Here is a 57,671-nt window from a genome sequence, read left to right as displayed (position 1 = left end):
CCCACCGTGCCACCAATTTCGCACAGGATGAAATCGTGGTCCTCCTGATCGGCAAGCGCGAACTCCTTGATCGCATCGGTGACGTGCGGGATCACCTGCACCGTTGCGCCAAGGTAATCCCCGCGCCGCTCGCGCGCGATGATGTCGCGGTAGACGCGGCCTGAGGTAATGTTGTCACTTTGCCGTGCCGATACGCCGGTGAAGCGTTCGTAATGCCCCAGGTCTAGGTCGGTCTCTGCCCCGTCATCGGTGACATAGACTTCGCCATGCTGATACGGGCTCATCGTGCCCGGATCGACATTGAGATAGGGATCGAACTTCCGGATGCGGACCTTGTAGCCACGCGCCTGCAAGAGGGCGGCAAGGCTTGCCGCCATCAGTCCCTTGCCAAGCGATGAGACCACGCCGCCGGTGATGAATATGTACCGCGCCATGGGAATGAAGCCGTAGGGTTCAAATCGGATTCGTGGCAAGCCGCGAATTGCCGATATTCACGATTGTTATATCAGCCCGCCGGCCAAGCCGGCGAAAATGGGTTGAAATGCGCTGCGCTTGGCCTTCGGGCGGATTATTCCGCCACGCCGGAGAGCGGATCAGCATTGGCCGGCGCAGGCGCTGCTCCCTCGCCCGCCGGAGCCGCATCGCCCGCCGGTTCCAGCCCTTCGATCGGTGCTGCCGCAGGGGCAATAGTGCGCTGCAGACTGTCGTCAATTTCTCGGCCGGAGGTTGCGTTGATCGCGACTGCAGCCAGCGCAATGGAAAGGCCGACAAACAGCACCGCCAGCCACTTTGTCGTACGGGTGAGGAAATCTGCCGCGCCGCGCGCCGACATCAGGCCGCCGGGGCTGCCGCCGCCGCCAATGCCAAGCCCTCCCCCTTCCGAGCGCTGCATCAGCACCACCACGACCAGCGCAAAGGCGACAATGGCCTGCACCACGGTGAGGAAAAGGAAAAGGCTCATGAAAAGGGTTCCGGCAAATTGATGCGTCTATCTAGGGGCGGCAGGCCGCCAGGGCAAGATGGGGCTTTGCAAGCTGGCCTGTGCCGCTTCAGCCTTCCTGCATTTCGGCGGCCACCGCGATGATGCCAAGGAAGCTCTCCGCCGTCAGGCTCGCACCGCCAACCAGCGCGCCGCCCACATCATCAGCGCCCAGCAATTCCGCGGCGTTCTCGGCCTTGACCGATCCACCATACAGGATGCGCACCTTGGCACCGGCTTCCTCGCCGTAGAAATCCTTGAGCACTTTGCGGATGGCGCGGTGCATGGCGCTCACATCGTCCGTGGTCGGTGTGCGGCCTGTACCAATCGCCCAGACAGGTTCATAGGCAACGGTCACTTTCTCCGCCGCTCCATCGGCGGTGGGAAGCGAGCCCTTGAGCTGGCGGGCGACCACGCTTTCGGCCTTTCCGGCGTCACGCTGCTCTTCGGTTTCGCCCACGCAGACGATCACGGACAGGCCAACGGCCAGCGCTGATTCGGCCTTCGCCTTCACATCGGCATCCGTTTCGCCGTGATCGGCGCGCCGTTCGGAATGGCCCACGATGACAAACCCGGCGCCCGCATCTTTCAGCATGGCGGCCGAGATGTCCCCCGTATGCGCGCCGCCTTCGGCCGCATGGCAATCCTGCGCGCCAACGCCGATCAGGCCGGCTTCCTTGCGCGTGGCGTGGATCAGCGTGAAAGGCGGCGCCAGCGCCACTTCCACCTTGATCAGGCGTTCGGCCGCGCGATCGATTGCGCGGGCTTCCGACAGCATGGAGCGGGTGCCATGCATTTTCCAGTTTCCGACGATATAGGGGCGCACGGCCATCTTGTTACCTTGCAATATCCAACACAGGACTATTCGGTGAGCCGCCAGCGGGGACGGCAATGGCCTGCGCGCTAGAGCGCGCTGCCGCGCTTGTCAAAGCCGGTTTTCTGCGCAGGCGGTATGTGCGCATGGCTGTTGCGGGCGCGCCGCAGGGGCGATAAAGCGCGAGGCGAACGGCCCGCCCGGTGTTGTGCCGGAAGCGTTTACATTGCCCCATTGCCATACTGCCAGACGAGACCCGCCCGATCATGCTCCAGTTTTTCCGCCGCTTCTTCCAATCCAAGGTCGGCATTGCCGTTACTCTTGGCTTTCTGGCGCTGATCGCATTTGCCTTTGCCAGTTCGGATGTGGCGAACACCGGCACGTTCGGGGGTGTGGCCGGAGGAGACCGGGTGGCCGTGGTAGGGGATACCCGGATCGATTCAAGTGATCTGGCCCAACGCACCAGCAATGTGCTGGCCCGCATCCGGCAACAAAACCCCACGTTGTCGATGGAAGCCTTCCTCGCCGAAAACGGTCTGCGCGACACGCTGGACGATCTCATCAACCGCACCGCGATTGCCGAATATGCCCAGCAGATGGGTTTCCGCGCCGGATCGCGGCTGGTCGACAGCGAAATCGTGGGCATGGCGAATATGCGCGCGCTGGACGGCAGTTTCGATACCGAGGCTTTCCGCACCGCGTTGCGCCAGCAAGGCATCAGCGAAGACATGTTCCGCCGCGACCTCGCCATGGGCCTGCTCGCCCGGCAGATGGTCGGCCCTGCCGAATTGGTGCCGCAGATGCCGCTGAAAATGGCGCAGCGTTATGCACAGCTTCGTCTGGAGACGCGCAGTGGCCTGATCGCGGCTCTGTCAGCCGAGGCCTTTGCACCTGCAACCGACCCGACCGACGCGCAATTGCAGACTTTCTATCAGGCCAACAGCACCGATTACATCCGCCCCGAACGTCGCGTAATCCGTTACGCGGTGTTTGGCGAAGAAGCCTTTGGCGCTGCGGCCACCCCGACGGAGGCACAGATTGCCGAGCGTTTCGAACGCGATAGCGCGCTCTACGCGGCCAGCGAGACGCGCAGCTTCACCCAGCTAATCGCTCCCACGCAGGCGGCTGCGCAGGCGATTGTGGACGAAGTGCGCGCCGGAACCAGTCTCGAAGCATCGGCGCGCAGCAAGGGGCTGAGCACGACCAGCGTGCCCTCGATTTCCCGCGCCGATCTTGCCACGCAAACCAGCAATGCCGTGGCGGACGCGGCCTTTGCGGCCGGCAATCGGGCCATTACCGCACCGGCGCAGGGCGATCTGGGCTGGTATGTGCTGCGCGTCGACAGCATCGAGCGGCGCGCCGCGCGCACGCTTGCGCAGGTTCGCGGCGAGATTGCCGAGCAGCTTGCCGCCGAACTGCGCCAGATCGCGCTCGGCGACGGAACCGCACGGATCGAGCAGGAGTTGTCCGAGGGCCGGAGCCTTGCCGAAGTGGCACAGGAACTGGGCGTGGAAATCACCACAACGCGCCCGATGACGGCCGCAGGGCAAATCTATGGCACGATGGAATCGGCCCCGGCCGCCCTTGCCCCGGTGCTTTCAACAGCTTTTGAAATGGATCGCGGCAATCCGCAACTTGCCGAGGCCGTGCCGGGCGAAAGCTTCATCATTTTTGATGTGGCCGACATAACGCCGTCTGCGGTAGCCCCGCTTGCCGAAATTCGCCCGCGCGTAATCGCCGACTGGAAACGCAGCGAAGGCATGCGTCTGGCGGGTGGCGCCGTGCAACGCATCTTGACCCGGGTGGGAAGTGGCACACCGCTCGCCGCCGCGCTTCAGGCCGAACGCGTCAGCATCCCCGCGCCGCAGTCGCTGCGTTTCAGCCGGCAGGAGCTGGAACGCTCTGGCCAAGTGGGCCGCCCGGTGGCGCTGTTCTTCTCCATGGCGGAGGGCACCACCAAGGCTCTGGAAGCACCCGAAGCGGGCGCGTGGTTCATCGTGCAGCTGAACGACATCAGCGCGCCAGACGTGGAAACCGAAAACCCCATCGTACGCGAAACGGCGCTGCAATTGCTGCCGTTCCAGCCCCGTGAACTGGCCGACCAGTTCATCGCCGCCATTCGCGCTCTGGTGAAGGTGGAAATCAACGAGCCGGCAGTGGAAGCGGTCGCGGCGCAATTGACCGGTCGCGGAAACAAATGAGCGGTCCACTGAACGTCCCGCAAACCCCGTCTGCAGCGCGCCCGGAAAACGCCGCCAATGCCCGTGCCGCGCTGGCCGCTGGCCGCCACGCGCTCGTCTGGCGCAAACTGGTGGCCGACACCGAAACGCCCGTGGGTGCAGCGCTGAAGCTGATCGAGCCGGGGCGCGGCGATTTCCTTCTGGAATCGGTGGAAGGCGGCGAGGTGCGCGGGCGTTATTCTCTCCTCGGCCTTGATCCCGATCTGATGTTTCGCGCAACAGGTGCGCAGTGCGAAGTGAACCGGGAATGGCAGCACGACCGGGATGCCTTCACCCCCCTGCCGGGCGACAGCCTGTCCGAACTGCGCGCATTGGTGCATTCGTGCCGTATCGACGTACCGGCAGAATTGCCTTCGGCCTTGGCCTGCATTGTCGGTTATTTCGGGTATGAGACGATCGGCCTGGTCGAGAAACTGCCGCGCGCACCGCAAAGCGATCTCGCCCTGCCCGATATGCTGTTTGCCCGGCCAACGTTGGTCCTGGTTTTCGACCGACTGACTGACAGCCTGTTCTGCATCGCACCGCTTTGGGCAGATGGCAGCGACCCTGATCGCGCGATCGAGCTGGCGGGCGAGCGGATTGACGAGGCGCTGCGCAGGCTGGGCCGCGCTGCACCGCACACGCCCCGCGTGCAGGATGTGCCGGAAATGGCGCTGAACCCGGTGCTCGCCCCGGCCGATTACGAAGCCATGGTGCTGAGGGCCAAGGATTACATTACCGCGGGCGACATTTTCCAGGTGGTGCTGGCGCAGCGGTTTACCTGCCCCTTTCCGCTTCCGCCCTTTGCGCTTTACCGCGCCTTGCGGCGAGTGAACCCCTCGCCCTTCCTCTATTTCCTCGATCTGCCGGGCTTTGCCGTCGTCGGCTCCAGCCCCGAAATTCTGGTGCGCGTGCGCCCCGATGCCAATGGCGAGGCTGAGGTGACCATCCGCCCCATCGCCGGCACACGCCCGCGCGGCAAGACGCCCGAAGAAGACGCGGCGAACGAGGCAAGTCTGCTGGCCGATCCCAAGGAATGTGCGGAGCATCTGATGCTGCTCGATCTCGGCCGCAATGATGTGGGCCGCGTGGCATCAGCGGGCAGCGTCAAGGTGACCGCCAGCTACACCATCGAACGTTACAGTCATGTCATGCACATCGTCAGCAATGTCGTGGGCAAGCTGGCGCCGGGCAAGGACGCGCTGGATGCGCTGTTCGCAGGTTTTCCGGCAGGTACGGTTTCGGGGGCGCCTAAGGTGCGCGCCTGCCAGATCATTGCCGAACTGGAGCCCGAAACGCGGGGGCCTTATGCGGGCGGCGTCGGCTATTTCGCGCCCGATGGTTCGGTGGACAGCTGCATCGTTTTGCGCACGGCCGTTGTGAAGGACGGCGTCATGCATGTGCAGGCGGGCGGCGGCATCGTCGCCGACAGCGATCCTGCCTATGAAGCTGCCGAATGCCGCCATAAGGCCAGCGCGCTGGTCGCCGCCGCGCGCGAGGCCGCGCGCGTGGCAGCCGAGCCGGAGTTCGGGCAATGAGCGCGACTACCGCCATTAATACCCTTGCGGCTCACCCCGCTTCGGGCCGATAGGGCGCAGCCATGATCCTCGTCATCGACAATTACGACAGCTTCACCTTCAACCTGGTCCATTACGTGATGGAACTGGGGGCGCACGTGCAGGTGGTGCGCAACGATGCGCTCACCGTGGAAGAGGCGTTGGCGCTGAAGCCTGCGGGCGTGCTGCTCTCCCCCGGCCCATGCACCCCGAACGAAGCCGGGATCAGCCTGCCGCTGGTCGGTGCCTGTGCCGATGCGGGCCTGCCATTGCTGGGCGTTTGCCTTGGCCACCAGTCGATCGGCCAGTATTTCGGCGGCAAGGTGGTGCGCGGCGGGCTAATGCATGGCAAGACCTCTCTCGTCACCCATGACGGGACCGGCGTGTTCGCCGGCCTGCCCAGCCCCTACACCGCCACGCGCTATCACTCGCTGATCGTGGAAGACATTCCTGATTGCCTGCTCGTCAACGCGACCAGCGAAACGCCGGGGATCGATGGCACCGCGGTGATGGGTTTCCGCCACCGCGACCTGCCGATTCACGGCGTGCAGTTCCACCCGGAAAGCATCGCGACCGAACACGGCCATGCCCTGCTCGCCAATTTCGTGCGGATGTGCGGGATCGCACCGAAAGCCATCGCGGCATGAGCCTGTCCTTTGCCGAGGCAGAGTTGCTGTTCGGGCAGATGCTCGACGGCAAGATGGCCGATGCCGAAATCCGCGAATTGCTGATCGACATGGCAGACCGGGGCGAAACTGCGGAAGAGATTGCCGGAGCCGCGAGCGCGATGCGTGCCCGGATGAAGCGCATCACCGCCCCGGCCAACGCGATAGACGTCTGCGGCACGGGCGGCGATGGACAGCACAGCCTCAACATCTCGACTGCGGTGGCGCTTGTGGTGGCGGCCTGCGGCGTGCCGGTGGCGAAGCACGGCAACCGCGCGGCCAGTTCCAAGGCGGGCGCAGCGGATACGCTGGAGGCGTTGGGACTCAATCTGTCGCGTGCGGGCGAAATGGCGGAACAGACGCTGCCCGATATAGGCATTGCCTTCCTGTTTGCGCAGGTACATCATCCCGCGCTGAAATGGGTGATGCCGATCCGGCGGGAGATTGGGCGCCGCACGATTTTCAACCTGCTGGGGCCCATAGCCAATCCGGCAGGCGTATCGCGCCAGCTTATCGGCATCGCGAACCCTGCCTATGTCCCCATATACCGCGATGCCATGCAATTGCTTGGCATGGACAAGGTGATGATTGTCGCCGGGATGGAAGGGCTGGATGAACTTTCCATTGCCGGGCCAAGTCGGGTTGCGACCCTTGGCATTGATGGGATTTCTGACACCGTTTTGCCGGATGACGCCGGTCTTGCCCGCCACAAGCTCGATGCCATTCGCGGCGGCGATGCAGCATTCAACGCGGCCGCCTTGCGTCGTCTTCTGGAAGGCGAGGAAGGCGCATACCGTGATGCCGTGCTGCTGAATGCGGCAGGCGCGCTGATCGTAGCGGGCGAGGCAGCGGGCTGGCGCGAAGGTGTTGAGGAAGCCGCCGAAGCCATCGACAAAGGGCTTGCCAAGGCGCTGCTCGATTGCTGGATCGCCGCGTGCAAGTAACCGGAACCATGACCAACAAGCTCATCGAAATCTGCGACACCAAGCGCGGTGAAGTAGCGCAGCGCAAGGCGCTCGCCTCACTGGCGGATCTCGACGCCGCCGCCGCTCTCCAATCCGCCCCGCGCGGGTTCGAAGCGGCGCTGCGCGCCAAGGCGGCAGAGGGATTCGCGCTGATTGCCGAGATCAAGAAGGCGAGTCCGTCAAAGGGTCTGATCCGGGCCGATTTCGCACCCGCCGACCATGCCCGCGCCTATCAGGCGGGGGGTGCGGCATGCCTTTCGGTGCTCACCGATGCGCCCTATTTCCAGGGAAGCGAGGATTATCTGGTTGCCGCCCGCGCGGCGTGCGACCTGCCGGTTCTGCGCAAGGATTTCATGGTTGATCCCTGGCAGGTTGCCGAGGCCCGCGCGATCGGGGCCGACGCCATCCTCATCATTGTTGCCGCGCTGGAAGATGGCGTCATGGCCGAGATCGAGGCCGCCGCGACCGAGCGCGGCATGGATGTGCTGGTGGAAGTGCATGACGAGGCCGAGATGGAACGCGCCGCGCGCCTCCGCTCGCGCCTGATCGGGGTCAACAACCGCGATCTGCGTTCCTTTGTAACCGATCTGGGAACCACCGAACGACTCGCCCCGCTTGCGCCTGCAGGCACGCTGCTGGTGGGGGAAAGCGGGATCAACAGCCACGCGGATTGCCTGCGCCTTGCCGCCGCCGGAGTGCGCACCTTTCTGGTGGGGGAAAGCCTGATGCGGCAAGGCGATGTTGCCGCGGCCACGCGGGCGCTGCTGGGCGGGTGAAGCTGTAACCTGCAGGCATCTGTGCAAGGCCGGTTCAATCTGGCATGGCCCCGCTATGACAAAGCTTACCCATCTCGACGATAGCGGTGCCGCGCGCATGGTGGATGTCGGCGGCAAATCTCCGACCGACCGCAGTGCCACCGCTGCTGGCTTCATCCGTATGTCGCCCGCGACGCTTGCCGCTGTGCGCGAGGGTTCCGGCCCCAAGGGCGATGTTCTGGCAGCGGCCCGTATCGCCGGGATCATGGCCGCCAAAAGAACGGGGGATCTCATTCCACTCTGCCATCCGCTTGCGCTGGATGCGGTAGCGGTCGATTTCACTTTCGAGGCCGAGGGGATCGCCGTCTTCGCCCGCGCCTCCCTGACCGGCAAGACCGGCGTTGAGATGGAGGCGCTCACTGCTGCATCGATGGCGCTGCTGACAATCTATGATATGGCCAAGGCGCTGGAAAAGGGCATGGTGATCGAGAATCTGCGTCTGATCGAAAAGACCGGAGGCAAAAGCGGGGACTGGCGCGCGGCATGAGCAAGGCGTGCGGCTTGCTTGACTGGCGATTGGCGCAGGACCGGCTGCTTGCCGCGGTCGCTCCCACGAGCACAGAGCGCGTGCCGACCGCAAGTGCAAGCGGGCGTGTTCTGGCCCAACCCCTAATTGCCCGCCGCAACCAGCCTGCAACCGATTTGTCCGCCATGGATGGCTATGCCGTCGGCGCCGGTGACCTGACAGGCCCCTGGCAGCTCGTGGGCGAAAGCGCGGCGGGGCACCCGTTTACCGGCAATCTGACGGCAGGTCAGGCCGTGCGCATCTCCACTGGCGCGCTCGTTCCTGCCGGGGCGAAAGCCATTCTGCTGCAAGAGAATGCGCGCATTGATGGCAATCAGCTCAGCACAATCACCGGCACCAAGGCCGAGGCAAAGCATATCCGCCGCGCCGCGTTCGATTTCGCTGCGGGCGATACGCTGCTGAATGCAGGGACCTCGCTTTCCCCGGCTGCTCTCGCGCTCGCCCTGATGGGCGGGCATGGCATTGTTGATGTGTTCCGCCGCCCCTCGCTTGCCGTCATCGACAGCGGGGACGAACTGGCGAGCGATCCCGCCGCCACGTTGCCGCACCAGATTCCTTCCAGCAACGGACCGATGCTCGCCGCGATGGCCGCTCCCTATGTCTCCGCGGTGGAGCGGATCGGCCCGGTAGCCGACCGCAAGGCCAATCTGCTTGCCGCCCTGGAATGTGCCTCCGCCGCTGATGTCATAGTGACCAGCGGCGGAGCATCGGTTGGAGACCACGATCTCGTTCGGCCAGCTTTAGAGGAATGGGGCGCAACGATCGATTTCTGGCGCATCGCGCTGAAACCCGGAAAGCCGTTGATGGTGGCCCGGCGCGGGAAAACGGTGATCCTGGGCCTTCCGGGCAATCCGGTATCGAGCTTCGTCACCGGATGGCTCTTTCTTCTCCCCTTGCTGCGCCGGATGGGCGGCCATGCCGCACCTGTGCCGCAGGCTGTCATGCGGCTTGTTGAAGGCGATCTTCCGGCAACACACGAAAGGGCTGAATTTCTGCGAGGCATTGCCACAGATGATGCAGTTGCGCCGCTCGATGAACAGGACAGCAGCGCCTTGCGGGTGCTCAGCCAGGCAAATGCGCTCATCTACCGCCCACCCGGCTCACCAGCCCACCCCGCAGGTTCCCCCGCGCCGGTCTATCTGCTCCAAAATGGCGGTATCGCTTGACTTGGGCGGGACTGTTTCATAATTGTTCCTTGTTCGTTCCCGTATTGGAACGGAAGATCAGGGAACAGGCCCATGCTTACAGCCAAGCAGCGTGAACTGCTCGTCTTCATCCAAAGGAAGCTGGAGGAGACCGGCATTTCTCCCTCGTTTGAGGAAATGAAGGAAGCGCTCGATCTCAAGTCAAAGTCGGGCGTGCACCGGCTGATTTCTGCGCTGGAAGAACGCGGCTTCATCCGCCGACTGGCCAATCGCGCCCGCGCGCTTGAAGTGCTCAAGCAGCCCGACGATGTATCGGCCACGCGCGCACCGCGGATGCGGGCTGCGGCCAATGATGCGGTGGTGGGTAATGTGGGCGCGCCGCGCACCGTCCCGTCCGCAGCCAACGATGTGATCAATTTGCCGCTCCACGGTCGGATTGCAGCTGGCGTTCCGATCGAGGCATTGGAGGGGCAGCAATCACTTCCTGTGCCCGCTGCCCTGCTGGGTTCAGGCGAACATTACGCGCTGGAAGTGTCCGGCGATTCCATGATCGAGGCAGGGATTCTCGATGGCGACTATGCGCTGGTGAAAAAGACCAACACCGCACGCGATGGCGAAATCGTCGTCGCGCTTATCCGCAACGAAGAGGCAACGCTCAAATATCTGCGACATGAAGGCGGCAAGATCCGGCTTGATCCGGCCAATGGAGCCTATGATCCGCAGATCTATGACGATCACGAAGTGCAGGTTCAGGGCAGGCTTGCAGGCCTGCTGCGACGCTACCACTGAAGATTTGCGTGGGGGAATAGGCTCCAGACGCAGCTTAACCCCCACGCCACCAACCATGTTCGCCTTGCTCTTGCGCCACGCTGCGCATTGTTGGGCCAGACAGATTGATCGCAAGACCGCCCGTTTCGGAAAGACTGCGCCGGTCTGCCTTGATCCAGCGCGGGCGGCAACTTGACGGGAGCCAGCGATCTGAAACGACAATATCTGCCCTCTCGCACGCTGCCGCCAATGATCTTTCAGCCACCTGGTTACGGCTGCGGCTCATCAAGATATGCCAATCGCGGCCTGCGCGCTTGAGTGTTACAACGCAGAAGTCGCCCGTGCAATCAGCGCCCGGCCATTCCGACAAAGGTATTGGTATGCCCTTTACCCCTGCCAGCTCCATGAAATTGTCGGTGACATAGGAACTGCGGCTTGGCCGCAGCAAGAGGAGCCCGTCATTCTCTCCGGTGATGCCCACATGGCGCCCATCGCCCGAAATCAGAATATCAGGCACCGGGGTGAACGCCATCATCACGCTTGCCATCCCCACGGGCAGCAGTCCCGCCAGTCTGGCCTTGCCTTTCCACAGCGCCAGCCACAAACCACCGACGACAAACAGCGCAAATGTCCCGCGGCCCATTTGCGGCATCAGCTTGACTGCGCCCGGCTGATCGGCGGTGAACCGAGCAATTGTGAGGAGGAGGTCGAGCGTCTTGCCCGCCAGCCACCAGACCGGCGCCCCCAGACCGGCAAGATCGAGGAACAGGGCCAGCGCGATCAGCGGCATCGAAACGAAGGTGACAAGCGGGATCGCAACCACATTCGCCAGCGCGCCATAAGTGCCGGCCCGGTGAAAATGGAACATCACAATCGGCATCAGGGCGATTTCAATCACGATCCCGGTGACCAGCAGCATGAATGTGCGCCGCGCATATTTGCGGGCAAGACTTTCTTCGTGCGGGGCCAGGAACCGGCGCACCGGCTCCGCCCCATGCAGCGCCACGATTGCGATCACTGCGGCGAAACTCATCTGGAAGCTCGGACCCACCAGCGCTTCAGGCCACAGCAGCAATACCGCCCCCGCTGCTGCGGCCACCATCCGCAGCGAAAGGGCCTCGCGCCCCATGGCCAGCGCACCCAGCACCAGCAACGCGGCAATGCAGCTGCGAACCGTTGGCACTTCGGCTCCGGTTAATAGCGTGTAAAATATGCCTGCCCCCGCGCCCACACCCGCGGCCAGAAGCGGCAAGCGCACCCGCAGCACCAGCCACGGCCACAAGGCGAGCAGCCGCAAAGCGAGCAGATAGGCTCCGCCGATCAATGCCGTCACATGCAGTCCGCTGATGGAAAGCAGATGCGTGAGGCCCGAATCGCGCATGGCCTCCTCGTCCGCGAGGCTGATGGCACCGCGATCTCCGCTCGCGAGCGCGGCTGCGATGGATCCTGCGGGGCCAGCAAGCTGCGCCCGCACATGGGCCGAAAGGCGTCGCTTGGTGGCCGCCAGCAGCGATTCCTGCCGGCTCGTCGCCAACAGAACTGGCGGTGCCGTGACCGAACCCGTCGCTGCCAGCCCTTCAAACCACGCAGCGCGGGCAAAGTTGTAGCTGCCGGGCAGCATGGGCGGCGCAGGCGGCATCAGTCGCGCCTGTACGCGCACAACCGCGCCGGGGAGAAAGGCTGGATCGTCCATCGCCAGCGGCAGATTGACGCGCACCTTCATCGGTTCGGACGTCTCAGGATCGCGGATGGCCAGCACAAGGCGTGTGCGCCCCTCTGCCGGCTGCTCGATCCGCTGGAGAATGCGGGCATCGAAGCGGCCGAACATCGCCCGCTCGATACCGGGCAAGCCAACCAAAGTCGATCGCGCCCAGATTGTGCCCACACCGCCGGCAAAGACCAGCCCCGCCGTCACGCAGGCCATCACGAGGTGCCCCCTGTTCTCCCGCCCGCGCCACGCGGCAAGCGCGCCAAGACACAGGAAAATGCCCCCAGCCATCGCAGCCAGCCATGCGGCAGGGCCAGGCAGAACCAGCCACGCAGCTATTCCCCCGGCAAGGATCACGGCAAGCCACGGCCCGCGGTCAAAACCCGCGCCTTCGAGAAATCTTTCCGCGTCGTCCGCCATGCTGGACAAATTGACGCGCCTGAGCCAAGGCGATTGCCGCATTGCAGCATCGCCGGTCTCCTCCCCCATAGGGACCAGTGGCGTCGGGCGTGTTGCCATCATCGGATAGGACAGGAAACAACAGCTTATGGCAAGTGGCGGCGCAGCGGGATCAGTCACGGAGAACATGGGCGCCCGCCCGGTCGTGACTCGCTTTGCCCCCTCACCCACTGGCTATTTGCACATTGGCGGGGCGCGCACGGCGCTGTTCAACTGGCTGTTCGCCCGCCACCATGGCGGGAAATACCTGCTGCGGATCGAGGATACCGACCGCGCGCGTTCCACCGAAGCGGCTATTGCGGCGATTTTTGACGGACTGGACTGGCTGGGCCTTGGCGGGGACGAGGAACCGGTGTTCCAGTTCGCCCGTTCCGCCCGGCATGCCGAGGTCGCGCACCAATTGCTCGATGCCGGTCATGCCTATCGCTGCTATCTCACGCCAGAGCAACTTGCTGAGCGGCGGGAGAAGGCGCAAGCCGAACGCCGCCCTTTCCGTATCGACAGCGAATGGCGTGATGCCGCACCCGAAAGCTGGCCCGCCGATGTCCCCTATGTCGTGCGCATCAAGGCGCCAAAATCGGGCGAAACGACGATCGCTGATGCCGTGCAGGGGGATGTTACCGTGCAGAATGCCGAGCTGGATGATTTCATCCTGCTGCGTTCTGATGGCACACCCACTTATATGCTCGCCGTGGTGGTGGACGACCACGACATGGGCGTGACCCATGTGATCCGGGGTGACGACCACCTCAACAACGCGTTCCGGCAGTTGACGATCATCCGCGCGATGGATTGGCCGGAACCGGTCTATGCCCATATCCCGCTGATCCACGGCAATGACGGGGCTAAACTGTCCAAGCGGCATGGTGCCTTGGGCGTCGATGCCTATCGCGACGAGCTGGGCATCCTGCCCGAAGCACTGTTCAATTACCTGCTGAGGCTTGGCTGGGGCCATGGCGACAAGGAAGAGTTCACCCGCGAAGAAGCCGTTGCGTTGTTCGATCTGGCGGGCGTCGGCAAGAGCCCTTCGCGTTTTGACATCAAAAAACTGCTCAACATGAACGGCCACTATATCCGCGCGGCGGATGATGCGCGGCTAGCCGAACTTGCCGCCGCCCGCATTGGCGCGCAGGCGGATCTGGCATTGCTGGTGCAGGCCATGCCTGTGCTTAAGCTGCGCGCCAAGGACATGAACGAGCTGGCCGACGGCGCGAAGTTCCTGTTCGTGCCTCATCCCATACCCATCGACGCGAGCGCTGAAGCGCTGCTGGATGGCGATGCACGGGCACGGCTGGCCATTATAGCAAACCGGTTTCAGGCGGAATCGGACTGGACAATTGAAGCGCTGGAGGCCAATCTGAAGGCCTATGCCGAGGAGCTGGGGGTCGGACTTGGCAAGCTCGCGCAGCCTCTGCGCGCGGCGCTGACGGGGCAGACGACCTCGCCGGGGATTTTCGACGTTTTGGTTCTGCTTGGCCGGGAAGAAAGCCTGGCGCGGATCACCGCGCAGGCGCAAGCGTAATGGGCAGCAACTCTGACACAAACATATTTGGTGCAGCTTAGGAGACATGAATTGACGGACAAGAAAGCGCAGCTGACCGTCGGCGGCCAGACCCATGATTTTCCGGTCATGGCAGGCACAACCGGCCCGGATGTGGTGGATATCCGCAAGCTCTATGCCCAGACAGGGCTGTTCACCTATGATCCGGGATTCACCTCAACGGCGAGCTGCGAAAGTGCGCTGACCTTCATTGATGGCGAGGAAGGCGTGCTGCTGCACCGGGGCTATCCCATCGGGCAGCTGGCCGAACATTCCAGCTTCATGGAAGTCGCCTATCTTCTGCTGAACGGCGAACTGCCCAGCAAGGACGAACTGGATACATTCGAGAACACGATCACCCGCCACACCATGCTGCACGAGCAGCTGCTGCAATTCTACCGCGGTTTCCGCCGCGACGCGCACCCGATGGCCGTGATGTGCGGTGTGGTGGGTGCATTGTCCGCCTTCTATCACGACAGCACCGACATTTCCGATCCGGTGCAGCGCCGGATCGCCAGCCATCGCCTGATCGCCAAAATGCCGACGATTGCGGCCATGGCCTACAAATATTCGGTGGGCCAGCCCTTCCAGTATCCGGACAACAGCCTGTCTTACACCGGCAATTTCCTGAAAATGACCTTTGGCGTTCCGGCAGAACCCTACGAGGTTATCCCGGCGGTAGAGCGGGCGATGGACCGGATTTTCATCCTCCATGCCGATCACGAACAGAACGCATCGACCTCGACCGTGCGCCTCGCCGGTTCGTCGGGCGCCAATCCGTTTGCCTGCATTGCGGCGGGTATTGCCTGCCTGTGGGGCCCGGCGCATGGCGGAGCGAACGAAGCGGCGCTCAATATGCTCAAGGAAATCGGCACGCCTGACAAGATCCCGCATTACATCGAGCGGGCGAAGGACAAGAACGATCCGTTCCGTCTGATGGGCTTTGGCCACCGTGTCTACAAGAACTATGACCCGCGCGCCACGGTGATGCAGAAGACCGTGCGCGAAGTGTTCGACGCGCTGAAAGTGACTGATCCGCTGTTCGAAACCGCCTTGCGGCTGGAGGAACTGGCGCTGTCGGATGATTATTTCATCGAAAAGAAGCTGTTCCCCAATGTGGACTTCTATTCGGGCATCATCCTGTCGGCCATCGGCTTCCCCACCACCATGTTCACCGCGCTTTTCGCTCTGGCACGGACCGTGGGCTGGGTGGCGCAGTGGAACGAGATGATTTCGGATCCCGGTCAGAAGATCGGCCGCCCCCGCCAGCTCTACACCGGGCCGACGCAGCGCGATTACGTTCCGCTCGACAAGCGCTGAGGGAAGAGGATCAGTCGGCGGATGCTTTGGTGTCCGCCGGCAAATCGAGAATGAAGCGCGCGCCTTGGCCGGGTGCACTTTCCACCGTAAGGCTGCCTTGCATCGCATGGGCCAGACGGCGCGAGATATACAGGCCCAGCCCCGATCCACCGTCACCACTGCGGCCAAGCCGTTCGAATTTGCGGAACACGCGTTCCTGCTGATCGGCATCCAGCCCCTCACCCTGATCGGCCACGATCACCCGTGCGCGGCCGCCCTCGCTTTCGACACGCAGCCACACGCAGGAACCTTCGGGCGCGTAGCGGATCGCATTGCCGAGCAGGTTGAGCAGGATTTGCAGCACACGGCGAAACTCGCCGATGGCTGGCGCGCTTTCATCTTTCTTGGGAGCATCCACATTTATGCCGCGATCACGCGCGCGGACGCCAAGAATGCCCGCCGCCCGCCGTGCCACATCGGCAAGGTCGATATGGTCGGGGGCGGGGCTGAAATCCTCGTCCTCCACCATGTCGAGCGTGGTCAGGTCGTCGATCAACGCCAGCAAATGTTCGCCGGCATTGGCTATATCGGCGGCATAGCTGGCATATTCATCCGCCAACGGCCCGGCCATGCGCGTGCGGATCGTCTCTGCATTGGCGATAATGCGCGAGACCGGCTGGCGCAGGACCGGCGCGATGTCGCGCCCGATCCCAGGGCCGCGACTGCGCGGCGTTGGGGCAGGACGATCATGCGGCGCAGGGCCAGCACTTTCAGCTAATGGCTGTTCCGGGCAGAGCAGCAGATCGAACCCGCCCAATTCCCCGCTCGCCTCGCCAAGGGGCGCCAAGGTTGCGCGCCAATCCCGCTGCGAACCCGCAAAGCGCAACCGCGCGCCATCCAGCAGCCGCCAGTGCACGGGCTGGTGGTGGATCGCCCCTTCCAGTTCGACAAAATCGGTCCAGGCCCGCCCCACTCCGGCGGAAAATGCCTGCTCCAGTTCCGCTGTATCCGGGGCAGTGCCCTGCCCGGCCAGCACCTCTTGGCGCGGCCCAAGACGGGCGGAGAATTCGGCGCTTTGCCGGGCGACGGCGAGATGCTGCGCGCGATCTGTATGCAATTCAGGCGAGTCAACCGGGTGCGCCTGCCAGCCTGACAGAGCGATGCGGCAGCCCTGCCCTTGCGTATCCGGCTCCACTTCGGCCCAGACGCTGATCTGTTCGTCGCCATCCCTTGCCGTGATCGGCCGGGCAAGACGCAGGCCATAGCCGCGCGCCTTGCGCACCAGTTCGAGCAAAGCAGGCGTGACGATCGGGCCGGGAATGGTGCCGCCGCTGCGCCGGTGAAGGCTCGCCAGCGGCTCATCCGCTGCGGTCAGGTAATCCTGCGCATCGGTGCGGGCCTCGGCCTTGGGAAGCGCGTTCTGGCTCATGCCGCGTCGGTCTTGGCAAGGCTGGACGATGCCAACAGCGTCGAGGCGTGGTCGGGCGTAATCCAGTCGAGATCTTCCGGCGGTGTTGCATCGGGGTGAAAATACAGGAAATGCTGCTGCACCTTGTCCTGCCCCAGCCCGGCCGCCCGCAGGCAGAGGGCAAACCGCGCCTTCTGACCTTCGCCAAAGGTTTGGACAATCAGGCCCCTGTCCTGCGCCGTTGCCATGGCGAGGGCGGTGGTAAACAGCGCCAGCCCCGCATGGTCCACCGCAAGTGCGCGAGGAGCCTTGCGACCAAGCCACATAACCAGGCGCGTCATCAGGCCAAGGCGGCTCTGCGCTTCGTCAAACTGGCGGCGCAAGGCAGCTTCGGCCAACGCGCCGCTGGCATCGTCGCCCGCCTGGTTGCGCATTGCCAGCACGGCGGAATGGAACAGATCGCCCGGCAATTCGCCAAGGGGCAATTCCATGCGGCGATGCGCCTGCATGAACCGCGCCTGCGCCGCTACTGTGCGCATTGCCAGCGCAGGAACACCGTCTTCGGGAGAAGCGGCAAGTTCCTGCAGCAGCGGGGAAAGCACGGGGTCGAAATTGCTGCGCTGGTGGAGCAATTCGGTCAGCATTGCCTCCAGCGTGAGGCTGTGAAGATGCGCAAGAAGGCGCGTATCATCCATCAGCCGTGCCGCCAGATCGGCCTCCCACGCATCGGGCATTTCGGATGGATCGGAGACTGCGCCAGCGATGGCACGGGCAAACAGCAATTGCCGCGCCAGATGATGCACCGCCCCGCGCACGCGGGCCAGCACTTCATCGCTGAACATCGCGGCATCACGGCAGGTCAAGAGATGGCGCAACACCGGGCGGGCATCGGCCAGCACCGCATCACCGGCCAACAGCCGTTCGCGCAGCCGCGCCTCCACATCATCGATACGTGGGGCCAAGGTGATCTCGTCGCTCATCCTACACCGCATAGCCGCTTGTGGTTAAGCCGGAGTTATCCTTCGCGTGCGGGGCTACTCTTCCGCAACTGGAGCATGTTGAGCGCCAGAAAGCCGAGGGCGGCGATCATGATTCCAGCCTGCGCCGAATGCAACAATGCGCCTATCGCCACCACCAAGGCTGCCAGCCCCCTGTCCCGCAGCACCTGCCCAGGCGCACGGGCATCGGGGAGGCCGCCGTGAAAAGCCGCCAGCAGGACCAGCGGGGCAAATATCTGCTCGACTGGATCACCCGCGATGGCCAACATCCCTGCGAACAGCAGCGCACTGTCGAGCAAGCCGCGCAGCCATCGCCATTCCCGTCCACGGCTCGCCAGCGGGCCGAGGCGCGCATCCTGCGATTGGCGCAACATAAAGGCCGCCTCCAGCAATGGGGCGGCCAGCGCCAGCGCGCCGAATCCGGCCGCCGCAAGCGCATCTGCGCACAACCAGATACCCAGCGGCAGGAGCAGCAAAGCCGATGCCAGCACAGCCGGAAACGCCTCGCTGCGGGCAATCAGACGCGAACCTGTCCGCCTGATCGCGAGGCTGGCAAGGTGCGCAGACAGAGATGATCCGGGTGGGGGGATGGTCTGCCGCCAAATCCAGTTTTGTTCGGCTGACCGAACGGCAGCAGCGTCCGCCGGAACGAACCAGCTACCGTCCTGCATACGCGCGGGGTCGACCGGGCATGTCGGGATCCCCGCCTGCAAGGCAATGCGCAGCAGGGCCGAGGTCGCCTCCGCATCCTCTGGGAGATCGCGCAAACGCGACACCAGCGCACCGGGTATCAGCAAGGCCCCGGCCCAGGCGCGAGCAAAATCAATCCGCTCAAACCCCGCACCCACAGCCACCTCGGCCGGAAATGTCAGCACGGCCCCATGCCGCATCCCGCCGGACGGGTCGGCATCCCGCGGCCAGGCGGACAAATCGGGCATCAGGCCGGCTTCAAAAACCAGCAACCGCTCGCCCGGCACGGCCACCTCTGCCAATGTGTGCGGCCCGCCCAGCTCGCGAAAGCGCAGCCCCAGCCCTTCGGCAAGATGACGCAGGGCAACGGCGCGCCTGCTGCCAAGCGCGCCAATAACCCATACTTCGCGGCATCCCAGTGCGGCAGCACATTCCACCTGCCGCTCCGCTGCTGTCCGGCCAAACAGGCGCAGGTCCACCTTGTCAGGCACTGGCGCGTCGAGCGTCACCAACACGGCAAGGGCGCCAGTTGGCCCCATTTGCGCAGCGGCAGGAGGTTTCAGGGGTTTTGCGAACACGCCCGCAGGTTACGCGCCCGCCGCCCCGCTGCCAAGCAGTCAGCGGGAACCGCGCGGTCAGGCCTGCTCTTTCAGGCTTTGGCTGAACGCGGCCAGCTTGCGCAGCACGACTGGATCCCCCGGTGCGCTTTCCAGAGCCTCTGCCGCGAGCGCAATCAACCCATGCGCGTGGAAACTGGCACCAAGGCTGCGCAGCCGCAAGGCCGATACCTCCCAGTTGCCATCACACCGCGCACGCGCCAGCAAGTCACGCTGATTGTCGAGGCTTTCGACAAAGCAGGCGCGCAGCTCCGCGGCCAAGGCCGGGTCGTTGCCTGCTGCGGCGGCCAGATTGGCCTCGAAATCGCCCTTGTCGTGGTTCACACGGCAAGCAGATAGCGATCACGCGTTAAGGCGGCTTTAAAGGTAAGGCCGGGGCTGGTATCCAGCGTGACATGAACCGACGCAAGAACCTGCTCGCCCTGGATAGCCATTCCGCGGATGAAGGCACCCCGGTGACCGCCAGTGATATGCATGGCGACACGGAGTATTCCGACGCTGGCAATGCCGATTGGCATGAAGGGGCGGAACCTTCTGTCCCCTCTTCCCGGTTTGGCTGGGTATTTCCGCTTCTGGCGGCTGGCGCGGTGATAGGCTGGACGGGCTTTTTCATCTGGGCCAACCGTGCGACAATCCTGGTGCCGGCAAGTCCGCAGCAATGGGTCGGCTGGATCGGAAGCTGGTCGCTGCCCGTCGTGCTGGTTATCGGTCTGTGGCTGCTTGCCATGCGCAACTCCACGCGTGAGGCCGCGCGCTTTGCCAGTGCAGCGAAATTGCTGGCCGCCGAATCGGCGCAGCTGGAAGCGCGCTTGGCGGCGGTGAATCGCGAACTGAGCCTGGCCCGCGATTTCATCGCTTCCCAGTCGCGCGATCTGGAAGCGCTGGGCCGCGTGGCAAGTGACCGCCTGTCGCAAAACGCGGCGGCCTTGCAGGATCTGATCCGCGAAAATGGCGAGCAGGTTGCCGCCATTGGGCAGGTCAGCGACAACGCGCTGGCCAATATGAACAGGCTGCGCGACCAATTGCCGGTTATTTCCAATTCGGCGCGCGATGTCGCCAACCAGATCGGCCATGCCGGGAACACAGCCCAGAGTCAGCTCGACGAGATGGTTGCCGCTTTCCAGCGTCTCAACGATTTTGGCGAGGCAAGCGGGCGCCAAGTCGAGGCTCTGCGCGTACGGCTTTCGGACATTCTGTCGCGCTTCGAGGAGCATCTGGCAGAACTCGGCCGAAAGGGCGAACGCCTCACCGGCACATTGCTTGAAGGGCAAGAGGAAGCACGCAGCCGCTGGGAACAGGCGGTGGCGCAGTTACAGCAGGATACCACTTCCGCGATCGAGCAACTTGCCGCCCTCGACCAATCCGCCATCGGCAATGCGCGCGAACGCATGGAAGCCCTGACGCAGGCCGGACAGCGCGTGGACCGCGCCATTGTGGATAGCATGGCCGCCTTCGATGCGGAAATTGCGCGCCGCCGCGAGGAAGCCGCTCAGGCCGAGGCGGATGCGCTTGCCACGCTGCAAGCGCGGCTTGAGCGCTTCGATGCCGAAGCGCGCCGCCGTGACGAGGCGCACATCGCCCATCTGGCCGATGTAGCCCGGCGAAGCGAAGAACTTGCCGGCCGACTCAATGCCTTTGATGCCGAACTTTCCCGGCTGTTCGGCAAGGGGCGAACGGAAAGCGCGCAATTGGGCGAAGCGGCCGAGACGCTGGTCGAACGCCTGTCGCAAAGCCGCGCCATCATGGAAGAAAGCCGCAGCTTTGTCTCACGCCTGACCGATGACAGCGTGCGTTTGCTGGAAATCATCCGGGCCAGTTCCGAACATTCCGAAAACGATTTGTCGGACTCGATCGCCAAGGCGGAAAGTCGCTTATCGGCTTTCGAGACCAGAAGCCTGGCCCTACGCGACACGATTGCCGAGGCCGAAGCGCGCGGCGCAGCACTGGCTGGACATGTGGCCGAGGCCAGACAGGGTGCCGGCACATCCTTGGAAACGCTCGGAATTCTGGAGAACAATCTGGCCCGCATTGCCGGCCAAACGCGCGATCTGGCCGACAGCGCGCAGGGCGAGCTGCGCAACGCCATCGCCGCTCTTGAGGAGGCCGTTACGCAGAGCCTCAGCAATTTGCAGGAACGCGAGAGCGAAGCCGTGCGCAACCTGGCCCGCCAAATCGGAAAGGACGCCGGCGCAACGCTTGAAGAGACGCTGCGTGAGGCAGGCCGCAACGCGCTCAGCGAAATGGACGAGGCCTCGCGCAACGCTGCCGAACAGGGCCGCGCAGTAGCGGTGCAGTTGCGCGACCAGCTCGCCAAGGTGAACCAGCTCGCCGCCAATCTGGAAAGCCGCGTGGCGCAAGCCCGCGCGCAGGCCGAGGAACAGGTCGATACCGATTTCACGCGACGCATGGCGCTGATAACCGAAAGCCTCAATTCCGCCTCGATCGACATCGCCCGCGTGTTCGATGCCGAAGTCGCCGACACCGCCTGGGCCAGCTATCTGCGCGGCGATCGCGGCATCTTCACCCGGCGCGCCGTGCGGCTGCTCGACAATGGCGAAGCGCGCGCGGTGATGGGCATTTACGAACAGGATCCGCAAATCCGCGAGACGGTGAACCGCTACATTCACGATTTCGAGGCAATGCTGCGCACGGTGCTTTCCACCCGCGACGGCAACGCCCTGGCGGTGACGATTCTTTCGTCCGATATTGGCAAGCTCTACGTGGCTCTGGCGCAGGCGATTGAGCGGCTGCGCGACTGACCACCCGTCGCTGATCCCGTTCCTTAAGCCGTTGCGGCCGTCAGCTTTCGCCATATCCCGGCGGGGTGCCGAAGAAGTTGATGTCATCCACGGTGATCCAGCCTTGGATATAATTGGCGATATACAGGCCCGTCAGCACTGCGGAAAGCAGCGTGGCGCGCAAGGCCACGCGACCGGGACGGAAATTGACCGGCGCGCTTTCCGCCTGCCCAGGCACTTTGGCAATTCCTGCTTCGTCGGGCGTCTTGACGCCAAAGGGCAGCAGGACGAAGGCGCTCATCACCCAGAAGAGCAAATAGATCGCGATGATCGAGGTCAGCTTCATTGCGCATTCGCCTCCGTTGGCAGGATTACGCGCACCTGCGGTTTCTTGCCTGACCAGCGCTGCGCTGCCCGGCGCGCGGCAAGCCGCGCCGCCTCGCTGACGGTCGCGCGATCACGCGCCGCCGCCCCGCGCAAACCGGTCAGGGCGCGCTTCACGTCCTCCACCGCCTCCTCCACGAACGCGGGATAATCTTCATCCAGCGGCAATCCGATGCCATCCACTTGCACCGCTCCGCCCTTTTCCAGAACAACCAGGACCACGCCGTCACGCGCCATGCGACGGCGCATCGTTATTGCTTCGCCGTCTGCGGGCACGATGATATCGCCGTCCAGCACCAAACGGCCACTGGTCACTTCGGCCAGCTTGACCGGGCCATCGGGTGCAAGGCGCACAATGTCACCATTCTTCTGCACGATCTGGCGCGGAATGCCACATGCCTTGCCGAGCCGGCCCTGCTCCATCATGTGGCGCATTTCTCCGTGCACCGGCACCAGGATTTCAGGGCGAATCCAGGAATAGAGTGCCTCCAGTTCGGGCCTTCCGGGATGGCCGGAAACATGGATGAAACTTTGCCGATCGCTGACCATCACTATGCCCCGCGCGGCGAGCTGGTTCTGAATACGGCCAATCGCCAGCTCGTTACCGGGAATGACCCGGCTGGAAAACAGCACCACATCACCTTCTTCCAGCGAAAGCGGATGCGCCTCATCAGCAATGCGGGCCAATGCTGCGCGCGGTTCCCCCTGCCCGCCGGTTGCCACGATCAGCACCTCGCCCCGGCGCATCTCCATCGCGGTATCAAAATCGACCAGTGTCGGAAAGTCAGCGAGATAACCGTTGGCCTGAGCCACCTCGATAATGCGTTCAAGCGACCGCCCCGCAATGCAGAGGCTCCGCCCGGTCTCGCGCGCTACATCGCCCAGCGTCTGGAGCCGCGCGACATTGGACGCGAAGGTCGTCACGAGCACGCGGCGTCCCTTGTGCTTGCGCACTTCCTCCAGCAGGCCCTGATATACCGCACCTTCGGAACCCGATGCCGCAGGATTGAAGACATTGGTGGAATCGCACACCAGCGCCAATATGCCCTCGTCGCCGAGGGCGCACAGTTCATCCTCGCTGGCGGGCACACCAATGATCGGGTCCTCGTCCAGCTTCCAGTCACCAGTGTGGAAAATGCGGCCGAACGGCGTTTCGATCAGCAGCGCATTGCCCTCGGCAATCGAGTGAGCGAGCGGGATATAGCGGACAGTGAAGGGCCCCACATCGAACGCGCCATCCTCCTCCTCGATAATATTCAGTTCAATGGCGTCGGCATTGCCCGCCTCTTCCAGCTTGCGCAGGATCAGGTCGGCGGTGAAGGGTGTTGCGTAAAGCGGCACCCCCAGATCAGCCGCGAAATAGGGGATTGCGCCGATATGATCCTCGTGCGCGTGGGTCAGCACGATACCGCAAAGATCCTTGGCCCGATCTTCGATGAACTGCAGATCGGCAAACATCAGTTCGGTGCCCGGATATTCCTGTGCGCCGAAACTCATGCCCAGATCGACCATCATCCATTGCCCCCGACAGCCATAAAGATTGACGTTCATGCCAATCTCGCCCGACCCGCCCAGCGCCAGGAACAGCAATTCGTCTTCAGGCGTGTAATCTCGTCTCATCTCGGTTCCGATTGGGTTTTCAGCCTGCTGCGCGGGCGGCAAGCATGGCCAACCCCTGCAACGTAAGATCGCCGTCAACGGCGTCGAATATGTCGCTGTGCTGGTCAAACAGCACGGCCAGCCCGCCCGTGGCGATCACCTTGGCCGGGCGGCCGATCTCGGCCCGGATGCGTGCAATCAACCCTTCCATCATCGCCACATAGCCCCAGAACACGCCGATCAGCATCTGATCTTCGGTATTTGTGCCGATCACGCTGGAACTGCGCGGTTGTTCAATGGCGATGCGAGGCAGCTTGGCGGTGTTGGATACCAGCGCATCCAGCGACAGATTGATCCCCGGCGCAATGATCCCGCCGCGATAGGCGCCGTGCGCGTCCACCACATCAAAGGTCGTCGCGGTGCCAAAGTCGATCACGATCAGATCGCCTTCATATTTCGCATGGGCCGCCAGGGCGTTAACCGCGCGGTCGGCTCCAAGGCTGCGTGGTTCATCCACCCGAATGGGAAACGGCCAGGCAGCAGGGCCTTCGCCGGCAAACAGCGGATCGACACCGAAATATTTCTGCGCCAGCACCTCCAGATTGTGGCGAGCACGGGGAACCACGCTGCACACGATCATCGTAGAGACATCGCTGCGCGAAAGCCCTTCAATCTGCATCAATTGCAGCAGCCAGACAGCGTATTCATCGCCGGTGCGGCGCGGATCGGTGGCGATGCGCCAGCGGGTGCGCATCGCTTCGCCTTCGAACATGGCGAAAACCACATTGGTGTTGCCAACATCGACGGCGAGCAGCATCAATCCCTCTCCAGCATCACATCGCCTGCATGGATGACCTGCGTGGTGCCGTCATCGAGGGCGAGGCGCAAGGCTCCGTCAGCCGCCAGTCCCATATAGGTGCCGCTCACCTTTTCGCCAGTGGCGCAATGCACGCTGAGCCGGGAGCCGGCCCGATGAGCCGCTGCTTCCCAGCGGGCGAGGAGGGGGCCCGCCCCATATTCGCGCCAGCGCGCCAATTCGTCGGCCATGCTGTGCGCCAGATCTGCGGCAAACAGGTTGCGATCAGTCGGCGCCCCTACCGCGGCCAGCGCAAGAGTCTGACGCCCCGCAATTCGCGGCGCGGCGGCAAGGTTCACACCTATGCCAATCACCGCGAATGGCCCCTCACGTTCGAGCAGAATGCCGCAGAACTTGGCGCCCGAAAGCAGCACATCGTTGGGCCATTTGAGTATCAGCGTTTCCGGCCGGGCCACGCGTCCGGATGCAGCTCTATAGACCGCGAGCGCGGCGACAAAGGACAGGCTTGACACAGGAGGGTCGCCTTCCCGCAGGTGCACAAGTGTCGAGCCCATGAAATTGCCCGGTGCGTCAAGCCAGGCCCGCCCCTGTCGCCCGCGCCCAGACGTCTGGCGATTGGCAATCAGCCAATAGCCTTCTGCCAGAGTCTCGCCCTTGGCAAGGCGCGCCAGTAGGTCGGAATTGGTCGAACCCGTCTCGGCAATGATGTCGATCTGCGGGCTCAACTCAACCGGCAAAGAACAGCGTTGCCGCCGCGTTGTCTGCCAGTCCGCCCAGCCAGCCCGTCGCCAGCCATGCAACCGGAGAAATCACGAGTGTGGCGATCGCCAGAAGCGCCCAATGCGCCCAGTCGCTCTTTCCCTTCACGCGGTCCACGGCCTCGTCAAAGAACATCACCTTGATGAACTTGAGATAGTAGAACGCGCCAATCACGCTTGCGGCAATGCCAACCGCAGCCAGCGCAATCAAATTAGCCTCAACCGCTGCTTGGAACACCACCAGCTTGCCGTAAAAGCCCATCAGCGGCGGAATGCCCGCAAGGCTGAACATGATCAGCAGCAGGCACCAGGCCAAGGCAGGCTGCGTAGTAGAAAGTCCCTTGATGTCGCCAAAGGTCTCCAGCGGGTTACCGTCTGCATCCTTCAGCATCATCACAGCGACGAAGCTTCCCACCGTCATGGCGGTGTAGAACGCCAGGTAAACCAGCATCGCGCTGGCACCCGCCACGCTGGCCGTGGCGAGGCCGATCAGGATGAAGCCAACATTGTTGATCGACGAAAAGGCGAGCAGGCGCTTGATATTGTCCTGACCAATCGCACCCAGAGCGCCCACCACGATGGAAGCTATCGCCGCAAAGCCGACGATCTGCTGCCAGGCAAAGGGCTGGCTGCCAAATGCCTCCAAAGAGACCCGCGCCAGCAGTGCCACCGCCGCAACCTTGGGCGCGCTGGCGAAGAACATGGTGACGGGTGTGGGCGCGCCTTCGTACACATCGGGCGTCCACATATGGAAGGGCACCGCGCTGATTTTGAAGGCCAGCCCTGCCAGAACGAAAATCACGCCCATGAGCAGACCGCCCGACAGGCCATCTGCCATCGCCGCATTGATGCCGCCGAAGGAAGTCGTCCCCGCAAAGCCGTAAATCAGGCTGGAGCCGAACAGGAGAATGCCCGAAGCCAGCGCGCCCAGCACGAAATATTTCAGACCCGCCTCAGCCGACTTGTCATCATCGCGCAGAAACGCGGCGAGGACATAGGAGGCAAGGCTGGTGAGTTCGAGGCCGATGTACAGCGCCACCAGATCGGTCGCCGAAACCATGATGCTCATGCCCAGCGCCGAAAACAGCACCAGCACGGCAAATTCGGGGCGCGACGCCTTTATCCGGTCGAAACAGGCTGGCGCCACCACCAACACAGCGCCCGCGGCGGCATAAATCAGCAGCTTGGCGAAGCCGGCAAAGGCATCCATCCGCAGCTGGCCGTAGAAGGCGATTGTGTCCGCACCCGACATCCCCGCGCAGACCGTCGGCGCAACGAGGAAGAAGGCACCGCCCAGCGCCACGCAGGAGGCGATCGAAACAGGGCGCGCGGCATCATTGCCGCCCCACGCAGCAAAGAGCAGCATGATGAGGCCCGACAAGGCGAGGACCAGTTCCGGAATGACCAGTCCGAGGGAAGAAGTGAGATCCATCAGTGCGCTCCCCCGTGCGCTGCATGTTCATCAATTTGGACAGGTGCCGCCTCGCCAATCCGCAGGCGCGCATCGCCTTCGGGCTTCACCCGTTCAAGACGGGCATCGAGAGCAGCGATATCGGCGCGCATCGGCGCAAGGAAGCTCTCCGGATACACGCCCATCCACAAAACGGCGGCGGCAATCGGACCCAGCATGACCCATTCGCGCAGCGACAGATCAGGCATCGCGGCCGCATCGGCATTCTTCTGTTCGCCAAAACAAACCCGGCGGTAAAGGTAGAGCATATAGGCCGCCCCCAGAATGATGCCCGTGGTGCAGACAAAGGCCACCCAGCTCGACACCTGATAAACGCCCGCAAGGCTCAGGAATTCGCCCACAAAGCCGCTAGTGCCGGGGAGGCCGATGCTCGCCATGGTGAACAGCAGGAAGAACAGCGCGTATTTCGGCATGTTGATCGACAATCCGCCATAGCGGTCAATCTCACGCGTATGCAGCCGGTCGTAAATGATGCCCACGCACAGGAACAGAGCGCCAGACACCAGGCCGTGGCTCAGCATGACGATCATTGCGCCTTCCAGCCCCTGCACATTGAAGGCGAACAGGCCCACTGTCACAATCGCCATATGCGCGACCGAGCTGTAGGCGATCAGCTTCTTCATGTCGTGCTGCACCAGCGCGATCAGGCTGGTGACAACCACCGCCACCATGCTGAGCGCAAAGACCAGCCACATGAACTGCACGCTCGCTTCGGGGAACATCGGCAGGCTGAAGCGGATGAATCCATAACCGCCAAGCTTGAGAAGCACGCCCGCCAGAATCACAGAGCCCGCCGTGGGAGCCTGCACGTGCGCCGCGGGAAGCCAGGTGTGCACCGGCCACATCGGCATCTTCACGGCAAAGCTGGCAAAGAAGGCAAGCCACAGCCATGTCTGCGCGGAGGGCGCAAAATCGTACTGCATCAGCGTGGGAATATCGGTGGTTCCCGCTTCACGCGCCATCCACAGCATGGCGATGAACATCAGCACCGAGCCGAGCAGAGTGTAGAGGAAGAACTTGTAGCTCGCGTAAATGCGATCCGCCCCGCCCCAGATGCCGATTATCAGATACATCGGGATCAGGCCGGCTTCGAACATGATGTAGAACAGGAACAGATCCTGCGCAGCGAAGGTGCCCACCATCAGCACTTCCATGAACAGGAAGGCCGCCATGTATTCGCCCACGCGCTTGTCGATCGAATGGCTGGCCAGGATGCAGATCGGCATCAAGAACACGCTGAGCATGATGAGCATCAACGCGATGCCATCGATCCCCAGCGCCCACTGGAAGCCGGCAAACAGGTTTGCCCGTTCGACAAACTGCCACTGGTCGCCGCCAATGTCGTAATTGGCCCACAGCACCACGCCCAGCGCCAAGTTCACCAGCGTCGCCACCAGCGCAATGGTGCGTGCCATCTGCGCCTGCGCAAAGAAACACGCCACTGCGCCCAGCAGCGGCACCAGCAGCATCACGGAAAGAATGGGAAAGCCGCTCATGCGAAAATCACCCAGCTGATCGCGGCAACAAGGCCGAGCAGCATCACCAGAGCATAGGAATTGAGATAGCCCGACTGGACCTTCTTGGCGAGGATAGCACCCTTCTCCACCACATAGGCGGCACCATCGGGGCCAAAACGGTCAATCACGCCGATATCGCCCTTCTGCCAGAACACGCGGCCCAGCCACTGCGCAGGCAGGACGAAGACGAAGTGATACAGCTCGTCAAACATCCACTTGCGGTAGACGAAGCGGTAGATCGGCCCCAGCTGATCGGCCACCTGCCCCGGAAAGCTGGTGTTGCGGATATAGCCATACCACGCCGTCAGCAGGCCCATCAGCATCACCACCAGCGCCGAATACTTCACCCAATACGGCACTTCGTGCATCGCGTGCATCAGCGCCTCGTTGTAAGCGATGGAGCCGTTCCAGAAGGCCGCGCTATCGAGGAACGCACCCTTGAACACATAGCCTGCCGCCACCGCGCCGATTGAAAGGATCACCAGCGGGGTGAGCATCACCCATGGGCTTTCATGCGGGTGATAGCCGCCTGTCCCTTCATGATGATCGGGGTCGGGCACCGAATGCGCCGCATCATGCCCGGCATGTTCCTGCGCAGGGGCGTTGTCTTCCACTTCGCCGTGGCCATGGGTGCCGTGCGTATGATCGTCGTGTCCATGGCCGTGCGCATCGTGCAGTGCGTGCTGGATATGCTCGCTCTGCGCCCAGCGCGGCTTGCCCCAGAAAGTAAGGAACATCAGGCGCCACGAATAGAAACTGGTCAGCAGCGCCGCGAACACGCCCACCCAGAAGGCGAACATCGCGACCTCGGTGCCCTTGGCAAAGGCCACCTCGATGATCGCGTCCTTCGAAAAGAAGCCCGCAAAACCGAGGCCAAGATGATAGATGCCCACGCCGGTAATCGCCAGCGTGCCAGCCATCATCGCCCAGAAGGTGATCGGGATCTCCTTACGCAGGCCGCCGTAATAGCGCATGTCCTGTTCATGGTGCATCGCATGGATCACACTGCCCGCGCCCAGGAACAGCAGCGCCTTGAAGAAAGCGTGCGTGAACAGGTGGAACATCGCCGCGCCATAGGCGCCAACACCGGCAGCGAAGAACATGTAGCCAAGCTGCGAGCAGGTCGAATAGGCGATCACCCGCTTGATGTCCCACTGCGTGGTGCCGACCGTGGCGGCAAACAGGCAGGTGGCTGCACCGATGAAGGTGACAACGTCCAGCGCAATCGGGGCTGCCTCGAACATCGGCGACAGGCGGCACACCATGAACACGCCCGCAGTCACCATGGTAGCGGCGTGGATCAGCGCGGAAACTGGCGTCGGCCCTTCCATCGCGTCAGGCAGCCAGGTGTGCAGGCCCAACTGCGCACTTTTGCCCATCGCGCCAATGAACAGCAGCAGACACAGGATCGTCATCGTGTCGAGCCGCATGCCAAGGAAGGTGATGTGGCTCACCCCCTGCATTGCGGGCGCAGCGTCAAGAATGGCGGGGATGCTGGTGGTCTGAAACACCAGGAAGGTGCCGAAAATGCCCAGCATGAAGCCAAGGTCGCCCACGCGGTTGACCACAAAGGCCTTGATCGCGGCGGCATTGGCCGACGGCTTCTTGAACCAGAAACCGATCAGCAGATAGGAGGCAAGGCCCACCCCTTCCCAACCGAAGAACATCTGCACCAGATTGTCCGCCGTCACCAGCATCAGCATGGCGAAGGTGAACAGCGAGAGATAGGCGAAGAAGCGCGGCTGATCCGGATCCTCCTCCATATAGCCCCAGCTGTAGAGGTGGACGAGCGCCGAAACGCTGGTGATAACCACCAGCATGACAGCCGTCAGCGTGTCGACGCGCAAAGCCCAGTCGAACTCCATCGCGCCTGAACGCACCCAGTCGAGCACGGGGACAACAGTGGCCTCGGCATTGCCTGCCACAAAGCCGAGGAAGATCGGCCAGGACAGCGCGCAGGACAGGAACAAGCCGGCCGTGGTGATCAGCTTGGCAGCCGTATTGCCAATGGCGCGGTTGCCCAGCCCTGCAATCAGGGCGGCCAGCAGCGGCGCGAAAACGATAATCAGGATGGAGGAAGACACGACGGGGTTATCCCTTCATCTGGCTGATATCGTCGACCGCAATCGTGCCGCGGCGACGGAAGTAGATAACCAGGATGGCGAGGCCGATGGCGGCCTCTGCAGCCGCCACGGTGAGCACGAACATGGCAAAAATCTGGCCCGTCAGGTCACCCAGAAAGGCACTGAAAGCCACCAGATTGATATTCACCGCCAGCAGGATCAGCTCGATCGCCATCAAAATGACGATCACGTTCTTGCGGTTGAGGAAAATGCCCATGACGCCCAGCACGAACAGCAGCGAGCTGACCACGATGTAATGTTCGACGCCGATCACAGCTCGACCCCCTTGCCCACCTCAGGTTGCTTCAGTTCGGTCGCGTCTTCCGGCCGGCGCATGTTCTGCTTGGTGATGTTCTGGTGCGCGCGGGTGGCGCGGCTTTCGCGGTGCGTCAGCACGATTGCGCCGATCATCGCCACCAGCAGGATGATGCCCGCCAGTTCGAACAGGAACACATAGCGCGTGTAGAGCAGCGCTCCGATATTCTCGGTATTGCCCTCGCCCAGCAGCGGTGCGGCGCTGCCATCAGGCGTGCCCAGCGTTACCGCGCCGCCGGCATTGGCGGCCACTATCGCCACGAAAAGTTCGACAAACAGCACTACCGCCACAAGCGCGGCGAGCGGCGCGTTCTTGATGAAACCGGCGCGCAGTTCGGCAAAATCGATGTTCAGCATCATGACGACGAACAGGAACAGCACTGCGACCGCGCCGACATAGACGATGATCAGCAGCATCGCGATAAACTCTGCCCCCACCAGCACCATCAGGCCAGCAGCGTTGAAGAAGGCCAGAATCAGCCACAGGACGGAATGCACCGGATTGCGGGCCAGCACGACCAGCGCGCCGGAGGTGATGACCATCACCGCAAACAGATAAAAGGCGAGTGTGTGGATCATGAGTCCCCGTTCAATTGCCCGCGCGCTTAACGATAGGGCGCGTCGGCTTCAAGGTTTGCGGCAATCGCACGCTCCCACTTGTCCCCGTTCGCCAGCAGCTTTGCCTTGTCGTAAAGCAGTTCTTCGCGCGTTTCGGTCGCGTATTCGAAGTTCGGCCCCTCGACGATGGCATCCACCGGGCAGGCTTCCTGGCAGAAACCGCAGTAGATGCACTTGGTCATGTCGATATCGTATCGCGTGGTGCGGCGGCTGCCATCCTCGCGCGGTTCCGCCTCGATGGTGATCGCCTGCGCCGGGCACACCGCTTCGCACAGCTTGCACGCAATGCAGCGCTCCTCGCCATTGGGATAACGGCGCAGCGCGTGCTCACCCCGGAAACGGGGCGAAAGCGGGTTCTTCTCGAACGGATAGTTGATCGTCACCTTGGGCTTGAAGAGATATTTCAGCGTGAGGGCGTGCGCCTTCACGAACTCCCACAAGGTGAACGATTTGATGAGGTGTGCGACAGTGGTCATGAATAATGCCCCGTGGCCATCAGATAGCCCGATACTACGAAGACGAAGATCAGCGAAAGCGGCAGGAACACCTTCCAGCCAAGGCGCATCAGCTGGTCATACCGATACCGCGGCACGGTCGCCATCACCCAGCTGAACATGAAGAAGAAGAACAGGATCTTCAACAACAGCCAAACGATCCCCGGCACGGCGTAGAGCGGCTCCCAATCGACCGGCGGCAACCAGCCCCCGAAGAACAGGATGGCCGAGAGCGCGCACATCAGCAGGATGTTGGCATATTCGCCCAGCCAGAACAGCGCGAAGGACATCGACGAATATTCGGTCTGGTATCCCGCGACCAGCTCGCTCTCCGCTTCGGTCAGGTCGAAGGGAACGCGCTGCGTTTCGGCGAGCGCCGAGATAAAGAACATCACCCAGATCGGGAACAGCAGCGGGTTGAACACGAAGCCGTTGATGAAGCCGAGGCCGTGGCCGCGCTGTGCCTCGATGATCGTATTGAGGTTGAAGCTGTCCGCCCACAGCACCACGCACACGATGATGAAGCCGATCGAGACTTCGTAGGAAATCATCTGCGCGGACGCACGCATGGCGGAGAAGAACGGGTATTTGGAGTTCGACGCCCAGCCCGAAATCACCACACCGTAAACACCCAGCGAGCTGACCGCGAAGATATAGAGCAGGCCGACATTGATGTCAGCCAGCACCGCTTCGGGCCCGAACGGGATCACCGCCCAGCTGAGCAGCGCGACGGTAAAGGTCAGGATCGGCGCGATCAGGAACAGGCCCTTATTCGCCGCGCTGGGGATGATGGTTTCCTGCAGGAACACCTTCAGGCCGTCGGCAAAGCTTTGCAGCAGGCCGAACGGACCGACCACGTTTGGCCCGCGCCGCAGATTGATCGCCGCCCACACCTTGCGGTCCATATAGATGATCATGGCCACGCCCAGCATCAGCGGCAGCGCGATCAGCAGAATCCCGGCCATGGTCGCAAAGAACCAGGCCCATTGATAGGTCATGCCGAGCGATTGGAAGAAAGCGGTCATTCCGCAGCCTCCTTCATCTCGACGCCGTGGAGCAGTTCATCCGAACAGCGCTGCATCACCGCGCTGGCGCGGGCAATGGCGTTGGTGAGGTAGAAATCCTTGATCGGATAGCGAATGTCGCCTTCGGGCTTCTCCGGCCCGGCTACACTGGCAGGCAACGCGCCGTAATCGGCCCGTTCGCCCTCGTTACCCAGCGCAGGCACGGCGGCCACCATTGCAGCGCGCAGTTCGTGGAAGCTGTCAAAGCCTACCGTCACGCCCAGCGCATCGGCGAGCGCGCGCAGGATCGTCCAATCCTCGCGCGCTTCGCCCGGTGCAAACACGGCCTTGTCGGCGCGCTGCACCCGGCCTTCGGTGTTCACATAGGTTCCGGGCTTTTCGGTGTAGGCGCTGGCTGGCAGCACAATGTCCGCCGCGTGGGCACCCTTGTCACCGTGATGGCCGATATAGACCTTGAGGCTTTCGGGGAATTTGCTGAAATCCACCTCGTCCGCGCCCAGCGCCAGCAGCACCTTGGGCTTGGCGGCGGCCAGATCAGCTATCCCGCCCTTCGACACGAAGCCCAGCATGACCGCACCCATGCGCGCCGCCGCCATGTGCAGCGCGTTGAAGCCGTTCCAGCCATCCTTGATGACGCCCAGATCATGCGCCAGCTTGAGCGCAGCGGCATGAGCACCGGCGGCAAAGCCCGCCCCGCCCAGGATAATCGCCGGACGGGCGGCGTTCTTCAGCGCCTCAGTGACTTCGGAAGGCAGATTGCCAAGCACCGCAACATCCGCGCCAAGGAAGGTGGCGCGATAGGTGGTTTCCCATTCCGGCCCGACCACAAAGACCTTTGCGCCGTTCTTGGCCGCCTTGCGCAGGCGCACATTCACCAGCGGCGCTTCCCAGCGCACATGGCTGCCGATAATCAGCACCGCATCAGCTGTTTCTATCCCGGCAAAACCGGAATTGAAGTTGATCGCCGACAGGCTGGAACAATCGTAGTCCATGCCCGTCTGGCGGCTTTCCAGGAGCGATGAACCGCTTGCGGCGAGCAGCGCCTTGGCGGCGAACATGGTCTCGCAATCAAGCAGATCGCCTGCCACGGCGGCAATCGAATTGCCGGGCTTGGCTGCGGCGATCTTTTCGAAAGCCTCCTCCCAGCTTGCCTCGGCCAGCTTGCCACTCTTGCGGATCCAGACCTTGTCGAGTCGGCGGCGCGTCAATCCGTCGATCTGGTAACGCGCCTTGTCCGAAATCCATTCCTCGTTCACATCATCATTGATGCGCGGCAACACGCGGAGCACTTCGCGGCCGCGGCTGTCGATGCGGATATTGGCGCCGACCGCGTCGGACACGTCGATGCCCAGCGTCTTCTTCAACTCCCACGGACGCGCTTCGAAGGCGTAGGGATTGCTGGTGAGCGCGCCCACCGGGCAGAGGTCGATCACATTGGCGCTCAGCTCGTGCTTGGCGGCCTTTTCCAGATAGGTCGTGATCTGCATGTCTTCGCCGCGATAGAGCGCGCCGATTTCGTCCACGCCCGCAATCTCTTCGGAAAAGCGGACGCAGCGGGTGCAGTGGATGCAGCGCGTCATCGTGGTCTTGATCAGTGGACCCATGTATTTGTCGGTGACCGCACGCTTGTTCTCGTCATAGCGGCTGACGCCCCGGCCATAGGCCATGGCCTGATCCTGCAAATCGCATTCGCCGCCCTGATCGCAAATCGGGCAATCAAGTGGGTGGTTGATGAGGAGGAACTCCATCACGCCTTCCCGCGCCTTCTTGACCATTTCGCTGTCAGTGCGGATCTCCTGCCCCTCGGCAGCGGGCAGCGCGCAGCTCGCCTGCGGTTTGGGCGGCCCCGGCTTCACCTCGACCAGGCACATGCGGCAATTGCCCGCAATGCTGAGCCGTTCGTGATAGCAGAAGCGCGGGATTTCCTTGCCCGCCAGCTCGCACGCCTGCAGCACGGTTGCCCCGGCGGGAACCTCGATTTCCTGTCCGTCTACGGTGACCTTGAGCATTATTCGGCAGCCTCTGCAAACTTGGCTTCACGCTCCGCAATACGGCGCTCGATTTCGGGGCGGAAGTGGCGGATGAGGCCCTGGATCGGCCATGCCGCTGCATCGCCCAGCGCGCAGATCGTATGGCCTTCGACCTGCTTGGTTACCTGATGGAGCATGTCGATTTCCTCGACTCGCGCATCGCCGGTTTCGAGCCGTGTCATCACGCGCCACATCCAGCCCGTGCCTTCGCGGCACGGCGTGCACTGGCCGCAGCTTTCGTGCTTGTAGAAATAGGACAGGCGGCTGATCGCGCGGACAATATCGGTGCTCTTGTCCATCACGATGACGCCCGCCGTGCCAAGGCCGGAGCCGAGTTCGCGCAAGCCATCGAAATCCATATGCGCGTGGCGGATCTGTTCGGCCGGCACCAGCGGAACCGAGGATCCGCCGGGGATCACCGCCAACAGATTGTCCCACCCGCCGCGAATGCCGCCGCAGTGCTTCTCGATCAGCTCCTCGAAAGTGATGCTCATCGCTTCTTCGACCACGCAGGGCTTGTTCACGTGCCCGCTGATCTGGAACAGCTTGGTGCCCTTGTTGTTCTCGCGCCCGAAGCTGGCGAACCAGCTGGCCCCGCGCCGCAAGATGGTGGGCACCACGGCGATCGATTCCACATTGTTCACCGTGGTGGGGCATCCATAAAGGCCCGCACCTGCCGGGAAAGGCGGCTTCAAGCGCGGCTGGCCCTTCTTGCCTTCCAGGCTTTCGATCATCGCGGTTTCTTCGCCGCAGATATAGGCGCCTGCGCCGCGGTGGACGAAGACATCGAAATCATAGCCCGATCCGGCCGCGTTCTTGCCCAGCAGACCCGCTGCATAAGCTTCCGCCACGGCGGCGAACAGCGTTTCGGCCTCGCGGATGTATTCGCCGCGAATGTAGATATAGGCCGCCCGCGCGCGCATCGCGAACCCGGCGATGAGCGCGCCTTCGATCAGCTTGTGCGGATCGTGGCGGATGATCTCACGGTCCTTGCACGAACCCGGCTCGGATTCGTCGGCATTGATCACCAGGAAGCTGGGCCGTCCGTCTTTGCTCTCTTTGGGCATGAAGGACCACTTCATCCCGGTGGGGAAGCCCGCCCCGCCGCGCCCGCGCAGCCCCGACGCCTTGATCTCGTCGATGATCGCGTCTTGCCCGACTTCCATCAGCTTTTTCGTGTTGTCCCAATCGCCGCGTTTCTGCGCAGCGGAAAGGTTCCACGGCTGGAAGCCATAGACATTGGTGAAGATGCGATCCTTATCAGCGAGCATTTGCGAGCGCCTCAACAAGGTTTCCGGACAGGCTCATGCCATGCCTCCATTTGCGAACACATAGGCCCCGGCGAGCAGCACGATGCCCACCAGCGCCGCCGTCTTGACGATGCCGACCAGCACCTTCCACGCGACGAACACCAGCAGCAGCGCCACCAGAATGGGGAGCAGCAATTCCATCACCATTCACCCCGGTAATCGTGGTTTTCGGTGACCATGGCGTGGAGCGACGACAGCGCGCCCGCCGGCTCGCAGCTATGGCGGCCCGGTTCCTGCGTGCCGGTCTTGGGCTGCTCGCCGCGCGCCAGCGCATCGAGCACGGCGTCAAGCCGTTCGGGCGTCAGATCCTCGTAATTGTCGTCGTTGATCTGGACCATCGGCGCAGTGGCGCAATTGCCCATGCACTCCACCTCGGTCAGCGTCCACATGCCGTCTTCGGTGGTATAGCCCTTCTTCATGCCGCGCTTCTTGCAGGCTGCCATAATGTCGTCGCTGCCGCGCAGCATGCACGGCGTGGTTCCGCAGACCTGCACGTGGAATTTGCCCACAGGCACCAAGTTGTACATGAAATAGAAGCTGGCGACCTCGACCACGCGAATGATCGGCATGTCGAGTTCGCGCGCGACATATTCCATTACCGGCAGGGGCAGCCAGCCTTGTGTGCCGGTTTCCGCGCCCACCTGACGCTGCGCCAGATCGAGCAGCGGCATCACCGCGCTGCGCTGCCGCCCTTCGGGATAGCGGGCGATGATTTCCTTCACCTTTTCCGCGTTTTCCGGCGTCCAGGCGAAATTGCCCCAGCGCGCGCGCAGTTCGGGCGTATCGGGTGCAAGGTGACGATTAGCCACGGGTCAGCCTCCGTTCGAGGTAACGGCCCAGATACAGGCCGATCACGGCGGCAATGGCCGTGGAGAGAACTTCCTTCACGCTTGCCGCGCCGTGAAACACGGCCAGATATGCCGCCACAGCCGAAGCGAACATCGCCAGCGCGGCGATGAAGATGAAGATTTCGCGCAGGATCACCGGATGAACTCCACGCGGGCGCATTTGTCGCCTTCGAAAGTATAGACCGCGATCACATCGAACGGTTCGACCAGCGGCGAGCCATCGCTGGCAGGCCCGCGCGTCACGTGTTCGCGGAACAGCACGTAATTGCCGATGGCCTGCCGCTCGACGATCTCGGCGCGGTTCTGCGGCCATTTGGCGAAAGCGGCGGCAAGGCCCGAACGCGTGCCTTCCTTGCCCTCGCGCACGACATCGCCCCGATAGTTCGCCTCGCAGGCGTCATCCGTCATGTAGCTGACGTAGAGGTCCACGTCCTGCGCATTGTAGGCCGCGATCATTGCTTCGGCGGTCGCCAGATTGCTCACCGGTCACACTCCCCGAACACCACGTCGATCGCGCCGAGGATGGCAGTCGCATCGGGTAGCATGTGGCCCTTGGACATGAAGTCCATTGCCTGCAGGTGGCTGAAGGCAGTCGGGCGGATCTTGCAGCGATAGGGTTTGTTCGAGCCGTCGCTGACCAGATAGACGCCGAATTCGCCCTTGGGGCTTTCGGTCGCCACATAGACTTCGCCCGCGGGCACATGGAATCCTTCGGTGTAGAGCTTGAAGTGGTGGATCAGCGCTTCCATGCTCTGCTTCATCTCAGCGCGCTTGGGCGGCACGACCTTGCGGTCAAGGCTCGCCACCGGGCCTTCGGGCATTTCGGCAAGGCACTGCTTGATGATGCGGGCGGACTGATACACTTCCTGCACGCGCACCATGAACCGGTCATAACAGTCCGAATTGGTGCCCACCGGAATGTCGAAATCCATCCGGTCATACACTTCGTAGGGCTGGCTCTTGCGGATATCCCACGGGATGCCCGCCGCGCGGATCATCGGGCCGGAAAAGCCCCAGCGCACCGCGTCTTCCTTGCTCACCACCGCGATATCGACATTGCGCTGCTTGAAGATGCGGTTGTCCATGACAAGCGACATCGCATCGCCGAACAGTTCGGGCAGCCGCTTATCGACCCAGTCGCCAATATCGGTCAGCAGCTTGAGCGGCACGTCCTGGTGCACGCCGCCGGGGCGCAGATAGGCGTGGTGCATGCGCGCGCCGCTCATCCGCTCGAAGAAGTTCATGCAGTCTTCGCGCAGTTCGAAAACCCAGAGGTTGGGCGTCATCGCGCCCACATCCATCACATGCGCGCCGATATTGAGCATGTGGTTGCAGATGCGCGTCAGCTCGGCAAACAGCACGCGCAGATATTGCGCGCGGATCGGCACCTCGACATTCAGCAGCTTCTCGATGGCGAGAACATAGGAATGTTCCATCGCCAGCGGGGAGCAGTAATCGAGCCGGTCGAAGTAGGGCAGCGCCTGAAGGTAGGTCTTGTGCTCGATCAGCTTTTCGGTGCCGCGATGCAGCAGGCCGACATGGCAATCGATGCGTTCGATGATCTCGCCATCCAGCTCCATCACCATGCGGAGCACGCCGTGCGCCGCAGGGTGCTGCGGGCCGAAATTGATCGTGTAATTGCTGATCTTCTCGCCGGAAGTGGTCGGCGATTCTTCGAGCATCATGCCGCTCATTCACCGGACTCCTTCTTCTTCGCGGCGGACTTTTTCGCAGCTGGCTTCTTGGCGGCAGGCTTTTTCGCAGCGGGCTTCTTGGCGGCCGCCTTCTTTTCCACCTTCGCAGGAGCAACCGCGTCGGTCTTTTCGGCAGCCTTCGCATCAGCCTTGGCACCCGCGCCGGTATCCTTGGGGCTGTCGGTCGTCTTAGGCGTGGGCACAGCAGCCGGCGCAGGCGGCGGGGGAGCGGCAACGGCCTTTTCATCCCCCGGCAGGATGTAATCCGCGCCTTCCCACGGGCTCATGAAATCGAACTGCCGCATATCCTGCGTCAGCTTCACCGGTTCGTACACAACGCGCTTATCCTCTTCGGAATAGCGCAGTTCCTGATAGCCGGTGAGCGGGAAGTCCTTGCGGAAGGGATGCCCTTCAAATCCGTAATCGGTCAGGATGCGGCGCAGATCGGTATTGCCGGCGAACAACACGCCGAACATGTCGAACACTTCGCGTTCCAGCCACCCGGCGTTGGGCCACAACGTAGTGACCGTGGGAACCGGTGTTGCCTCGTCCGTGCTCACCTTCACCATCACCCGATGGTTGCGGGTGAGGCTGAGGAGCATGTAGACAACCTCGAACCGTTCAGGCCTGTCGGGGTAATCTACCCCGGCCATTTCCATCAATTGCTGGTAATCGTGGCTGTCACGCAGCAGGCGCAGGGCATCCTCGATGCTCTCGCGCTTCACGGTCAGCACGATTTCGCCATGCTCTTCCTTTGCAGATAGCAGCATGGCGCCCAGCGCGGCGGAAAGCGTTTCCAGCGCACCCTCAAACGGCGCGTAACGCGGGGCGGAATGCAGCACAGCCATCAGCGTTCAATCGTCCCAGCGCGGCGGATTTTCCGCTGCAATTGCATCACGCCATACAGCAGCGCCTCGGCCGTGGGCGGGCAACCGGGCACATAGATGTCCACCGGCACAATGCGATCACAGCCGCGCACCACCGAATAGCTATAGTGGTAATAGCCGCCGCCATTGGCGCAGCTGCCCATCGAGATGACGTATTTCGGCTCGCTCATCTGGTCATAGACCTTGCGCAATGCCGGGGCCATCTTGTTGCACAGCGTGCCCGCCACGATCATCACGTCCGACTGACGCGGAGAGGCGCGCGGAGCAACGCCGAAGCGTTCCATGTCGTAACGCGGCATGTTCACGTGGATCATCTCCACCGCGCAGCAGGCAAGACCAAAGGTCATCCACCACAGCGAACCCGTACGCGCCCACTGGAACAGGTCCTCGGTGCTGGTGACAAGGAAGCCCTTGTCGTTCACCTCGGTCTGGAGGGCGTTGAAATAATCGGCGTCAGGCTGGCGCACCTGCCCGCCCTGGGCAGTCGGCAAACCGGAAACGGCAGGAGTCATGGTGTTCATTCCCAATCCAACGCTCCCTTTTTCCATTCATAGGCAAGGCCCACGGCCAGAATGCCCAGGAAGATCATCATGCTGCCCCAGCCTACCCAGCCGGTCTGATCCAGGCTGACCGCCCAGGGAAACAGGAAGCTGGCTTCCAGATCGAACAGGATGAAGCTGATCGCGACAAGATAGAAGCGCACATCGAAACGGTCGCGCGCGTCCTCAAACGCGGGGAAGCCGCATTCATACTCGCTCATCTTCTGCGCGTCAGGCTTGTGCGCGCCGGTCAGCCGCGCCACGCCCATCGGCAGGAACACGAACAGCGCCGAAAGGCCGAGCGCCACGCCGAGAAACAGCAGGATCGGCAGATATTGTGTCAGATCGACCAAGGCAGACTCGCTGGCTTTGAGGGTTGCATCTATGACTGATGCGGCGGCGTCTAGGCAATGACCCGCCATACTGCAAGGCCGATGGCGGCAGAAATCCGGGAGATTTCGCAAGAGCGCGTATGTCCGGCAGTCCAATACGGCCAAGAGACTGTAAATGAGGCAAATCACGCGCGCCCCTCCTGCGGATTGCGGGTGCGGATGCCCGTGCACTAACATTTGCTGCAATGCACAAACTTGCATGCGTCACATTCGGGCTTTAGATCGGGCGCAACCGGCACAACTTGCCGCCTTCCATTTGAAAGGCCCCCTGCCATGACGTCCCTGCATCCCCGCGATCCCATCGTCATCCTCTCCTACGCCCGCACGCCCATGGGCGCGATGCAGGGTGCATTGGCGGAAGTGGCAGCGACCGATCTTGGCGCAACCGCGATCAAGGCAGCCGTGGAACGCGCGGGCATTGCGGGCGAGGATGTGGAACGCGTCTATATGGGCTGCGTGCTTCCCGCCGGCCTTGGACAGGCCCCTGCCCGCCAGGCCGCGCTGAAGGCGGGCCTGCCCCTCGGCGCGCAAGCCACCACGGTCAACAAGGTGTGCGGATCGGGTATGCAGACCATCATCATGGCATCCGAGGCGCTGGCCGCAGGCGGCGCGGATGTGATCGTGGCAGGCGGCATGGAAAGCATGACCAACGCGCCTTACCTTCTGAAAAAGCACCGTTCAGGCGCACGATTGGGCCATGATACCGCCTATGATCATATGTTCCTTGACGGGCTGGAAGATGCCTACAAGCCCGGCACCGCGATGGGCCTTTATGCCCAGCAGATGGCCGATAGCTATCAGCTGACCCGCGAGGAAATGGACGCTTATTCGCTTGCCTCGCTCGCGCGCGCCAATGACGCGGTATCGAGCGGTGCCTTTGCCGATGAAATCGTGCCGGTCACCATCGCCACGCGCGCCGGCGAGATCGTGGTTGATACCGATGAAGCCCCCGGCAAGGGCCGGCCGGAGAAGATTCCCAGCTTGCGCCCGGCCTTTACCAAGGACGGCACCATCACCGCCGCCACATCTTCCTCGATCAGCGACGGGGCCGCTGCCCTCGTCCTGTCGCGCAAGAGCGTCGCCGAAGCCAAGGGGCTGACGCCAGTGGCGACAATCGTTGCCAGTGCCGCCCACGCCCAGGACCCCGCCGCCTTCACCACCGCGCCGGTGGGGGCGATCCAGAAGCTGCTCGAAAAGACCGGCTGGATCGTGGACGATGTTGATTTGTGGGAAGTGAATGAGGCCTTCGCCTGCGTCACCATGTTTGCCATGCGCGACATTGGCATCCCGCATGACAAGATCAATGTGAACGGCGGCGCAACCGCGCTGGGCCATCCGATCGGCGCCAGCGGCACGCGCATTGTCGTCACCCTTATCGCCGCATTGAAGGCGCGCGGACTGAAGCGCGGCATAGCCTCCCTGTGCATCGGCGGGGGCGAGGCCACCGCGCTGGCTGTGGAGGTCGCCTGATTACCAGGATTGGCTTCACATATCTGCGACAATTGCGACACAATTAACCAACTAAGTGCCTGAATCAGGACAGACTCCGTAGCTCTCCAGTTGCGGAATTGATTTCCTGTGTTACCTGAAGCCAAATCTATGGCCTTGGGGGACGTCAGGAATGAAGAAAAAGCTTGTTGGAATTGTTGCTGCAACCTTGCTTTCCGCGTGCGGCAGCGGCGACAATTCTGCCGGGACAGCCACGCCGACACCAACGCCCGCAGCGCCCGATAGTCCGCTGGTGGGCGTCTATGGCGGCACCGACATGGACGGGAACAATTGGACGTCCCAAATAAACGCGGATGGCACCTATGTCGATACGGTCGGGGGTGAACTCTCCGAAAGCGGCACCTGGACCCATTCAGGGAATCAGGTCTGCTTCACCGCGCAAAGTGCGGATGGGCCTGCCCCCTCACCGACATGCCTGACGCTGGTCAATGTGAATGATGACGGCTCGCTGCTCATGGCCGATCAGGTAGGCAACGAAACCACCGTTCCGCGTTTGCGATAAACGCGACCGGCGGGGCTCAGGGCGCGCCCGCGCCCCACAGCCGGTCACGCGGAACCCACCCACGACGTCGACCGACGGAAAATTCGCACCAATCGGCCTCGCAAGCGCCCAGATTGCCAATCACGCCCTGTTCCACATTCCAGCGCAGCGCTGCATCGCGGGCGGGCATATCGCGCATGGGAACAGGCGCGCCCTCGGTCACGATGGCGGTGCGCCGCAGTGAAAGCAGCTGGTTGAACACCCAGCCACGCGTGCCGTCCACCTCTTCGATCAGCCGCCAACCCTGCTGCAAGCGCAGCACCTTCACTGGCAAGCCTTCGCGCCGGTAAACCCACGCAATGCGGTACCTTTCGCTTGGGCCGACACGCAGGTTTACTTCCTCGGACGAAAGGCTGGCCCAATAGGGCACCGCCCGGTCCTGTGCAGAAGCCGCAGTAGGCTGCATCAGACCGGTGGCCAGACAGATAGGAAGCAGCAGGCGCAGCAAAATGCGTTTCATGCCCGCTACCTAGAGCACGCAAGGGATTCGCATCAAGTCGCTGCATCGCCCACTTGCCGGAAAGCTGCGCTCTGGCATAACAGGTCCCGCTTACCAGAAGGGGCGCCGGGGAAACGCGGCGGGGATTGAGGGGATACCAATGAATCGCAGGGTTGCCGCGCTTGGCGCGTTTGCTGTCTGGTCGCTGCTGGCTCCGGCAGACGCCATGGCGCAGGGCGGGCAGGACATTGTCGAAGTGGTGGAAAATTCCGGCGACACCGCGTGGATCCTCGCTTCGGCCGCGCTCGTGCTGCTGATGACGCTGCCGGGCCTCGACCTGTTCTATGGTGGTCTCGTCCGTGCCAAGAACTTTCTGTCGGTCTTCCTGCAAGTTGGCGCGATCGCGGCAGTGGCATCGACCTTGTGGATCGTGGTCGGCTACACGCTGGCCTTTGGCGACAGCAGCCTGGGCGGATGGCTGGGCGGTGGGCAGCACTGGATGCTCTACAACCTCGACGCCGTCTATCCCGGCCTTGCAATTCCGGAGAGCACGTTCGTGCTGTTCCAGATGACCTTTGCCGCCATCACCCCGGCGCTGATGGTGGGTGCATGGGTGGAACGCGCACGCTTCGCCTTTATCATCACCTTCTGCGCGATCTGGGGCCTCGTCGTTTACGCGCCTGTCGCGCACTGGATCTGGGGCGGAGGCTGGTTGGCCGCAATGGGCGCGCTGGATTTCGCGGGCGGCATGGTGGTACACACCACGGCCGGGATGTCCGCACTGGTCATTGCGGTGCTGCTGGGCAAGCGGCAGGGCTTTCCCAAGAGCGCGCTTTTACCGCACGCGCCGGGTATCACCATGCTTGGCGCGGTGCTGTTGTGGGTCGGCTGGTTCGGATTCAACGGCGGATCGGCGCTGGGTGCAACCGCCAGCGCCAGCGATGCGATCATCAACACCCATGTCGCGGCCAGCGTCGCGGCCATGGTGTGGATCGCGATCGAGCGCATCAAGTTCGGCAAGCCGACAACGGTAGGCTTTGCCACGGGTGCGATTGCGGGCCTCGCCACCATCACGCCCGCGGCGGGCTTTGTCTCCCCCGGCGCGGCGATCCTGATCGGTGCGGCAGCTTCGATCGTTTGCTATTACGCCATCCAGCTGATCAAGATGCGGCTGCATATCGACGACTCGCTGGATGTGTTCGCGGTGCACGGTGTGGGCGGAATGATCGGTTCGATTCTGCTGGGGATGTTCCTTTCCGCTGGCCTGGGCGGCGCGGGCTATGACAGCGTGGGAGCAGGCAGCATGGGCGCACAACTGGGCGTGCAAGCGCTGGGCGTGGCGATCGTAGCCGGATATTCTGTTGTGGCAACGGCCCTGATTGCCCTTGCGATCAACCTGTTCGTGCCGATGCGCGTGAACGAGGAGGAAGAGGTGCAGGGCCTCGACATCACCAGCCACGGTGAACGCGGCTGGGAGTTCGACTGAGCAAGCGGTGGCTGGGCAGCGCCGCCCCTGAAAGGCGGCCCTGCCCTCACCCGCCTCAATCCCCGGTCAGGATCCGGTCGACCAGTTCCTTCACCGTGGGGGTGAAGTTGTTCGAATAGAACGGATCGGTCTTGAAGCGGTAGGCCGCGTGACCGGCAAAGACGAGGTTCTTGTCGAGCGGTTCGCCATGGATTGCGCCCTGGAGTGCCTTCTGGATGCAGAAGCTGCGCGGATCCGCCAGGCGTCCGGTGGTGTAATCGTCATGGTCCTTCCATGACGAAAACCCGCAATGCGACAGGCAGCCCATGCAATCGGTCTGATCCTTCCGGATCATGTTCCGCTCTTCGGGCGTCACGAACACCACCGTGTCATCCGGCGTCTTGAGCGCTTCGGTAAAGCCCTGCGCCGCCCATCCGCGCGCGCGTTCCAGGTCCCGCGGGGCGACCCAGAAATTACGGCCCTTCACGCCCACATCCAGTTGCACCGTATGCTCGCCCGCTTCGACCCGGCTGTAGGGGATCTGGCGGTGGCTGCGTTCTTCCAGGCTGCGGAGGAACGGGTTGCGTACGGCCGAGCTGTAAAATCCCGTGGGCGAAAAGCGGTGCAACAGCACATCGCCCGGCTCAATCGTGCGCAACAGGTCTTTCCACGCTTGCGGTATCGGGCTTTCCTGCGTCAGCAGCGGTCGGGTGCCGAACTGGAAGGCGACCAGGCCGAGTTCCGGATTGTCGATCCAGTCGTTCCATTCGCGCAAGGCCCATACGCCGCCCGCCATCACGATCGGCACATCTTCCGAAACACCTTCGGCGCGCATGGTTTCGCGCAGCGCCTTGACGCGGGGATAGGGATCTTCGGGCTTGGTCGGGTCTTCGGCATTGGACAGGCCGTTATGCCCGCCCGCCCGCCACGGATCCTCATACACCACCGCACCAAGCAGTTCGGCGACCTTGTGATAGCTGCGCTTCCACAGCGCGCGGAATGCGCGGGCGGAACTGACGATGGGCAGGTAATGCACATTGTAGCGCTGCGCGATCTCGGCCAGCTTGTAGGGCATCCCGGCCCCGCAGGTGACGCCCGACACCATGCCGCGCGTCTTTTCCAGCACCCCTTCGAGCACCGCCTGCGCCCCGCCCATTTCCCACAGGACGTTGATATTGATCGCGCCTTTCCCGCCGGCGATTTCCCAGGCGCGGCGCACCTGTTCAACCCCGCCGGCAATGCCATATTCGATCAGTTCCTGATGCCGATCCTTGCGCGTTGCGCCGTGATAGACCTGCGGAATGATATTGCCATCCGCGTCATAACTGTCGGCATTTACTGCGCTAACCGTGCCGATTCCCCCTGCAGCCGCCCATGCGCCGGAACTGGCATGGTTGGTGGCGGCCACGCCCTTGCCTCCTTCGATCAGCGGCCAGACTTCGCGGCCAGCATAAACAATCGGCTTCAGTCCTTTGAAATTCATCTATTCCTCAAACAGCCCCAACCTAACCGCTTGGAACCTTTCCATTGGTGCCGGGCGCGCTGCACGGCTTGATATCTTTCGGCTGCGGGCGCGCAGCAGCCACTTCGAACTGCGCATAGTAGCCTGCAATCTCCGGCTTAAGGTCAAAATCGACAAGGCGAAAGCCCAACTGCGCAAATTCACAGAACAGCAATTGCGGGGCAATGCCGTGCTGATCGGTCGGCCGGTCGATATCGACCACGATCACCTGCCCGCCGGGCCGCAGCGCCTCGCGCATACGCCACAGGAAGGCATAGGGTTCGGTGATCTCGTGATACATGTGCACCATGAAGATACGGTCGAAACTGGCGGGCGGCAGGCGCGGATCGTCGGGCGCGCCCAGCACGATGGAAACATTGTCGAGCCGTTCAGCCTCCACCCGCGCGCCCAGACGGCGCAGCGCATCCTCGTCGATATCGTTGGCGACGACGCGACCCTGTTCACCGACGCGGGCAGCAAGGCGGACGGTGTAATAGCCCTCCCCCGCGCCAATATCGGCCACGGTCATGCCGGGCACGATGGCGGCCTTGTCCATCACCCGCTCCGCCTCGCGCCGGTCATCACGCGCCTCTTCGGTGGAGAAAGAAGTAGCGCCAAGTCCGGAAACGGGCCTGTGCGGCAGGGGAAATTCGCGGGCCGTGGCAGGGCGGTCGGAATCGTCGGTCGGCTGGCAGGCTCCCAACACAAAGCCCAGCGCAAGCGCTGCCGCACCAGCCACCGATTTTGACAGGCGATCCTTCACAGCGCCGCCTTTAGCGGGAGTGGCGGCAGATGGCAAAGCGCGCCCTTAATCGACGTCTTCAACCGACACCTTCTCGCCCGTCACCCTCTGCGCCAGAGCAGCGGCGATGAAGGGATCAAGCGCTCCGTCGAGCACATCGCCCGGAGCGGTGGAAACCACGCCGGTGCGCAGGTCCTTCACCATCTGGTAGGGCTGGAGAACATAGGAGCGGATCTGGTGGCCCCAGCCAATCTCGGTCTTGGCCTCATACTCACTGCCCGCCGCGGCCTCGCGCTTGGCCAGTTCGGCTTCGTAAAGCCGGGCCTTGAGCATGTTCATCGCGGTGGCGCGGTTCTTGTGCTGGCTGCGGTCATTCTGGCTGGCCACCACTATGCCGGTGGGCAGGTGGGTGATGCGCACCGCGGAATCGGTGGTGTTGATATGCTGCCCGCCCGCACCCGATGCACGATAGGTGTCGATCCGCAGATCGCCTTCGTTGATCTCGATCTCGATATTGTCGTCGATCACCGGATAGACCCAGACCGAACTGAACGAGGTATGCCGCCGCGCGCTGCTGTCATAGGGGCTGATGCGGACAAGGCGATGCACCCCGCTCTCGGTCTTGGCGTAACCGTAGGCGTTTTCGCCCTTGATCAGCAGCGTCGCACTCTTGATTCCGGCCTGTTCGCCCGCCTGGTATTCGACTGTCTCGACCTTATAGCCACGCTTTTCCGCCCAGCGGGCATACATGCGCAGCAGCATTTCGGCCCAATCCTGGCTTTCGGTTCCGCCCGCCCCGGCATGGATCTCGATATAGGTGTCGTTGGCATCCGCCTCGCCCGACAGCAGCGCCTGCACCTTGTCGGCATCGGCGCGTTCCGCAAGTCCTGCAAGCGAGGCGAGGCCATCGGCCACCACGCTGTCATCACCCTCGGCCTCACCCAGTTCGACAAACTCCACCGCGTCCGCCATCTGGCTTTCGATCTCGCGCACCGTGCCGATCGCGGCGTCGAGCCGGCGGCGTTCGCGCATGACCTCTTCGGCCTGCTTGGGATTGTCCCACAGTGTGGGGTCTTCCACGCGGGCGTTCAGTTCATCGAGGCGCCGGACCGCGCGTTCCCAATCAAGCGCCTTGCGCACCAGGGCCAGCGCAGCTGTGATCCGGTCAATATGGGCCTGCCCCTCGGCACGCATGGTCTGCTCTCCGCGAAAGATGAGGCGCGCCGTTAGCGCAAGGCGTGCCAAAACGAAAGGGCCGGCCCATCAGGCCCGGCCCTTTTGCGACAAAACCGCCTCTCCTTTACCGCGAAAGCGCCCGCACCGCGGCCAGCGTACGGGTGACATGCTCGCGCCAGTCAAGGTCGGAATGCACCATCACGATGCGCCCGTCCGGCGCGATGACATAGGATGTGCGGTTGGTCAGCCCGTTGCCGAAAGCCACATCATATTGCTGGATGATATTGGGGCTGGCGCGGCCCACGGGGAAGGCGCCGCGGCATTCCTCGCGGCTGAAGCGCTGGAGCGTGGGGATATCATCCGCCGAAAGGCCGATGACCTGCGCACCCGCGGCACGGAAATCGCCCATCGCCTCGGCAAAGGCATTGGCTTCCAGCGTGCAGCCCTGGGTAAAGGCGCGCGGAAAGAAATAGAGCACGACCGGCCCCTTGCGCAGCTCCGCCGCCAGATCAAACGCAAAGGTTTCCCCCGCCAAGGCACCAGTGGTGGTGAACGCAGGCGCGCGTGTGCCGCTGGACAAAGCCGCGGAAGCGGGTGTGACATGACCTGCCAGCGCGACGGCGGCAAGAAGGGGGAGGATGAACTTACGCATATTCATGGCCGTGCAATACTCTTTCTCTCCAAGGGGAGGCTTCTCCTATGCCAGATCGGTGATTGGCCCAAGCCCTCCCAAAGGCGGTGCATCAATAGATGCCGCCCTGCTCTTCGACGAAATTGCCCGGCGTCTCGGACGAATGATCGCCACTTGCGCCAGCAGGACCTTCTTCGCGCCGCCGCAACTGGGCAAGGATCAGTTCGCGCAAGGCGTCTATCTCGTCCTGGCGCTGGCTGCGGCGCGGTTCGGTATCGGGCTTGAACGCTTCCCAGATCACCGCACTCATCGGATCATTGGTGGGCCATCCGTCGAGCACGCGGCGGCCTGTCCTCCGGTCAATCCGCACCATGCGTACGCCTTCCGGCGCAAGAAATGGCCGGCCGTCCCACCGATCGCGGCTGGCGCGCACGAAATCGCCAAAGATCGGCGCGCCAGTATTGCCGCCCTGAATCCAGCCACCCAGATTGCGCGGCTGGTCAAAACCGACATAGGCGCCCGCAACAATATCGGGCGAACCGCCCACGAACCAGGCATTGGTGGGGCCGGTTGAGGTGCCTGTCTTGCCGAAAAGCGGGATGTTCAAGTCGCGCAGCCGCGTGGCGGTGCCACGCTCAATCACGCCGGTCAGCATGTTCACAACCTGAAACGCGGTGCGCGCATCCATCGCCTGCCGACCGCGCGGGGCAAGCCGGGGCATGGGAGAGCCATCCCATTCATCCATGTTGCAGCCGGTGCATTCGCGCGTGTCCGATTTGTAGATAACCTTTCCATCGCGGTCCTGCACGTAGTCGATCACTGTGGGCGCATTCAGTCGCCCGTGATTGACAAGCGCGGAATAGGCATTGACCATGCGCAGCACGGTGGTGTCACCTGCACCCAGCGCAAAGGCCGGATAGGGCTGATAGACCCCCTTATCGGCAATGCCCATCGCCTCGAAAGTGTTGATTACCTGCTCCATCCCGGTGTCCATCGCGATGTGAACAGTCATCAGGTTTTTCGACTGTTCGAGGCCATAGCGCATCGGATATTCCCCGCCGCCCCGGCTGCCGCCGAAATTGGTGAAGCATTTTTCGCCGAGATTGGCGCCCTGATAATAGCAATACTGGCTGTCGGGGACCATCGTCGCGGGCGTCATCCCGGCATCGAGCCCAGCGGCATAGACAAAGGGCTTGATGGTGGAACCGGGTTGGCGGTTCGCCTGCGTGGCGCGGTTGAAATCGCTCAGCCGGGAATCAAAGCCACCCTGCATGGCCAGCACCCTCCCCGTATGGGGATCCTGCACCACAAAGCCTCCCGATACCTCCGGCACGGCGCGCAGCCGCCAACCATTGCCTTGCGGCGAGACGGCGATCACATCGCCCGTCTTCATCGCATCGGGCACGCCCCCTGCCAGGCTGCCTTCCCGGCCATCGGCAAAGGCAATGGCCGCCGATTGCCCGGAGCGCCCCGTCACAACCGCGATCCGCCAATCCTGATAGCTGATCGAAAGGTTGGAACTGGCCAATTGCGAAGCAAGGTTGCCGTTAGCGGGATTGAGCGTCGCCACCGGCCCTGTCCACCCGCGATTGCCGTGATAGCGGATAAGCGCGGCACGCAACGCATCGCGCGCCGCGTCCTGCAATTCGGTATCGAGCGAGGTGCGCACCCATAGTCCACCGGCATACACGCTGTTGCGCCCGTCTTCGGCCGTCTCGCCGAAACGCTCAATCAACTGACGGCGCACTTCTTCCAGGAAATAGCCGGCATCGGCGGATCGTTCGGCCCGCGCGCCCTGGATGATGCCGAGCGGCATCGCCCTCGCGGCATCGCGCTGCTCGGCCGTGATGTGGCCGTTGTCGTACATCTGGCCCAGCACTATGTTGCGCCGGGTCAGCGCTTCGTCGAAATTCGCCTCGCGGCTGTAGCTTTCGGGCGCCTTCGGCAGGATTGCGAGATAGGCCATTTCGTGCAGCGCCAGATCGTCCACATCCTTGTCGAAATAGGCACGCGCCGCCGCCTGCACGCCAAAGGAGCGGCGGCCGAGGGGAATTTCGTTGAGGTAAAGCGTGATGATCTCCTCTTTCGAGAGCACGCTTTCAATACGCGTCGCCAAGATCATTTCCCGCAATTTGCGAGTGATCGAGTATTCATCGCCGATCATGATGTTCTTGGCTAGCTGCTGGGTGATGGTGGACCCCCCCACCGCGCGCTCGCCGGTCCCGATTTTGCTGACATAATCGATCACGGCACCGATAAAGCCGCCCGCATCGATGCCGCCATGCGTCCAGAAGGTCTTGTCCTCTGCGCTGGTATAGGCGTTGAGCAATTGCGGCGGCAGGTCCTTGAACTGCAACGCCACGCGACGTTCGCGCTCGTAGCGGTGGACGATTTCGCCGTCTGCGCCGCGCACGACCGAAGGCAGATTTGGCTCGTATTCCAGCAGCACTTCGGCATCGGGCAGGTCGCGCGCAAGGACGAACCAGCCGGCAATCAGCAGCAGCAGCCCTGCGCCCGCCGTGATGACAAGGAGCCGGAACCAGCGTTTCTCGCGCCAACTGCCCCGAAACCAGGCCGTCAAACCGGCAATCGCGCCGCCTGCCTCGCGGCGGATGCGGTAATGCAGCGGCTGGGCGGTGGCGGTATCATCGGTTTCGGACATGCGGCGCCTTTAGCACGCGAAAAGCGGTGGTTGCCAGTTCGAAAGCACGGCCGATGCCGCGCGCAGGCTACTCCAACGGAACTTCGCGGGTTCGCGCCAACTGCACCCGGATGGCGCGCGCCATCACCTCGGCGAATGCGCGCTGCCCGGCGGGCGATGACAGGCGCTGCGCATCGGCTGCATTGGTGATGAAGCCGGATTCGAACAGCACCGATGGCACATCCGGCGCGCGCAATACCGCCAGCGCGGCGGATCGCTTGGGCTCAGGATGGAAATCGAGCACGCCTTCCGCCTCGCGCAGGATAATATCGGCAAAGCCTTCCGATGCCGCCGAGGTGCGGCGCTGCGCCAGTTCAACCAGAATCGCATTTACATTCGGATTATCGCCGGACAGGGTAACGCCATTTATGCGGTCTGCCTCGTTCTCGCGCTCGGCGAAGCGGGCGGCCGCCTCGGAGGACGCGCGTTCGGACAGGGTGTAGATGCTGGCGCCGCTCACGCCCTCGCGGTCGCCGGCAGAATCGGCATGGATCGACAAGAACAGGTCTGCACCCAGCGCACGGGCAATCTGCACCCGCTCGGCCAACGCCAGATAGCGGTCATCGTTGCGGGTCATCGCCACGCGGATTCCCCCTTCGGCCAGCAACTGGTCGCGCAGTGCACGCGCAAGGCCAAGAACAACCGCCTTTTCCTTGATCGCGGGGCCGGATGCCCCCGGATCATGCCCGCCATGCCCCGGATCGATCACCACGAGCGGGCGTGCGGCATCCTGCGGCCCCTCAATCTCTGGCAGGTCGAGCGCTTTGCCCGCTTCGGGCAGTTCGATACGGATCACATAGTCGCGGCCCAGATAGGGCACCGGAATGACCTTGCCAAAAACATACAGGCCCGCAACCGCGATGACGGGCGCGATGAAAAGCAGGGCAATCTGGATGCGATACCAAATCAAGCCGTTATCCGCCCACTATCCCCATATGCGCCACAGCCCAGGACCGGGCGCGTTACCTGTGCACCTTGCCGACACAGCCTTGCCGATACCTATGCCCTGTTGAAAGGAAATTTACCAAGCCGCGCAATAAGGTTGCCGTGGCTTTCCCCAAATGCTAGCCCTGCAATTGCCCGAACATTCCGTTTCGGGACACTTCCGAACAGCATTTCATGCAGTTTCGGCAATGAATACAGGTTGATGTCGTGATGAAAAGCAAGAGCCACATGGTCAGCCGGCGGTCGCAAGATCGCCACGCGGCTGCCTCGGCTCTCGCGCAGAAGCAAACCCTGCGCCTTTTTACCCCGGCAGACACATTCCGCAGCGCCCGTGACCGGCTTGCCGGTTGCAGCGCCCACAATCCCTTCCCCTTCGCGCAGCGTATCCCGGTGGCCTTGTCCCTCGGTAGCGATTCGGCGCCTGGGGGAAATCAACGATATCGGCACGCAGTGGATGCGCCCGGCCCCTCGTGGCCCGGTTCCCGCCCTGGATCGCGTGCCAGGAGAATTTACTATGGCAACGCGCATGCTTATCGATGCGCGCCACCCGGAAGAAACGCGGGTGGCGGTACTCAAGGGAAACCGGGTTGAGGAGTTTGATTTCGAATCTGCTGAACACAAGCAGATCAAGGGCAATATCTATCTCGCCAAGGTAACCCGCGTCGAACCTTCGCTTCAGGCGGCGTTCGTGGATTTTGGCGGCAATCGCCACGGTTTCCTCGCTTTCAGCGAAATCCATCCCGACTATTACCAGATCCCTGCGGAGGACCGCGCCAAGCTGCTCGCCGAAGAACAGGCCGCCGCGGAGGAAGAGGCCGCTCTGCGTGCAGAGGAGGAGGACGAGGAAGACGGTTATTCCGCCGATGATGATCTGGACGGATCGGGCGTCGAGGAAATCGACACCTCCGAAAAGGACGATGTCGCCACGATCGAGGACGGCCAGCTCGCCAATGGCGACGAGGACGACGATGGCGGCGATAACGGTTCGGACGATGATGCCGGCACCGAAGGCGAAGATGCCGAAGCCAGTGACGACGGCCGCAAGGGTCGTGGTCGCGGCCGGGGCCGTCGCCAGGGCAAACGCGGCGGAGGCGCCAGCAGCCGCGCCAAGGAAATCGACGATGTGCGCGCCAAGCGGCAGGCGCTGCGCCGCCGCTACAAGATCCAGGACGTCATCCAGCGCCGCCAGGTGTTGCTGGTGCAGGTGGTCAAGGAAGAGCGCGGCAACAAAGGCGCAGCGCTCACCACCTATTTGAGCCTTGCGGGCCGTTACTGCGTGCTGATGCCCAATTCCAGCCATGGCGGCGGGATCAGCCGCAAGATTTCCAGCGGGGCAGATCGCAAGCGCCTGAAGCAGATCGTGGCCGAGCTTAACTTGCCGCGTTCCATGGGTCTGATCGTGCGTACCGCCGGCCTGCAGCGAACCAAGACCGAGATCAAGCGCGACTTCGATTATCTCGCCCGCTTGTGGGACGAGATCCGCGAACGCACGCTGGCTTCTTCGGCACCGGCGATGATCCATTCGGATTCCGACCTTATCAAGCGCGCCATCCGCGACATCTACTCGCGCGAGATCGAGGAAGTGGTGGTCGAGGGGGCCGAAGGCTACCGCGCCGCGCGCGATTTCATGAAGCTGCTGATGCCCAGCCATGTGCGGCGCGTGAAGGCCTATTCGGACCCCGTGCCGCTGTTCCAGCGTTATGGCGCGGAAGACCAGCTTTCGGCCATGTACGATCCGGTGGTGCAGCTGAAGAGCGGCGGCTATCTGGTCATCAACCCCACCGAAGCGCTTGTGTCGATCGACATCAATTCCGGTCGGTCCACAAAGGAGCACGGGATCGAGGCAACCGCGCTCAACACCAACCTTGAAGCCGCGCGCGAAATTGCCCGGCAATTGCGCCTGCGCGACATGGCCGGTTTGGTGGTGATCGACTTCATCGACATGGAACACTCCAGCAACACCCGCAAGGTGGAGCGGGCGATGAAGGAAGCGCTGAAGAACGACCGCGCGCGCATTCAGATCGGCCGTATATCGGGATTTGGCCTGATGGAAATGAGCCGCCAGCGTCTGCGCACCGGCGTGCTGGAAGCCAGCACCCGGTCGTGCCCGCATTGCGACGGCACCGGGCTTGTGCGCACCGCATCCTCTGCCGGTCTGGCCGCGCTGCGCCTGATCGAGGATGAGGCCGCCAAGGGCAAGGGCACAATCATCACGCTCTACGCCTCGACCGAGGCGACAATCTATCTGCTCAATGCCAAGCGCGCCGATCTGACCGAGATCGAGCAGCGCTATGGCGTAACGGTACAGGTCGTGCCTGAAGGCGAAAACGAGGGCGCCAAGATGCGCGTCGCCTCCTCCGGCCCGCGCCCGGCTGAGCCGCCGAGGTTCGAACCGATCATCGACGAGGTCGAGCCGGACGAGGACTTTGCCGAAGACGAGGCCGAGGACGAGGACGAAGTGGAGGAGGACCGTGACGCTCGCCGTTCGCGCGATGGTGACGGCGAACGCGGAGAAGGCCGCAGCAAGCGCCGCCGCCGCCGTGGTGGCCGCAATCGCGGGCGTGATCAGGACGATGCCGCCGGTCAGGATACCGACGATGAAGCCCGCGATGAAGGCGATGCGTCCGACGACGCAACTGCACCGGCTGCTAGTGGCGACGACGCGGAAGCCCGCGAAACGCGCCGCAAGCGACGCCGCCGTGGTGGCCGTGGACGCGGTCGTCGCCGGGATATCGGTGAAGGTGCAGAGACCCAGGAAACCCAGGACAGCCCCGAAAGCGAAACGGTTGGCGAGGTTGACGAAACCTCCGCTGTCGCAGTGGAAGCCGAAAGCGCCGAGGAACCTGCCGCAGCCGAAAAGCCCAAGCGCAGAAGGGCACCGCGCAAGAAGGTGGCCGATGGAGAAACTGGCGCCGAGGAAGCGGCACCTGCTGCTGAAGAGGACGTTGCCGAAACTGCAAAGCCAAAACGCACGCGCCGCAAGAAGGCGGACGTAAGCGAAAATGAGGGGGCCGCGCCTGCCGTTGAAGCGGAAGAAAGCGCTGCGGAAGCTCCCGCGGAACCCGCCAAGCCCAAGCGCACGCGGCGCAAAAAGGCTGAGATCGCCGATGCCGAATCAGCCGAGCCAGTGGCAGCCGTAGCAGAACGCGTTGCAGAGGCCGAAACCGCTCCTGTTGCGCAGGATACGGTGCAAGCCGCTAACGATGCCGACAGCTCTGGCGAGGCGAACACCGAAACCGGCCAGCCCCGCCGCGGCTGGTGGCAGCGCACCTTCGGCCAGTAAGCAGCGCAGCCATAATCACAGAACGGGCCGGTCTGCCGCAAATGGCAGGCCGGCCCTTTTCGCGTCGGTAATGCCCCGCATCGAACTCAGGCGCGGAGACCACCCACGAGCCGGTATTTCAGCTCCAGATATTCGTCCATGCCATGGCGCGATCCTTCGCGGCCCAGCCCCGATTGCTTCATCCCGCCAAACGGCGCGACTTCGGTGCCCAGCAGCCCTTCATTGAGCGCCACCATCCCGTATTCGAGACCATCCATCACCCGCCAGGCCCGCCCAATGTCGCGGGTATAGAGATAGGATGCGAGGCCGTAATGCGTGGCATTGGCAATGCGCAACGCCTCCTCCTCGCCCGAAAAGCGCATGACCGAGGCGACGGGGCCAAAGATCTCGTCCTGTGCAATCGCCATGTCCTGCGTCACGCCAGTGAGAACGGTGGGCGTGTAAAACTGCGCTCCGGCATTGTGCCGCCCGCCGCCGCAGGCCAGCTGGGCACCCTGTTCGCGTGCGCGGTCCACCATGCCTTCCACGCGTTGCAGTGCGCGGTCGTTGATCAGCGGGCCGATCTGGCTGGCGGGATCGAGGCCGTTGCCCACCATCAGTTCGCTGGCACGGGCGGTGAACCGCTCCACGAAGCTGTCGTGCACGCTTTCCTCCACCAGCAGGCGGTTAAGGCCGATACAGGCCTGGCCGGCATTGCGAAACTTGGCGATCATCGCCCCTTCCACGGCGGCGTCGAGATCGGCATCGGCAAATACGATGAAGGGCGCATTGCCGCCCAATTCCATGCTGGCGCGTTTGATGGTGCCGCCTGCCTGCGTCAGCAGGATGCGGCCCACGGCGGTGGAGCCGGTGAAGCTGATCTTGCGCACTGTGGGATGGGTGCAGAACACGCGGCCCACCATCGCCGCATCGGCCGATGGCAGGATGCGGAAGATTGCTTCGGGCACACCCGCGCGCCGCGCCAGCGTTTCCAGCGCCAGCGCGCACAGCGGGGTTGCCTCGGACGGCTTCACCACCATCGCGCAGCCCGCCGCCAATGCCGGCGCGGATTTGCGGGTAATCATGGTCAGCGGGAAATTCCATGGCGTGATCGCGGCGCAGGTGCCCACGGCTTCCTTGGTGACGATCACCTCCTTGCCGGGGCCGAAGCTGGGCACGGTTTCGCCATAGGCGCGCTTGGCTTCTTCGGAATACCAATCAACGAAGCTGGCCGCGTAATCGAGTTCGCCGCGCGATTCCGCCAGCGGCTTGCCCGCTTCCAGCGTGCAGAGCAGGCTCAGTTCCTCGCGGTGCGCGATGATGAGGTCGAACCAGTCGCGCAGCACCCGGCTGCGGTGTTTGGCCAGCGCGCCCGCCCATTCGCGCCGCGCCGCCTCGGCCGCGATAATTGCAGCGTCGATTTCGCTTTCGGAATAGGTGCGCACGCGGCACAACTCCTCGCCCGTGGCCGGGTTCATCACCGCCATGCCCGCATCGTCCAGTCCGTGTTCAATCAGGGAGAGGGGAAGCGTGGTCATGTGCGTGAAATCCTTTGTGGGGGTAGTGCGCCGCCGATCTGCCCCTTCGCGCCCGCTTTGCCAAGGGACAAGGTTGACATTTTGCCCCCACGGCACCTAGGAGGCCGCGCCTTGTCCGCCGCCGTCCGGGCGAAGCGGACCCTTCGCACGGAGCCCAAGTGACCGCGCTTTACGCCCTGCCCGATCATGAAGTGGTCCTCAACCTGCTTCCCGCCATCGCGCAGACCTGCCTTGGGGTGGAGGAAGCGGTGGAGCGCATCCGCGCGGTGCCGGGCATGGTGCCGCTGGCGATTGACCATGCCGACGGCCCTGAAAATGCCCGCGTTCTGTGGGGCGACATCGGGGATTACCCGTTCCGCGAGTGGCAATATATGTTCACCGTGGAAGCGCTGGCCAAGGAAGACCGCATTGGCGAGCATTTCGCCACGCCCTTTGCGATCCTTCAGGACGAACGCATTCTGGTGGATTGCATCGCGCCATCGGGCTTCATG

Annotated in this window: 54 protein-coding genes (2 of these 54 running past the window's edge); 16 read left to right on the top strand and 38 right to left on the bottom strand. The window is 63.1% G+C overall.

Annotated features, from left to right (window positions below; translation table 11 throughout):
* From WFP39_RS01060 to tpiA, 3 genes are all read right to left on the bottom strand, one after another.
* A protein-coding gene (locus WFP39_RS01060) for a CTP synthase (protein ID WP_336917260.1) crosses the window boundary here: on the bottom strand, positions 1–434 show its 5' portion. It extends 1,207 nt beyond the left edge of the window; the window shows 434 of its 1,641 coding nt (coding positions 1–434); it begins with the start codon at positions 432–434; its stop codon lies beyond the left edge, outside the window.
* 134 nt (positions 435–568) lie between these two features.
* Entirely contained in the window at positions 569–961 is a 393-nt protein-coding gene (gene secG / locus WFP39_RS01055; protein ID WP_336917259.1) for a preprotein translocase subunit SecG, read from the bottom strand.
* 88 nt (positions 962–1,049) lie between these two features.
* On the bottom strand, positions 1,050–1,811 hold the full coding sequence (gene tpiA / locus WFP39_RS01050) for a triose-phosphate isomerase (protein WP_336917258.1): 762 nt from the start codon (positions 1,809–1,811) through the stop codon (positions 1,050–1,052).
* Positions 1,812–2,059: 248 nt separating this feature from the next.
* Here tpiA and WFP39_RS01045 point away from each other — a divergent pair, with 248 nt between their 5' ends.
* The 8 genes from WFP39_RS01045 (at position 2,060) to lexA (ending at position 10,473) form a co-directional block, all read left to right on the top strand.
* Entirely contained in the window at positions 2,060–3,994 is a 1,935-nt protein-coding gene (locus WFP39_RS01045) for a peptidylprolyl isomerase (protein ID WP_336917257.1), read from the top strand.
* On the top strand, positions 3,991–5,550 hold the full coding sequence (gene trpE, locus WFP39_RS01040) for an anthranilate synthase component I (RefSeq protein WP_336917256.1): 1,560 nt from the start codon (positions 3,991–3,993) through the stop codon (positions 5,548–5,550). The genes WFP39_RS01045 and trpE overlap by 4 nt, the downstream gene beginning before the upstream one ends.
* A gap of 62 nt (positions 5,551–5,612) precedes the next feature.
* Positions 5,613–6,215, top strand: coding sequence for an anthranilate synthase component II (locus WFP39_RS01035; protein WP_336917255.1), 603 nt, complete (start codon positions 5,613–5,615; stop codon positions 6,213–6,215).
* Positions 6,212–7,177: an anthranilate phosphoribosyltransferase gene (gene trpD / locus WFP39_RS01030; RefSeq protein WP_336917525.1), complete on the top strand. Its 966-nt coding sequence runs from the start codon at positions 6,212–6,214 to the stop codon at positions 7,175–7,177. Before WFP39_RS01035 ends, trpD begins: the two co-directional genes overlap by 4 nt.
* 8 nt (positions 7,178–7,185) lie before the next feature.
* The gene (gene trpC, locus WFP39_RS01025) at positions 7,186–7,974 is read left to right on the top strand and encodes an indole-3-glycerol phosphate synthase TrpC (RefSeq protein WP_336917254.1); all 789 of its coding nucleotides are present in this window, start codon (positions 7,186–7,188) and stop codon (positions 7,972–7,974) included.
* 55 nt (positions 7,975–8,029) lie between these two features.
* Complete coding sequence (gene moaC / locus WFP39_RS01020; protein ID WP_336917253.1) at positions 8,030–8,500, top strand: cyclic pyranopterin monophosphate synthase MoaC; 471 nt, start codon at positions 8,030–8,032, stop codon at positions 8,498–8,500.
* Positions 8,497–9,705, top strand: coding sequence for a molybdopterin molybdotransferase MoeA (locus WFP39_RS01015; protein ID WP_336917252.1), 1,209 nt, complete (start codon positions 8,497–8,499; stop codon positions 9,703–9,705). The genes moaC and WFP39_RS01015 overlap by 4 nt, the downstream gene beginning before the upstream one ends.
* Positions 9,706–9,777: 72 nt before the next feature.
* Positions 9,778–10,473: a transcriptional repressor LexA gene (gene lexA / locus WFP39_RS01010; protein WP_336917251.1), complete on the top strand. Its 696-nt coding sequence runs from the start codon at positions 9,778–9,780 to the stop codon at positions 10,471–10,473.
* Between the two features lie 34 nt (positions 10,474–10,507).
* Here the strand turns inward: lexA and WFP39_RS01005 are convergent, their stop codons facing one another.
* Positions 10,508–12,679: a ComEC/Rec2 family competence protein gene (locus tag WFP39_RS01005; protein WP_336917250.1), complete on the bottom strand. Its 2,172-nt coding sequence runs from the start codon at positions 12,677–12,679 to the stop codon at positions 10,508–10,510.
* Between the two features lie 28 nt (positions 12,680–12,707).
* Here WFP39_RS01005 and gltX point away from each other — a divergent pair, with 28 nt between their 5' ends.
* A complete protein-coding gene (gene gltX, locus WFP39_RS01000; protein WP_336917249.1) occupies positions 12,708–14,141 on the top strand; it encodes a glutamate--tRNA ligase in 1,434 nt (477 codons plus the stop codon).
* A gap of 51 nt (positions 14,142–14,192) precedes the next feature.
* The gene (locus WFP39_RS00995; RefSeq protein ID WP_336917248.1) at positions 14,193–15,479 is read left to right on the top strand and encodes a citrate synthase; all 1,287 of its coding nucleotides are present in this window, start codon (positions 14,193–14,195) and stop codon (positions 15,477–15,479) included.
* Positions 15,480–15,489: 10 nt separating this feature from the next.
* Here the strand turns inward: WFP39_RS00995 and WFP39_RS00990 are convergent, their stop codons facing one another.
* Genes WFP39_RS00990 through WFP39_RS00975 form a run of 4 tightly spaced genes read right to left on the bottom strand, consistent with a single transcriptional unit; the run spans position 15,490 to position 19,495 of the window.
* On the bottom strand, positions 15,490–16,887 hold the full coding sequence (locus tag WFP39_RS00990; RefSeq protein WP_336917247.1) for a sensor histidine kinase: 1,398 nt from the start codon (positions 16,885–16,887) through the stop codon (positions 15,490–15,492).
* Complete coding sequence (locus WFP39_RS00985; protein WP_336917246.1) at positions 16,884–17,846, bottom strand: hypothetical protein; 963 nt, start codon at positions 17,844–17,846, stop codon at positions 16,884–16,886. Before WFP39_RS00985 ends, WFP39_RS00990 begins: the two co-directional genes overlap by 4 nt.
* 35 nt (positions 17,847–17,881) lie before the next feature.
* Positions 17,882–19,132, bottom strand: a complete 1,251-nt coding sequence (locus WFP39_RS00980; protein WP_336917245.1) for a hypothetical protein — start codon at positions 19,130–19,132, stop codon at positions 17,882–17,884.
* Between the two features lie 57 nt (positions 19,133–19,189).
* Entirely contained in the window at positions 19,190–19,495 is a 306-nt protein-coding gene (locus tag WFP39_RS00975; protein WP_336917244.1) for an Hpt domain-containing protein, read from the bottom strand.
* Positions 19,496–19,566: 71 nt separating this feature from the next.
* On the opposite strand from WFP39_RS00975, the gene WFP39_RS00970 reads away from it, so the two are divergent.
* Complete coding sequence (locus WFP39_RS00970; protein WP_336917243.1) at positions 19,567–21,930, top strand: coiled-coil domain-containing protein; 2,364 nt, start codon at positions 19,567–19,569, stop codon at positions 21,928–21,930.
* Between the two features lie 40 nt (positions 21,931–21,970).
* On the opposite strand, the gene WFP39_RS00965 is transcribed toward WFP39_RS00970, so the two are convergent.
* Genes WFP39_RS00965 through ndhC form a run of 21 tightly spaced genes read right to left on the bottom strand, consistent with a single transcriptional unit; the run spans position 21,971 to position 40,691 of the window.
* On the bottom strand, positions 21,971–22,255 hold the full coding sequence (locus tag WFP39_RS00965; RefSeq protein ID WP_336917242.1) for a DUF1467 family protein: 285 nt from the start codon (positions 22,253–22,255) through the stop codon (positions 21,971–21,973).
* The gene (locus WFP39_RS00960) at positions 22,252–23,913 is read right to left on the bottom strand and encodes a ribonuclease J (protein WP_336917241.1); all 1,662 of its coding nucleotides are present in this window, start codon (positions 23,911–23,913) and stop codon (positions 22,252–22,254) included. Before WFP39_RS00960 ends, WFP39_RS00965 begins: the two co-directional genes overlap by 4 nt.
* 19 nt (positions 23,914–23,932) lie before the next feature.
* Positions 23,933–24,709 carry a type III pantothenate kinase gene (locus WFP39_RS00955; RefSeq protein WP_336917240.1) on the bottom strand — a complete coding sequence of 259 codons (777 nt, stop codon included), beginning with the start codon at positions 24,707–24,709 and terminating at the stop codon, positions 23,933–23,935.
* Entirely contained in the window at positions 24,709–25,434 is a 726-nt protein-coding gene (locus WFP39_RS00950; protein WP_336917238.1) for a biotin--[acetyl-CoA-carboxylase] ligase, read from the bottom strand. Before WFP39_RS00950 ends, WFP39_RS00955 begins: the two co-directional genes overlap by 1 nt.
* A 1-nt stretch (position 25,435) precedes the next feature.
* On the bottom strand, positions 25,436–26,899 hold the full coding sequence (gene nuoN, locus WFP39_RS00945; RefSeq protein WP_336917237.1) for an NADH-quinone oxidoreductase subunit NuoN: 1,464 nt from the start codon (positions 26,897–26,899) through the stop codon (positions 25,436–25,438).
* Positions 26,899–28,434 (bottom strand): NADH-quinone oxidoreductase subunit M, encoded by a 1,536-nt coding sequence (locus WFP39_RS00940; protein WP_336917236.1) that lies wholly within the window; start codon positions 28,432–28,434, stop codon positions 26,899–26,901. The genes nuoN and WFP39_RS00940 overlap by 1 nt, the downstream gene beginning before the upstream one ends.
* Positions 28,431–30,539 (bottom strand): NADH-quinone oxidoreductase subunit L, encoded by a 2,109-nt coding sequence (gene nuoL, locus WFP39_RS00935; protein ID WP_336917235.1) that lies wholly within the window; start codon positions 30,537–30,539, stop codon positions 28,431–28,433. Before nuoL ends, WFP39_RS00940 begins: the two co-directional genes overlap by 4 nt.
* Before the next feature lie 7 nt (positions 30,540–30,546).
* Positions 30,547–30,852, bottom strand: coding sequence for an NADH-quinone oxidoreductase subunit NuoK (nuoK, locus tag WFP39_RS00930; RefSeq protein ID WP_336917234.1), 306 nt, complete (start codon positions 30,850–30,852; stop codon positions 30,547–30,549).
* Positions 30,849–31,472 carry an NADH-quinone oxidoreductase subunit J gene (locus tag WFP39_RS00925; protein WP_336917233.1) on the bottom strand — a complete coding sequence of 208 codons (624 nt, stop codon included), beginning with the start codon at positions 31,470–31,472 and terminating at the stop codon, positions 30,849–30,851. The genes nuoK and WFP39_RS00925 overlap by 4 nt, the downstream gene beginning before the upstream one ends.
* Positions 31,473–31,498: 26 nt before the next feature.
* Entirely contained in the window at positions 31,499–31,987 is a 489-nt protein-coding gene (gene nuoI, locus WFP39_RS00920) for an NADH-quinone oxidoreductase subunit NuoI (RefSeq protein ID WP_336917232.1), read from the bottom strand.
* The gene (gene nuoH, locus WFP39_RS00915) at positions 31,984–33,030 is read right to left on the bottom strand and encodes an NADH-quinone oxidoreductase subunit NuoH (protein ID WP_336917231.1); all 1,047 of its coding nucleotides are present in this window, start codon (positions 33,028–33,030) and stop codon (positions 31,984–31,986) included. Before nuoH ends, nuoI begins: the two co-directional genes overlap by 4 nt.
* A complete protein-coding gene (gene nuoG / locus WFP39_RS00910; protein ID WP_336917230.1) occupies positions 33,027–35,039 on the bottom strand; it encodes an NADH-quinone oxidoreductase subunit NuoG in 2,013 nt (670 codons plus the stop codon). Before nuoG ends, nuoH begins: the two co-directional genes overlap by 4 nt.
* Positions 35,039–36,331 (bottom strand): NADH-quinone oxidoreductase subunit NuoF, encoded by a 1,293-nt coding sequence (gene nuoF, locus WFP39_RS00905; RefSeq protein ID WP_336917229.1) that lies wholly within the window; start codon positions 36,329–36,331, stop codon positions 35,039–35,041. Before nuoF ends, nuoG begins: the two co-directional genes overlap by 1 nt.
* 33 nt (positions 36,332–36,364) lie before the next feature.
* Positions 36,365–36,511, bottom strand: coding sequence for a hypothetical protein (locus WFP39_RS00900; RefSeq protein ID WP_336917228.1), 147 nt, complete (start codon positions 36,509–36,511; stop codon positions 36,365–36,367).
* Complete coding sequence (locus WFP39_RS00895; protein ID WP_336917227.1) at positions 36,511–37,179, bottom strand: complex I 24 kDa subunit family protein; 669 nt, start codon at positions 37,177–37,179, stop codon at positions 36,511–36,513. The genes WFP39_RS00900 and WFP39_RS00895 overlap by 1 nt, the downstream gene beginning before the upstream one ends.
* Positions 37,172–37,354, bottom strand: coding sequence for a hypothetical protein (locus WFP39_RS00890; RefSeq protein WP_336917225.1), 183 nt, complete (start codon positions 37,352–37,354; stop codon positions 37,172–37,174). Before WFP39_RS00890 ends, WFP39_RS00895 begins: the two co-directional genes overlap by 8 nt.
* Positions 37,351–37,701, bottom strand: a complete 351-nt coding sequence (locus WFP39_RS00885) for a nuclear transport factor 2 family protein (RefSeq protein WP_336917223.1) — start codon at positions 37,699–37,701, stop codon at positions 37,351–37,353. Before WFP39_RS00885 ends, WFP39_RS00890 begins: the two co-directional genes overlap by 4 nt.
* Positions 37,698–38,903, bottom strand: coding sequence for an NADH-quinone oxidoreductase subunit D (locus WFP39_RS00880; RefSeq protein ID WP_377923206.1), 1,206 nt, complete (start codon positions 38,901–38,903; stop codon positions 37,698–37,700). The genes WFP39_RS00885 and WFP39_RS00880 overlap by 4 nt, the downstream gene beginning before the upstream one ends.
* Positions 38,904–38,908: 5 nt before the next feature.
* Entirely contained in the window at positions 38,909–39,760 is an 852-nt protein-coding gene (locus tag WFP39_RS00875; protein WP_336917219.1) for an NADH-quinone oxidoreductase subunit C, read from the bottom strand.
* Positions 39,760–40,320: a NuoB/complex I 20 kDa subunit family protein gene (locus WFP39_RS00870; protein WP_336917217.1), complete on the bottom strand. Its 561-nt coding sequence runs from the start codon at positions 40,318–40,320 to the stop codon at positions 39,760–39,762. Before WFP39_RS00870 ends, WFP39_RS00875 begins: the two co-directional genes overlap by 1 nt.
* Entirely contained in the window at positions 40,317–40,691 is a 375-nt protein-coding gene (gene ndhC, locus WFP39_RS00865; RefSeq protein ID WP_336917215.1) for an NADH-quinone oxidoreductase subunit A, read from the bottom strand. Before ndhC ends, WFP39_RS00870 begins: the two co-directional genes overlap by 4 nt.
* 312 nt (positions 40,692–41,003) lie before the next feature.
* Here ndhC and WFP39_RS00860 point away from each other — a divergent pair, with 312 nt between their 5' ends.
* Together WFP39_RS00860 and WFP39_RS00855 are read left to right on the top strand one after the other, a co-directional pair.
* Positions 41,004–42,200 (top strand): thiolase family protein, encoded by a 1,197-nt coding sequence (locus tag WFP39_RS00860; RefSeq protein ID WP_336917212.1) that lies wholly within the window; start codon positions 41,004–41,006, stop codon positions 42,198–42,200.
* A 151-nt stretch (positions 42,201–42,351) separates the two neighbouring features.
* The gene (locus WFP39_RS00855) at positions 42,352–42,741 is read left to right on the top strand and encodes a hypothetical protein (RefSeq protein ID WP_336917210.1); all 390 of its coding nucleotides are present in this window, start codon (positions 42,352–42,354) and stop codon (positions 42,739–42,741) included.
* 16 nt (positions 42,742–42,757) lie between these two features.
* Here the strand turns inward: WFP39_RS00855 and WFP39_RS00850 are convergent, their stop codons facing one another.
* On the bottom strand, positions 42,758–43,240 hold the full coding sequence (locus tag WFP39_RS00850) for an SH3 domain-containing protein (RefSeq protein ID WP_336917208.1): 483 nt from the start codon (positions 43,238–43,240) through the stop codon (positions 42,758–42,760).
* 139 nt (positions 43,241–43,379) lie between these two features.
* Here WFP39_RS00850 and WFP39_RS00845 point away from each other — a divergent pair, with 139 nt between their 5' ends.
* Positions 43,380–44,705, top strand: a complete 1,326-nt coding sequence (locus tag WFP39_RS00845; RefSeq protein WP_377923200.1) for an ammonium transporter — start codon at positions 43,380–43,382, stop codon at positions 44,703–44,705.
* Positions 44,706–44,760: 55 nt separating this feature from the next.
* Here the strand turns inward: WFP39_RS00845 and WFP39_RS00840 are convergent, their stop codons facing one another.
* From WFP39_RS00840 to WFP39_RS00810, 7 genes are all read right to left on the bottom strand, one after another.
* Complete coding sequence (locus WFP39_RS00840) at positions 44,761–46,167, bottom strand: NAD(P)H-dependent flavin oxidoreductase (protein WP_336917206.1); 1,407 nt, start codon at positions 46,165–46,167, stop codon at positions 44,761–44,763.
* A 22-nt stretch (positions 46,168–46,189) separates the two neighbouring features.
* The gene (locus WFP39_RS00835) at positions 46,190–46,948 is read right to left on the bottom strand and encodes a class I SAM-dependent methyltransferase (protein ID WP_377923201.1); all 759 of its coding nucleotides are present in this window, start codon (positions 46,946–46,948) and stop codon (positions 46,190–46,192) included.
* A 45-nt stretch (positions 46,949–46,993) separates the two neighbouring features.
* A complete protein-coding gene (prfB, locus tag WFP39_RS00830) occupies positions 46,994–48,121 on the bottom strand; it encodes a peptide chain release factor 2 (RefSeq protein ID WP_336917205.1) in 1,128 nt (375 codons plus the stop codon).
* A gap of 106 nt (positions 48,122–48,227) precedes the next feature.
* Positions 48,228–48,755, bottom strand: a complete 528-nt coding sequence (locus WFP39_RS00825) for a peroxiredoxin (RefSeq protein WP_336917522.1) — start codon at positions 48,753–48,755, stop codon at positions 48,228–48,230.
* 91 nt (positions 48,756–48,846) lie between these two features.
* Positions 48,847–51,396 (bottom strand): penicillin-binding protein 1A, encoded by a 2,550-nt coding sequence (locus WFP39_RS00820; protein WP_336917203.1) that lies wholly within the window; start codon positions 51,394–51,396, stop codon positions 48,847–48,849.
* 67 nt (positions 51,397–51,463) lie between these two features.
* Entirely contained in the window at positions 51,464–52,345 is an 882-nt protein-coding gene (locus WFP39_RS00815; protein ID WP_336917202.1) for an N-acetylmuramoyl-L-alanine amidase family protein, read from the bottom strand.
* Between the two features lie 89 nt (positions 52,346–52,434).
* Positions 52,435–52,740: a hypothetical protein gene (locus WFP39_RS00810; protein WP_336917201.1), complete on the bottom strand. Its 306-nt coding sequence runs from the start codon at positions 52,738–52,740 to the stop codon at positions 52,435–52,437.
* Positions 52,741–52,894: 154 nt separating this feature from the next.
* On the opposite strand from WFP39_RS00810, the gene WFP39_RS00805 reads away from it, so the two are divergent.
* A complete protein-coding gene (locus WFP39_RS00805; protein WP_336917200.1) occupies positions 52,895–55,663 on the top strand; it encodes an Rne/Rng family ribonuclease in 2,769 nt (922 codons plus the stop codon).
* Positions 55,664–55,749: 86 nt separating this feature from the next.
* On the opposite strand, the gene WFP39_RS00800 is transcribed toward WFP39_RS00805, so the two are convergent.
* Positions 55,750–57,180 carry an NAD-dependent succinate-semialdehyde dehydrogenase gene (locus WFP39_RS00800; protein WP_336917199.1) on the bottom strand — a complete coding sequence of 477 codons (1,431 nt, stop codon included), beginning with the start codon at positions 57,178–57,180 and terminating at the stop codon, positions 55,750–55,752.
* Between the two features lie 158 nt (positions 57,181–57,338).
* Between WFP39_RS00800 and WFP39_RS00795 the strand changes: the two genes are divergently transcribed.
* A protein-coding gene (locus WFP39_RS00795) for a hypothetical protein (RefSeq protein ID WP_336917198.1) crosses the window boundary here: on the top strand, positions 57,339–57,671 show its beginning. It continues 783 nt past the right edge of the window; the window shows 333 of its 1,116 coding nt (coding positions 1–333); the start codon lies at positions 57,339–57,341; its stop codon lies beyond the right edge, outside the window.

It is taken from the genome of Alteraurantiacibacter lauratis (genome assembly GCF_037154155.1).
GTDB classification, from domain to species: domain Bacteria; phylum Pseudomonadota; class Alphaproteobacteria; order Sphingomonadales; family Sphingomonadaceae; genus Alteraurantiacibacter; species Alteraurantiacibacter lauratis.
The sequence above is the reverse complement of the archived record's forward strand: the minus strand, read 5'-3'. Positions and strand labels throughout refer to the sequence as shown.

What these genes read in the sequence shown, in the direction of transcription:
- secG (WP_336917259.1), bottom strand. Translation starts at nt 961, where the DNA reads ATGAGCCTTTTCCTTTTCCTCACCGTGGTGCAGGCCATTGTCGCCTTT.
- tpiA (WP_336917258.1), bottom strand. Translation starts at nt 1,811, where the DNA reads ATGGCCGTGCGCCCCTATATCGTCGGAAACTGGAAAATGCATGGCACC.
- WFP39_RS01045 (WP_336917257.1), top strand. Translation starts at nt 2,060, where the DNA reads ATGCTCCAGTTTTTCCGCCGCTTCTTCCAATCCAAGGTCGGCATTGCC.
- trpE (WP_336917256.1), top strand. Translation starts at nt 3,991, where the DNA reads ATGAGCGGTCCACTGAACGTCCCGCAAACCCCGTCTGCAGCGCGCCCG.
- WFP39_RS01035 (WP_336917255.1), top strand. Translation starts at nt 5,613, where the DNA reads ATGATCCTCGTCATCGACAATTACGACAGCTTCACCTTCAACCTGGTC.
- trpD (WP_336917525.1), top strand. Translation starts at nt 6,212, where the DNA reads ATGAGCCTGTCCTTTGCCGAGGCAGAGTTGCTGTTCGGGCAGATGCTC.
- trpC (WP_336917254.1), top strand. Translation starts at nt 7,186, where the DNA reads ATGACCAACAAGCTCATCGAAATCTGCGACACCAAGCGCGGTGAAGTA.
- moaC (WP_336917253.1), top strand. Translation starts at nt 8,030, where the DNA reads ATGACAAAGCTTACCCATCTCGACGATAGCGGTGCCGCGCGCATGGTG.
- WFP39_RS01015 (WP_336917252.1), top strand. Translation starts at nt 8,497, where the DNA reads ATGAGCAAGGCGTGCGGCTTGCTTGACTGGCGATTGGCGCAGGACCGG.
- lexA (WP_336917251.1), top strand. Translation starts at nt 9,778, where the DNA reads ATGCTTACAGCCAAGCAGCGTGAACTGCTCGTCTTCATCCAAAGGAAG.
- WFP39_RS01005 (WP_336917250.1), bottom strand. Translation starts at nt 12,679, where the DNA reads ATGGCAACACGCCCGACGCCACTGGTCCCTATGGGGGAGGAGACCGGC.
- gltX (WP_336917249.1), top strand. Translation starts at nt 12,708, where the DNA reads ATGGCAAGTGGCGGCGCAGCGGGATCAGTCACGGAGAACATGGGCGCC.
- WFP39_RS00990 (WP_336917247.1), bottom strand. Translation starts at nt 16,887, where the DNA reads ATGAGCCAGAACGCGCTTCCCAAGGCCGAGGCCCGCACCGATGCGCAG.
- WFP39_RS00985 (WP_336917246.1), bottom strand. Translation starts at nt 17,846, where the DNA reads ATGAGCGACGAGATCACCTTGGCCCCACGTATCGATGATGTGGAGGCG.
- WFP39_RS00970 (WP_336917243.1), top strand. Translation starts at nt 19,567, where the DNA reads ATGAACCGACGCAAGAACCTGCTCGCCCTGGATAGCCATTCCGCGGAT.
- WFP39_RS00965 (WP_336917242.1), bottom strand. Translation starts at nt 22,255, where the DNA reads ATGAAGCTGACCTCGATCATCGCGATCTATTTGCTCTTCTGGGTGATG.
- WFP39_RS00960 (WP_336917241.1), bottom strand. Translation starts at nt 23,913, where the DNA reads ATGAGACGAGATTACACGCCTGAAGACGAATTGCTGTTCCTGGCGCTG.
- WFP39_RS00955 (WP_336917240.1), bottom strand. Translation starts at nt 24,709, where the DNA reads ATGCTGCTCGCCGTCGATGTTGGCAACACCAATGTGGTTTTCGCCATG.
- nuoN (WP_336917237.1), bottom strand. Translation starts at nt 26,899, where the DNA reads ATGGATCTCACTTCTTCCCTCGGACTGGTCATTCCGGAACTGGTCCTC.
- WFP39_RS00940 (WP_336917236.1), bottom strand. Translation starts at nt 28,434, where the DNA reads ATGAGCGGCTTTCCCATTCTTTCCGTGATGCTGCTGGTGCCGCTGCTG.
- WFP39_RS00925 (WP_336917233.1), bottom strand. Translation starts at nt 31,472, where the DNA reads ATGATCCACACACTCGCCTTTTATCTGTTTGCGGTGATGGTCATCACC.
- nuoI (WP_336917232.1), bottom strand. Translation starts at nt 31,987, where the DNA reads ATGACCACTGTCGCACACCTCATCAAATCGTTCACCTTGTGGGAGTTC.
- nuoH (WP_336917231.1), bottom strand. Translation starts at nt 33,030, where the DNA reads ATGACCGCTTTCTTCCAATCGCTCGGCATGACCTATCAATGGGCCTGG.
- nuoG (WP_336917230.1), bottom strand. Translation starts at nt 35,039, where the DNA reads ATGCTCAAGGTCACCGTAGACGGACAGGAAATCGAGGTTCCCGCCGGG.
- nuoF (WP_336917229.1), bottom strand. Translation starts at nt 36,331, where the DNA reads ATGCTCGCTGATAAGGATCGCATCTTCACCAATGTCTATGGCTTCCAG.
- WFP39_RS00900 (WP_336917228.1), bottom strand. Translation starts at nt 36,511, where the DNA reads ATGGAATTGCTGCTCCCCATTCTGGTGGCGCTGCTGCTGGTGTTCGTC.
- WFP39_RS00880 (WP_377923206.1), bottom strand. Translation starts at nt 38,903, where the DNA reads ATGATGCTCGAAGAATCGCCGACCACTTCCGGCGAGAAGATCAGCAAT.
- WFP39_RS00875 (WP_336917219.1), bottom strand. Translation starts at nt 39,760, where the DNA reads ATGGCTGTGCTGCATTCCGCCCCGCGTTACGCGCCGTTTGAGGGTGCG.
- WFP39_RS00870 (WP_336917217.1), bottom strand. Translation starts at nt 40,320, where the DNA reads ATGAACACCATGACTCCTGCCGTTTCCGGTTTGCCGACTGCCCAGGGC.
- WFP39_RS00860 (WP_336917212.1), top strand. Translation starts at nt 41,004, where the DNA reads ATGACGTCCCTGCATCCCCGCGATCCCATCGTCATCCTCTCCTACGCC.
- WFP39_RS00855 (WP_336917210.1), top strand. Translation starts at nt 42,352, where the DNA reads ATGAAGAAAAAGCTTGTTGGAATTGTTGCTGCAACCTTGCTTTCCGCG.
- WFP39_RS00850 (WP_336917208.1), bottom strand. Translation starts at nt 43,240, where the DNA reads ATGAAACGCATTTTGCTGCGCCTGCTGCTTCCTATCTGTCTGGCCACC.
- WFP39_RS00845 (WP_377923200.1), top strand. Translation starts at nt 43,380, where the DNA reads ATGAATCGCAGGGTTGCCGCGCTTGGCGCGTTTGCTGTCTGGTCGCTG.
- WFP39_RS00840 (WP_336917206.1), bottom strand. Translation starts at nt 46,167, where the DNA reads ATGAATTTCAAAGGACTGAAGCCGATTGTTTATGCTGGCCGCGAAGTC.
- prfB (WP_336917205.1), bottom strand. Translation starts at nt 48,121, where the DNA reads ATGCGTGCCGAGGGGCAGGCCCATATTGACCGGATCACAGCTGCGCTG.
- WFP39_RS00825 (WP_336917522.1), bottom strand. Translation starts at nt 48,755, where the DNA reads ATGCGTAAGTTCATCCTCCCCCTTCTTGCCGCCGTCGCGCTGGCAGGT.
- WFP39_RS00820 (WP_336917203.1), bottom strand. Translation starts at nt 51,396, where the DNA reads ATGTCCGAAACCGATGATACCGCCACCGCCCAGCCGCTGCATTACCGC.
- WFP39_RS00805 (WP_336917200.1), top strand. Translation starts at nt 52,895, where the DNA reads ATGGCAACGCGCATGCTTATCGATGCGCGCCACCCGGAAGAAACGCGG.
- WFP39_RS00800 (WP_336917199.1), bottom strand. Translation starts at nt 57,180, where the DNA reads ATGACCACGCTTCCCCTCTCCCTGATTGAACACGGACTGGACGATGCG.